This window comes from Streptomyces sp. NPDC031132 (assembly GCF_055570595.1).
Genome location: NZ_JBVIGX010000002.1, coordinates 240592 through 298262 on the forward strand (window position 1 = coordinate 240592; position 57671 = coordinate 298262).

The following is a 57671-nucleotide window of genomic DNA, read 5'->3' on the forward strand; positions in this document are numbered from 1 at the left end:
TTCACTCCCCTCCCAGTGTTCACCCGTGGTTGCTATCAGTGCTTTGGCTCCCCCCCCCCCCCCCCCCCCCCCCCCCCCCCCCCCGCCCCCCCCCCGCGTCCCGGTGCAGGGCCGCAGCTCGGTGCCCCGGCAGCGGCAGATCGACCGGGGCCCCGGCCAGCGGGTGACCAGCGGGGACATCGCGGCCCTGCGGTCGGTGAGCGAGCTGTTCCGGACCCTGGACCAGACCTACGGCGGCGGGCACGCCCGGCAGGCCCTGGTGCGCTACCTCGAGCACGAGGCCGAGCCCATGCTCCGCGGCACCTACGGGGAAACCACCGGGCGGCGGCTCTTCTCGGCGGCCGCCGACCTGACCCGGCTCGCGGGCTGGACCTCGTACGACATCGCCGCGCACGGGCTCGCCCAGCGCTACTTCGTGCAGGCCCTGCGCCTCGCCCAGGCCGCCGGGGACCGGCCCTACGGCTCATACGTGCTGGTGACCATGAGCCGGCAGGCCGTGTACCTCGGCCACGGCCGGGAGGCCGTACAGCTGGCCCGCGTCGCGCAGCAGGGCGTCGGCTCCGGGCCGCCGCCGGTGGTGCAGGCGCTCCTGCACTCGGCGGAGGCGCGCGGGCACGCGGTGCTCGGCGAGGTCCGGGCGGCGACGGCCTCGCTGGTGCGGGCCGAGCGCGCGTTGGGCGCGGCCCGGCCGGGGGACGACGTACCGCACTGGGCGCGACTGTTCGACGAGGCGCAGCTGGCGGACGAGTTCGGGCACTGCCACCGGGACCTCCAGCAGTACCGGGCCTCCGCGCAGCACGCGGAGCGGTCCCTGCAGATGCGGGCGCCGGGGTTCGCGCGCTCGCGGCTGTTCTGCCGGGTGGTGCTGGCCACGGCGCGGCTGGGGCTGGGCGAGCTGGACCAGGCGTGCGCGCTGGGTGCGGAGGCGGCGCAGCAGGCGATGGAGATGCGGTCGGTGCGCGCGGTGGAGTACGTACGGGACTTCGAGCGCCGGCTGGAGCCGTACCGGGACGCCTCGGCGGTGCGGACGTACCGGGACCGGGTGGCGGCGCTGTCGTGAGCCGCTGAGACGGGGTCAGGGGTCAGGTGCGGGCCCGGTTCCGCTGGGGGGAACCGGGCCCTGGACCCGTGGTGGTTCTCAGACCGTGGTTCTCAGGCCGTGGTTCTCAGGCAACCGCCGGAAGGGCGGGCTCCGCGCTCGCCGGGAGCCGGATGCCGAAGTCGCGCAGGGCGGCCGTGGCGGCGCGGCGGGCCGAGTGCAGCGCCCCCTGGACGGTGTTGGAGTCGCGGTGGTCGCCGCACACGTACAGCCCGGCCAGGACCCGGACCGGACGGCGCAGGTCGTGGGGCGGCGGCATCGCGGGGACGGCCTCCGGGGCGTGGTGGACGGCCAGCAGCTCCCAGTCGCGGGTGCCGGTCTCGTACAGCCGGGCCAGGCGCGAGGCGACCGTACGCGCCGGCGGCGGCGGGCCGAGCACGGTGGTGGTGACCAGGCTCCGGCCGGCCGGCGCCCGCGTCGGGTCGACCGCGCTCATCACGGCGGTGTGGGCGACGGGCCAGCGCGGATCGCCGTCGAGCAGCAGCGAGCCGTCCCACGGGAGCGCGGCTGCGGTGGCGTGGTGGATGACGGTGACCTGGTGGAAGGCCGGCACCCGAAGCCCCGGCAGCAGTTCGGCGGCGGCCCGCGCGCCGGTGGCCAGGACGGCGGAGCGGCAGCTGAAGTCTCCGTGCTCCTCGGTGGTGACCAGCTTGGTCGCCACCGACCGCACCCGGACCCCGGTGCGCACCGTGCCGGGCGGCAGGGTGGCGGCGAGCAGCTCGGGCAGGGTGGCGGCGCCGCCCTCGGGCACCGCGAGCCGGCCGCGGGCGAAGGTGCGCAGGGCGAGGTCCGCGACCCGGCTGGAGGTGGTGAGCTCCGGGTCGCGCAGGAGGGCGGCGAGCAGGGGCCGCAGGGTCGTGCCGTGGGCCCGGGAGCGCAGGGCGGCGAGGGCCGTGCGCTCGGGGCGGGCCAGTACGCGTTCCACGGGCACGGCGGCGAGCCGGCCGAGGTAGGCGCTGAGCCGGGCCTGGTCGAAGGAGCCGCTGGCCAGTGCGCGGGCCGGGGTCAGCGCTCCGGCGCGCAGCTGCCTGCCGTCCGTGTGGACGAGCACCCCGGGCGCGAAGGGGCGCAGGACCAGGCCGGCCAGGCCCGGGGTCCGGTCGAGTTCCGTGTACGAGGTGTTGAGCAACTGTCCGATCCGGTCCAGCCGGAATCCGTCGACGTGCTCGGTGGCCATCCGGCCTCCGGGATCGTCGGCGGCCTCCAGGACGGTGACCGTGACCCCTGCGGCGATCAGGTGGTGCGCCGCCGCGAGTCCTGAGACCCCGGCTCCTACGATGACGACGTCCGCATGCTGTGCGGCGCGGTGTGAGCTGCTGAGCACGTGCCCCTCCCCGAGGTCGGCGCGGCTGTGTGGGGATCCTCCTTCCCCCAACGGGCTCCATGGGAACCCGAGTTCGGTGGAGTATTACGCCCAACTCCGGTCGCACACCGGTCGCATCCGGGTCACGACCGGTCGCACGGCGCCGAACCGCGCGCCGCGGTGGGGTTTCGGGGGGGGCGGCGGGCGGGGGCGTACCCGGCGGGGCCGGGCGATTCGGGCGGCGCGGGTCCGAAACGGCCCCGGGCGGGACCTATCGGGCCAGCGCGGCGCGGATCGCTTCGTCGATTCCCGGGTACCGGAACGTGAACCCCGTCTCCAACAGCCGGGCGGGCCGCACCCGCTGACTGCCGAGCACGTCCCCGGCGAACTCCCCCAGCACCACGCGCAGGGCGGGTGCCGGTACGGGGAACGGCGTCGGCCGGTGCAGTACGCGGCCCATCGCGGCGGTGACCTCACGGTTGGTCAGCGGCTCGGGGGCGGTCAGGTTGAGGGGGCCGGACAGCTCCGGGGTGTCGATGGCGTGCCGCAGGGCGGCGATCTCGTCGTACATGGAGATGAAGGACCAGTACTGCCGCCCGTTGCCGATCCGGCCGCCGATCCCGGCGCGGAAGATCGGGAACAGCTTGCCCCAGGCCCCGCCCTCGGCGGCGACGACCAGCCCGGTGCGGGCGAAGACCGTCCGTACGCCGGCCGCCTGGGCGGGGGCGGCGGCCGCCTCCCACTCGATGCAGACCTCGGGCAGGAAGCCCTGGCCCGCCGGGGCGTGCTCGTCGACGGCCCGGTCGCCGGTGTCTCCGTAGTAGCCGATGGCGGTGCCGCAGACGAAGACGGCGGGCGGCGCATCGAGCGCGGCGATCGCCCGGGCCATCGCGGCGGTTCCCGCCACCCGGCTGTCCCGGATCTCCTTCTTGTACGCGGCGGTCCACCGCTGTTCGCCGACCCCGGCCCCGGCGAGGTGGACGACGGCACCGCAGCCGGCGAGCCCGGCGGGGTCGACGTACCCGCGCCGCGGGTCCCAGGCCGCCTCGTCGGGCGCGGCGGGCGTGCGGCGCACGAAGCGGACGACGTTGTGGCCGTCTGCGCGCAGGGTCCGTACGAGGGCCCGGCCGATGAGGCCGGTGGAGCCGGTGATGGCGATACGCATGGGCCCATGATGCAGGTCCGCTGCGCGGCGCGTCCGGCGGCGCTGCGCGGCCTCCGTCCGGGTCCGGGCGCGGCGGTGGGGTCAGGTCGTGCCGAGCCAGGTGCCCACCACGTACGTGACCGTCATCGCGAGGGCGCCGCCCGCGACGTTGCGCAGGACCGCCCGGAGGGGAGGTGCGCCGCCGAGGCGGGCGCTGATCACCCCGCACAGCGTCAGCGTGGCCAGCACCGCCGCCACCGTCACCGGCACCCGCTCCGACGGCCCCGGCAGCACGATCGCCAGCAGCGGAAGCAGCGCCCCCACCGTGAACGCGACCAGGCTCGCGAACGCCGCGTGCCAGGGGTTGGCCAGCTCGTCGGGATCGATCCCGAGTTCCACCCGCGCGTGCGCCTTCAGCGCGTCCCGCTCCGTCAGCTGCTGCGCCGCCTCCCTCGCCAGCTCCCGGCTCAGCCCCCTGGCCTCCAGCAGACCGGTCAGTTCCGCCAGCTCCGCCTCCGGCTCCTGCGCCAGCTCCTGCCGCTCCGTCTCCAGCGCGGCCCGCTCCGAGTCCCGCTGGGAGCTCACCGAGACGTACTCCCCCGCCGCCATCGACAGCGACCCCGCCAGCAGCCCGGCCACCCCCGCCGCCAGGATCGAGGCCCGCGAGGTGGTGGCCCCGGCCACGCCCACCACCAGGCCGGCCGTGGAGATGATCCCGTCGTTCGCGCCGAGCACCCCCGCCCGCAGCCAGTTCAGCCGCGTGCTGATCGCCGCGCTCTGCTCCACCCCGTCCGTGTGCGTCACGGGACCACTTTCGGCGCCCGGACCCCGCAGGTCCACCCGGCAGGCCGGTCCGGCGTGCGCGGCCCGGGCCCCGGTACCAGGGTGGAGGGGTGAGACGCCGACGCGAGGAGCCTGGCTGGCTGCACGGGAAGCCGCCACCACTCTGGGCGCGGCTCGCGCCTCCCGCGGCGCTGGTGGCGCTGGTGCTCGCACAGGTCGCCACCCCGGGCGACATCGAGCTGGGCTACTTCCTGGCCGGCCTGCCCCCGGTCGCGGCCTTCGCGTACGGGGCGGCCGGCACCGCCGTCTTCGCCGGGATCGTGCTGCTGCTGCTCGGCGTGTCGTCGCTCGGGGTCGGGCACGCCCAGGGCGCGGACCTGGCCACCGTGGCCGTGGTCGCCCTGCTCAGCGTGGTGATCGCCTGGGTCCGCAGGCGCCGCGACGCGCAGCTGGTCAGCGTGCGGACCGTCGCGGAGGCGGCGCAGCTGGCGGTGCTGCCGCCGGTGCCGGAACGGGTCGGGCCGGTGCGCTGCGCCGGGCTGTACCGGGCCGCCCAGCGCGGCACGCTGGTCGGGGGCGACCTGTACGACGTACGGGTCGGGCCGTACGGGGTGCGGGCGCTCGTCGGCGACGTGCAGGGGCACGGCCTGGCGGCGGTCGGCACGGTCGCGGCGCTGCTCGGCGCCTTCCGGGAAGGGGTGCTGGACGATCCGGAGCTCGCGGGCGTGGCCGCCCGGCTGGACCGCAGGCTGCTGGCGGACACGGCGGGTGCGGCGGGCTCCGCCGGATCGATGGACCCGGCCGGGTCGGTGGGCTCGACCGGGTCGGTGGGCCCGGTCGGGTCTGTGGGCTCGGCCGACGCCGCCGTCGAGCATCCGGAGCTGTTCGCGACGGCGCTGCTGCTGGAGTTCCCGCCCGGGCTGGACCTCGTACGGATCGTCTCGTGCGGGCATCCGCCGGCGCTGCTGCTCCGGGCGACCACGGTGTCGGAGGTGACCGTGGAACCGGGCCCTCCGCTGGGGCTCGGGCTCGCCGGAGCGGACCTCGCGGTGGTGGCCGACGTCCCGCTGCTGCCGGGCGACCGGCTGCTCGCGCACACGGACGGGGTGACCGAGGCCCGGGACGCGGCGGGCGACTTCTACCCCCTGGCCGCCCGGATCCCGGCCCTGGTGAAGGATCCGGCCGGGCTGGTCGAGGCGGTGTGGCAGGACCTGGTGGCGTTCACCGACGGCGGCCCGCGCGACGACGTGGCCCTGCTGGTGCTGTCGCTCCCGGACGGGGCGGCCGTCCCTCGATGACCGAGCAGTCGGGCAGGGCGTCCGAGAACGCCCTGCCCGACGCGGTCGACCGTCGGCCCTGTCGGTTGCTCAGGCTCCGTTGGTGATGATGAAGGCGCGGACCATCTTGCACGTGACGTTCGACGGGCGGTGGATGCCCGTGCGGACGGCCATCGTGCGGATCTTCCGGTTGGTGGCGCGGCGGGCGTCGTACGTCCCCGAGTCGAGCAGGGATATCGCCAGCCGCATCGCCTTCAGCCGGCGGTTGTGGCTCTCGTACCACTCGCGGGGCAGGCCCGCCGGCAGCGGCTTCTTCTTGACGGGCTCAATGGTCGTGGCAGTGGCCATCTACAGCCTCCCAAACGGTAGTTGGCTTCCTGTCGTTCTCCCTCGATTTTACCGGCGACCACTGACAAAAGGCCCTGGCCAGACAGGCTCTGGCTAGGCTGTGGGCCATGGAGATCTGGATCAATCCCGCCTGTTCGAAGTGCCGCAGCGCGCTGACCCTGCTGGACGCGGAGGGCGCCGAGTACACCGTGCGCCGTTACCTGGAGGACGTGCCGTCCGAGGACGAGCTCCGCGAGGTCCTGGGCCGGCTCGGCCTGGAGCCGTGGGACATCACGCGCACCTCGGACCCGCTCGCGAAGGAGACCGGCGTACGGGACCTGCCGCGCGAGGAGACGGACGAGGCCCGGAGCCGCTGGATCGCCCACCTGGCGGCGCACCCGAAGCTCATCCAGCGCCCGATCATCACGGCGCAGGACGGCACGGCGGTCATCGGCCGCTCGGAGGAGGCCGTCCGCGAGGCCCTGTCCCGCTGAGGCCTGCCGGTGCCGGGCCGGGGCGGGGGCGCCCGATCACCGGACGCACCCGGGCGCTCCGCCGACGCGGCGGGGTGCGGTGCCGGGACGGCGTCACGGTCGCCGAGCTCGACGACTCCCGCGGCGGCACGGTCGAGCTGGGCCTGGAGGTGCTCGGCTTCGCGCCGGTCGCCGGCGACACCCGGCTGCTGATCGGCCACCAGCGGCGCGGCCGCTGGGAGCCGATGGTGTGGGACGTGGCCACCGGCGCCGAGCAGGACCTGGCGATCGAGCTGCCCGGCGATGTGAGCGCCGAGTGGTACCCGGACGGCTCCGCCCTGCTGATCGCACACAGCTTCGAGGCGCGCAGCGAGCTCTGGCGCTACGACCTGGCCGCTCAGGAGCTCGCCGGCGCCGCGGGCCCGGGGCCTCCCGGCGGCAGCCGGGCATGATCCGGGAGCCGGGCCGCGGGGCCGAGCCGATCCGCCCCCACCGCGCGGCGCCGACGCCGGTACGGGAACCGACCTGCGTCCCCGAAGACCCCGTCGACGGTTCGGCGCGCCCGCCTACGCTCCCGGTATGACGTCCGACCACACGGCCACCGCCGCCACCGCATCCGGCACGGACTCCGGCACCACCGCTGCCGCCACCGGCGACGGCACGGGTACGGGCACGGGCCTCAACGCTGCCACCGCGTCCGGCACGGGCGCCGGCGCCACAGCTGCCACTGCCGGGTCCGGCCCGGGCGCGAGCACCACCACCCGGTCCGGCGCGGGCGCCGACACCACCGCGGCCCCGTCCACCGCGTCCGGCAGCGGCGTCGGCACGACCACCGCCGGACCCGGCGACGGCACAGGCGCAGGCGCAGGCGCAGCCACTGGCACCGGTACCGACCTGCATCTCGAGCTGCCCCCGCACGGCGCCCGGCGTACCGCCCTCGCCCAGGCCCTGCGCGAAGCCGTCCGCAGCGGGCGGCTCGTCGGCGGGACCCGGCTGCCGCCCTACCGGGCGCTCGCCGCCGACCTCGGGCTGGCCCGCAACGCCGTCGCCGACGCGTACGCCGAGCTCGTCGCCGAGGGCTGGTTCACCGCCCGGCAGGGCTCCGGAACCCGGGTCGCCGAGGGGGCGGCCACCGCCGCCGCGCCCGCCGCCCCGGCCCCGGCCGCTGCCGCAGGCCCCCGCCACGACCTGCTCCAGGGCAAGCCCGACCCCGCGTCCTTCCCCCGGGGCGCCTGGTCCGCGAGCGCCCGGCGGGCCCTCGCCGAGGCCCCCACCGAGGCCTTCGGGCCCGGCGATCCCCGGGGCCGACCGGAGCTGCGGCGGGAGCTGGCCGCGTACCTGTCCCGGGCGCGTGGAGTGCGTACCGGCCCGGAGAACATCGTCGTCTGCTCCGGCTTCGCCAACGGCCTGCGGCTCCTCGCGTCGCTGCGGCCCCGCGACTGGGCCGTGGAGGAGTACGGGCTCCCCTTCCACCGCGGCATCCTCGAAGCCGCCGGCGTCCGCCCGCACCCCGTCCCCGTCGACGAGGACGGCGCCCGCCCGGACGAGATCCCGGCCCGGGCGCGCACCCTGCTGCTGACCCCGGCGCACCAGTTCCCGACGGGCGCCGCGCTGCTTCCGGCGCGGCGGGCCGCCGCCGTGGAGTGGGCCCGTACGACGGGCGGCCTGATCGTGGAGGACGACTACGACGGGGAGTTCCGCTACGACCGCAAGGCGGTCGGCGCCGTACAGGGCCTGGACCCCGAGCACGTCGTCTACGCGGGCTCGCTGAGCAAGTCCCTCTCCCCCGCGATCCGCCTGGGCTGGCTGGTGCTGCCGGACCACCTGGTCGACCGGGTCCTGGCGGCGAAGGGCCTGCGGGAGTCCTGGGCGAGCGCCCTGGACCAGCTGGCGCTGGCCGACTTCATCGCGTGCGGTGGGTACGACCGCCACATCCGCCGCATGCGACACCGCTACCGCGGCCGCCGCGACCAGCTGGTCTCCGTACTGGCGTCCCGCGCCCCGGAGTTGCGGGTGACGGGCATCTCGGCGGGGCTGCACGCGGTCCTGGAGCTCCCGCCGGGGAGGGAAGCCGCGGCCCTGGAGGCGGCCCGCGCGGCGGGCCTGGCACTGGACGGCCTGTCGGGATACCGCCACCCGGCCGCGGTCGGCACGGGCAGGGAGGGACTGGTGGTGGGATACGCGGCGCCACCGGAAGCTTCGTTCGGCCGGGCGGTGCAAGCACTGGCGGAGGCGATGGGGCACGCGGGCCCGGCCTGATCCACAAGACACCCCCTGGCCCGGGACACCTCGTGGACCCGGCAGGCCCGGGCACCTCGCGGACGCGGCGCTGCGCGGCCGCTCGGCCTCGCCCTCATCTCGCATTCACCTGTTCACCCCATAGGGTGTGAAACCGAGCAAATGGGATGTATCAGATCGAAGGATCGGGATGAACGACGACGGACAGCACGAGCTGAACGAAGAGAACGAGCCGAAGCAGCAGCAGGCGCAGCCCTTCCCGGCCGACGCCGGGTCCGACGTCCGGTCTCAGCAACCCGCCGCCGCGCCCCGGCTCCCCCCGCCGCGCCGGGGGGCCGACTGGATGTTCGGCGGGGTCTACGGAACCGTGCTCGCGTCCGGGCTGCTGGCCGCGCTCGATCAGGCGGGCGACGCGTTCACCCCGTTCTACGACGCCAGCTGGGTGCTGGTCACCGCCTGCGCGGCCGCGCTGGCGCACGGCTACTCGCACCACATGACCAGCCATCAGGCCGGCTCCGCCGCCCACCGCTGGCGGGTGCTCTCGCGGGCGCTGTGGAACGAGTGGCCGATGATCGTGGCCACCCTTCCCACCGTCCTGCTGCTGGTCGTCTCCGGCCTCGCCGACTGGGACTCCTACGGGGTGACCGCCGTCGGGCTCGGCCTGAACACCGCGCTGCTGTTCGCCTGGGGGTCCTTCGTGGCACTCCGCGTCGGCTACCGGACCGGTTCGGCGCTGCTGACGGGTCTCGCGGACGCGACCATCGGACTGGCCATCATCGTGGCCAACGCCGTCATCAAGTAGCGCCCCGGCCCGCCGGGCCCCGGCCGCGGCCCGCCCTCAGCCCGGCAGCTGCGCCTCCGCCTCCGCCAGGACCTCCGTCAGCCGGGCCGCGAACTCCGCGTCGCGCGGGTCCGGCACGCCCGTCCGGGCCGCGGTGAGCAGCGCGTCCAGGGCGCGGCCGTACGCGCCGGGTACGTCGGTCCAGTCGGGCAGCGAGAACACGCCCTCGGCCCCGCGCAGCTCCAGCCCCACCCCGGCCGCCGCGGTCGGCGCGCCGAGGCTGAGCACGGCGGTGCTGGCGGCGCCCGAGGCGTGGCGCAGGGCGAGCTGGACCACGTCGGAGGGCCCGCGGGTGGCGGTGACGGAGGTGACGTCGCCCAGGACCGGGATCAGGACGGACAGGGCGTGCGGGCCGACGTCCCAGAGCCCGCCCTTGGCCCTGCGCCAGGGCGAGGCGGCGTACGCGCTGGGCGTGCCGTCGGGCGGGAAGACGGCGCCGAGCCAGTGCGCGCTCGCCGTGAACCAGCCGGAGCGCCCGGCCTGCTCGGCGACCCAGCCGGCGGCGGGCTCGGCGAAGCGGAGGGTGAGGAAGACGACGGAGGCGACGCCGTGCCGGGCGACGGCGTCGGCCACGGCCCGGGCGTCCTCGACGGTCGTGGCGACGGGCTTGTCGAGCAGCAGCTGGCAGCCGGCCCCGGCGGCGCGCACGGCGAGCGGGGCCTGCACGTCGGGCGGCAGGGCGAAGGCCACGACGTCACAATCGGCGAACAGCGCGTCGGGGTCTTCGTACACCTTCACGCCGTACGCGTCGGCCAGCTCGGCGGCGGCTTCGGGGCGGCGGCCCCACACCCCCGCGAACTCGGAGCCGGTGAACTCGGAGGCGGCGTGCGCGGCGAGGGCAGGGGCATGGGTGCGGTGGGCCCAGGGGCCGGTACCCAGCAGGCCGACGCGGGGGCGGGCCGGCAGGCGGGGCGAGTCCGTCGGGGCGGTGGCCGAGGTCAAATCGTACGAAATGCTCACCTGCTCAGTCTGCCCCACTCGGACGGGTGTGCTGCCACCAACCCGCACAACCCACCCGACCTGCAGCGTAAACCTCGGTAACACGGGGTTCACACCCGGGCAACGGACGAGAAATCGCGGGCGGGCACGCTGCGGTCTACACCGCAGCGACATCGCAACACCACGACCGCAGCACCCGCAACGCAGCACCCGCAGAGTCTGCGCCGGAGCGACGCACCGAAGGATGGGGCCCGTGAGCTACAAGGCTGAGTACATCTGGATCGACGGCACCGAGCCGACGGCGAAGCTGCGCTCCAAGACGAAGATCCTGGCCGACGGCGACGCGCTGCCGATCTGGGGCTTCGACGGATCGAGCACCAACCAGGCCGAGGGCCACGCCTCCGACCGCGTGCTGCAGCCGGTGTTCTCCTGCCCCGACCCGATCCGCGGCGGCGACAACCTCCTCGTGCTCTGCGAGGTCATGAACATCGACATGACCCCGCACGAGTCGAACACCCGCGCCCTGCTGCGTCCGATCGCCGAGCAGTTCGCGGACCAGGAGCCGATCTTCGGCATCGAGCAGGAGTACACCTTCTTCGACGGCATCCGGCCGCTCGGCTTCCCGGTGGGCGGCTTCCCGGCCGCGCAGGGCGGCTACTACTGCGGTGTCGGCGCGGACGAGATCTTCGGCCGCGAGATCGTCGAGAAGCACCTGGACCACTGCCTCGCGGCGGGCCTGAGCATCTCCGGCATCAACGCCGAGGTCATGCCGGGCCAGTGGGAGTTCCAGGTCGGCCCGGTGGGCCCGCTGGAGGTCTCGGACCAGCTGTGGATCGCGCGCTGGCTGCTGTACCGCACGGCCGAGGACTTCAACGTCTCGGCGACGCTGAACCCGAAGCCGGTGAAGGGCGACTGGAACGGCGCGGGCGCGCACACCAACTTCTCCACGAAGGCGATGCGCGAGGACTACCGCGCCATCATCACCGCGTGCGAGTCGCTGGGCGAGGGCTCGAAGCCGCTGGACCACGTCAAGAACTACGGCGCCGGCATCGACGAGCGCCTGACGGGCCTGCACGAGACCGCCCCGTGGAACGAGTTCAGCTACGGCGTCTCCGACCGCGGCGCCTCGGTCCGCATCCCGTGGCAGGTGGAGCAGGACGGCAAGGGCTACATCGAGGACCGCCGCCCGAACGCGAACGTGGACCCGTACGTGGTGACCCGCCTGATCACGGACACCTGCTGCACGGGCCTCCAGAAGGAAGGCCTGGTCTAGCCCCCGCCCCACCGCGGCGGAGCCGACCCGGCCGGGGCCGTAGCCCGAACAGCCGGGCTCGGCCAAAGCGCGCCGCACGAGTGGCGCCGACACCCGGTCCACAGACCATTCCGCCCCGCTGGACACAGTCCAGCGGGGCGGAATGGTCACACGGCAGCCGTGGTGACTACGGGACGTTCAGCTTGCCCTGATCGTCTTCCTCGGCCGGCCGTTCATCCGTTCGAGCTCGGACAGCGACGCCTGGTAGGCGCCGAAGTCCTCCTCGACCCGGAACGACCGGACCAGGGCGGCCACCCCGGCGACTCCCTCGTCGCCGCGAAGGTCTCGCCAGCCCATGCAAACCGGTTCACGAGACCCCTTTCCGCCCGGTCAGGGGCCCTGGTTCCGGCTCTGGATCCGCCTCGCCCACTCCTTGACCGCCTTGTTGGAGCTCAGCCCCGGCGAGGGTGGGTACCTGCGGGCCCCTTCGGCGGTCACTGCTCCGACGAACTCCGCCGGTTGCAGGTACCCGTGTTCTTCGGCGGCGTCGCCGGCCGGGTCGCGCGTCGTGCGTCCACGCATCCGACCAGCATGCGATACGAGGCACCGGAGCGGACACCCGGACCGGTGACGTCCGATGTTGCTTTGTCCGTCATTGTCCCTCCCAAGTCGAGGAATGATCGCGGAATTTGAGATTCCGATCCACCACCTGAGACGGGGCCTGCCCCGCGCCCGTTGCTTCTGCTTCAATGAGCTCATGGCCAGCCACTCGCACACCTCGAACGGTCGCAGCGACCTCGAGCCGTTCTGGCCCTCCCGTCAGGACCACGATTTCGACCGGGAGTGTCGCCGCGTGGAGAACGCGCCGACCCTCTAAAGCCTTCCGGGACCTCCCACCGGACCTTCCCGAGGCCTTCGGTCTGCGCGGAACGCGATGACGTACGTACGTCTCCTGCCGACCACTCCGCGTGAAAGAGCTGACCACTCATGTCTCACACCCGTTCCCTGACGTCTGCCGCCTCCGCCGCGACCGCTGCGACCGCGTCCTTCGCCCATCCGCCCGGTCCACGCCACCGGCTGCGTGCCGTGGACCGCGACGAGGTCGCCCGCGTGGTCGACCTCCTGCCGCCCGGCGCCACCTGGCTGCCCGCGCCGCAGCACACCCTGCCCGCGCTGCCGGGCCAGCCGCCGATGGTCGGCTACCTGGTCCTCGTACCGGCGGACCAGCAGCCGCCGATCGCCTTCGCCCCCCAGTCCGTTCCCGCCCCGGCCGCTCCCCGGCCGGCCCCGGCCACCACCGGGGACGAGCTCGTCCGTATCGACGCGGCGCAGCGCACCGCCGAGGTCGACGGCCGGGTACTCGACCTGACGTACCTGGAGTTCGAGCTGCTGGCCCACCTGGTGGCGCACCCGCACCGGGTGCACAGCCGGGACCAGCTGGTGACCACGGTCTGGGGCTACGGCCACGTCGGCGACGGCCGGACCGTGGACGTCCACGTCGCCCGACTGCGCCGCAAGCTGGGCGCGGCGCACCGCGGCGCGATCCAGACGGTGCGCCGCGTGGGCTACAAGTACGCCCCCTGAGTACCGGTTCGGCCACCACGGCGCCCCGCACGACGGTGGGCCCGTACTCCGCGAGGGAGTACGGGCCCACCGTGCGCGTCGGGACGGACCGTCCGGCTAGGCGGCGGTGGCCGCCTTGGCGCGGCGCGCCGCGAGCAGCCCCAGCAGCACGTCGACCACCAGGAAGGCGACCAGGCTGATGCCCAGCAGCGGTACGAACCACCCGACCGCGGCGATCACGGCGGCCAGCGGGAGCAGCATGGGCAGCGGCACCTTGCGCCAGGCTCCGCGCGGCTGGGCGCGGCCCACCGAGAGGGTGCGGTCCTTGGTGGGCCGGCGCAGCCACCACATCCGGTAGCCCCAGAAGACCAGGAACATCACCGCGACCGCGAGCGCGGCCAGCGCGATCTGGTTGGCGAGGCCGAAGGTCTTCCCCATGTGCAGGTCGATGCCGAAGCGCGTCAGCTGCGCGAGGACGGGATAGTCGGCGAAACGGAGTTCGTCCATGATCCTGCCGTCGGCGGGGTCCACGGCGACGGCGTCCAGGTGGACCGGCAGCTGCTTGTCCTGCTCCTTGATCACGTAGCCGTTGCCCTTGGCGGGCAGGGTGATGCGGAGCTCGTCGGTGACCCCGGCGGCGCGCGCGGCGGCCACGGCCTTGTCGATGCCGATGTCCGCGGCGGGCGGCGTCTGGGGCATCTCCATGCCGTCGGGCATGCCGTGCCCGGCGTGCTCGCCGGAACCGGAACCCGAACCCGAGCCGGAGCCCTCACCGGAATCCGAACCGGGCGCGAGGGCCGCGGACACGGACGGGGTGGCGCCGCCGAGGCCGTCCTGGAGCTGGCCGATGTTCTCGCCCGCGTACTTCGACCAGGTCAGCCCGGTGGCGGACAGCGCGACGAGTCCGGCGACGGCCCAGAGGCCGACGGCCCCGTGCCAGGAGAGGGTCTTGCGGCGGCCGGTGGCGGCGCGGTCGGGCAGGACGAGCAGGGCCTTGCGGGAGCGGCGGCGGCCGATCCACAGGGCGAGTCCTCCGAGTGCGACGACCCACAGCCAGCTCGCGGCGAGCTCGCTGTAGTTCCGGCCGAACTCGCCCAGCTGGAGGCTGGAGTGGAACTCGCTGAGCCAGGCGCGCAGCGGCAGCGCGTCGCCCTCGGTGGTCAGTTGTCCGTTGACGTGGGCCGTATACGGATCCACGAACACGGTCCGGGTCTGGCCCTCCTCCAGCCCCGGCACCTCCAGGATCACGCGGGTGGTCGCCTCGGCGTCGGGCCCGGGCCAGACGCCCACGACCTTGCCCTCGGGGACGGTGGCCCGGGCGGCCGTGACCTGGGCGCTGAGCGGCACCGTGCTCTCGCGGACCTCGGTGACGGTCAGTTCGTCGGAGTAGATGATCTTCTCGGCCTGCCAGGAGGCGGCGTACAACAGGCCGGTGGCGGCGGCGAGGAAGATCAGCGGGGCTATCAGGATCCCTGCGTAGAAGTGCATGCGCAGGAGCAGCGGCCGCAGCGCCGCCCAGGGGCCGGGCTTCGAGGGCGCCTCGGCCGAAGCGACCGCGTCGGGCGTTCCGGCTGTGGCAGATGCGGCGGGTGTGTCGGGTGCGGCGGGTGCGTCGGCGTCCGGGGTGCGGACGTCCTGAACCTCTTCAAGGGACATGTGGGTCCTAGGTGTTGGCCCTGTGGGCGAAGACTCGGGTGAACCGGCCCCGGGTCCCGCCACCTCGCCGATGAAGGAGGTGCGCCGGTCAGGCGCAGGCAGGACGGCCGGGGGCCGTGGCGCGGGTGTCTCGCCACCCGGGCGGGCCCCGGCGCACCAAGGCGTGCGCGGGCACGGCTCCGCGCAGCCTGCGCGGGGGTTCGTACGCGGGGCGGGGCGCGGGCCGCGGCGGTACGGGGGCCACGCGCACCCGGACCAGGGCGATCGCGCGGGCGAGCGGGCGGGCCGCCAGCAGCGCGGCGGACCCGAGGACCGCGGCCAGCCGGAACACGGCCGCCTCGCCCCACGCCAGCCAGGCGGCACAGAACAGCCCGGCGAGCACGTGCGCGGCGATCATGCCGAGGCCGCCGTGCCCGGCCATGTCGGCCATGCCCGCCATCCCGCCCATGTCCGCCATCCCGGCCACGCCGTCCGCGCCGCCCCCACCGGCCGCGCCGGCCGCCGTCTCCGGCAGCGCGGTACCCGCCAGGTGGTGGTGCCCGGGCATCGGCTCGGGCAGGGACAGGGACATGGGCAGGGGCAGGGACTTCGCGGTGTGGCCGACGTGGCCGGCGTGACCGCTGTTGCCGCCGTGTCCCGCCTGACTGTCGGAGAAGACCAGGTGCAGTACGCCCTGGACGGCGAGCAGCGCCGCGCTGATCCCGAGGGGCCCGCGGCGGCGCCCGGCTGCGAGCCATGCGAGCCCGCCGGTCGCCCCGAAAGCACCCAGAAGGCCCATCGGCGGGATATCCGTGCCGGACATGTACGAATGCCCCACGGCGCCCAATGCGGTGCACACCGCCGCGAACATCGCGGCGCGTGCGGCGCGCATCGGCGCGGGTGTCTCTGGCATGGCAGGAACATGCTCGCACGGGACCCGGTTCCGCCAGACCGAGGGCCGTATCCGATCATGATCGGATGAATTCACTGCCATGGCCGCCGCCGACCATCGGCGTGGTGTATGCAGGCGGGGTCCAGCTCGGCGCGTACGCGCTGGACCGGCTGGGGGCGGCGGAGCGGGACCGGGTGCTGCGGGGCTGCTCGACGAATGTCGACAACCTCGCCGCCGGGCGCTGGGAGACCCTGCTGAGCAGCGCCTTCGTCGTCGAGGAGCCCATGCCGCTGCCGTACGCGCTGCTGCTCGTCGCGGTCCTCGGGTACGCGGAGTACGCGTACGGGGCCTGGTGGACGGCAGCGGTGTTCGCGTTCGGGCACGCCACGGCGACCCTCCTCGTCTACGGAGCCCTGCGCCGGACGGCCGAACCGCCGACCCGGCGGGCCCTGGACGTGGGGACCAGCTACGGGTTCAACGCCGTGCTCGGCGCACTGACCTCCGCACTGCCGCGCGGGCCGGTCCGGACGGCGGCCCGGGTGGGGCTGTTGGCGCTCGCCGCGGGGCCGGTGCTGAAGCGAGACCGGACTTTCACGGACGCGGGGCACCTGGCGGCCCTGGGGATCGGGGTCGGGTTTTCGCTCGCGCTCGATTACCTATCCGGGACGAAACATCCGAAAATCGGGTGAACACGCACCACCCGCCCTATCCCCATCACCCGCATCACCCGCATCACCGCATCGCCCACCCCCCTCTGTACCGCCCGCACCGCCTGCACACCGCTGGAGCCGCCACGATGACCACGACCACCCCCTCCACCACCGTCGCCAACCTGCGCGACCTGGGCGGTACCCCTCTCTCCGGCGGGCGCACCGTCCGCCCCGGGCTGGTCCTGCGCTCCGGCCAGCTCGACCGGCTGGACGTCGACGCCGACCCGGTCGTGGCCGCGCTGGGCCTGCGTACGGTCGTCGACTTCCGCACCGACGCCGAGCGCGCCGACCACCCGGACCGGATACCCGAGGGCGCCCGCCTCCTGGTCAGCGACGTCCTCGCCGACAAGCTGAGGGCCGGCAAGATGCCGGCCGCCACGCAGCTCAAGCACCTGCTCTCCGACCCGGCGGTGGCGGAGGAGCACCTGGGCGGCGGCAAGGTGCAGAAGCTGTTCGCCGACACCTACCGGTCCTTCGTGAGCACCGCTTCCGCGCAGGCCGCGTACCGGACCCTGCTCACCGAGCTCGCGGACCCGGACGCGGGCCCGCTGCTGTTCCACTGCACGGCCGGCAAGGACCGTACGGGCTGGGGCGCGACCGTCGTCCTGTCGCTGCTCGGCGCGGACGACGAGACCCTGATGGCCGAGTACCTCTCCGTCAATCCGGCGGTCAAGCAGGCCTTCGCGCCGCTGATCGAGGGCTTCACCGTCGCCGGCGGCAACCCGGACATCGCGCTGGCCCTGATCGGCGTCTTCCCCGCGTACCTGGAGGCCGCGCTCGACGAGGTGAACACGCGGTACGGCTCGATGGAGAAGTACGTGCGCGAGGGCCTCGGCGTCCCCGACGAGACGGTCGAGGCGCTCCGCGCCCGCCTCGCGGCCTGATCCGGACCTGCTCCGCCCCCTTCCGCGGCCGGTATTCGACCCGAACGTGTGACCTGGAGACGGGTGACCATCCGACGATTCGCTCGTTCTGCTGAACGTGACTGCGCCGGATACCGCCACCCGTCCCCCGTCTCCCGTGCCGCCCGACGTCGAGCTGGCCGAGGCCGCCATCGTCGAGCACTACCCGCGGCTGGTGCGGCTCGCCTATCTGGTGCTGCCGCCCTCCCTCGGCCGCAACCGGCGGGTGCTCACCGCCCATTCGCTGGCCCAGCGGGCCCTGCCGCGCGGGCGGCGCGGCGCCGGTGCGGAGGCCGCGGCCGCAGCCGCGGTACAGGGCGGGGTTCCGGGCCAGCGCGGGACCGCGAGCGCCGACTCCGGGTACGCGTACGTCCGCCTGCGGGTGTTGCGCGCCGCCCTGGAGGCCGGGATCCCGCTGACCTTCCGGGCGCTGCCCCGGCGGGCGCAGCTGCCTCCGCTGCTCCCCCAGGTGTGGGGGCTGCGGCTGTTCCCGCGCTCGGGCGGGGCCGAGGAGCTGGCCCTGGACCAGTGGCTGGCCACACTCGACGGGCCCGGCCGGGCGGCCTGCGTCCTGCGCGCCCTCGAGCGGCTGCCGGAGCCCGAGGTGCTCAGGGTGCTGACCGAGGCCGGGGTGGCGAACCCCGCCGCCGCGGTCGCGGAATCCGGGGATCCGGCCAACGACGCCCTGTTCGCCTCCCCCGAGTTCGATCCGTGCGTGCTCCAGGCGCGTCCCACCGACCTGCTGCGCCGGCGCCGGTTCGTCCGGGCCGGGCTGGCCGCCGCGGCCGCCCTCGCCGTGTGCGGGGCGCTGCTCGCGCTGCCCGGCGGCGGCTGGGGCGCGGACGGGGCCGCGGCCCCGCCGTACGCGCGCAACCTGGCGGCGGAACAGGCCCTGGATCCCGGCAAGCTGGTCAGGGTCGCGCCCTCGCTCTGGCGTACGTCCTCCCGTACGGGCTTCTCCACCTGGCCCGCGCGCGGCGACCGCACCGACGACTCCGAGCTGCTGCGCCGGGCGCTGGCCGTCTGGGCCCGGCCGGGCTCGACGGTGGTCGCCTCGGCCACCCCCGGCACGCCGCCCGGGCCGCCGATGGGCCCGCCGCAGCTGCTGTTCGCGGGCACCGTCGACCAGGCGGTCGTGGTCCTGCTGTACGACGGCCTGCGCGTGGTCCGGTACGCCGAACCGCGCACCGGGACCTCGGTCGCCGCCCTCGACTTCGCACGGACCGACGGCGCCTCGGCGGAGAACGCGACCGCGCTGGTGCTGAGCCGGGTCGACGGCAACGTCCGCTACCTGACCGCGCCGTGGGTCACCGGGGTGGGGCTGCGGGACCTGCTGAAGCCCCATGACGCCGCGGCCGCGCTGAAGCCGAGCCAGGACGGGATCACCCCGCCGGTGGCGAGCCCCGCGCCGTCGGGCAACTGCACCGGCTGGAACGCCCTGGCCCTGACCGGCAACGGCTCCACCCGGCTGGTCACCGACCTCGGCGAGCTGACCCCGGCCCGGCTGACCTCGGGCGCGCCGGGCGCGGAGCGCGACGTGGCGGAGGGCGCGGAGCTCGGCGACTGGTCGCGGATCGCGTGCCTGCTGCCGTCGGTCCGCTCGCACGGCGTCCGCAGCGTGAACGCCTGGACGTACGCGAAGCAGCCGCTGCCCGAGGGCGACGGCACGGCGACGTGGCTGTGCACCCGGGCGGAGACCTGGTCGGGTGTGGAGGACCGGGTGCAGGCGCAGTTCCTGACCCCGGGCGCCCCGCTGGCGGCGCAGGCGGCGAAGGCGGAGGGCTCGCCGGCGTGCGGGCCGCGGGAGCCGCGGGTGCTGGCGGGCGTGCTGTGGAAGTCGAAGGCGGGCCAGTGGTACGTGCTGGCGGCGGGCAGCGCGCAGTTCGCGTCGCTGTCGGTGTCGGGCGGCGGGGTGAACGGGTCGGCGAAAGGCAACCGGCTGGCGGTGAAGGCGCCGGCGGGAGCGCAGGTGGAACTGGCGGGCAAGCTCACGGACGGTACGAAGGCGGGGGTGCTCCGGTAGCCGCACAGGCGGGTGGGTGAATCTTCAACCGTCAAGAACGGCCGGGGAGTTGGCGGAATCCGGACATGACTGCCGCAGCGCAGACATGGCATGATCGGATTCCGGTTACCACGCGGTAACCCTCCAACACCCCCCTCACGTACTGAAGGTTCACCCACGTGCGCACGCTCGCCCGACGGCTCCTCCTCCCCGGCCTGACCACCCTGGCGCTCACCGCCACCGGCTGCTCCTCGACACCGCACACCGGCGCCTCCGACGCCGCCGCCCCCGCCACCCTCGCGCCCGCGGGGGACGGCGCGTCGCAGCAGCTCGACGTGGCCGCGGCGCCGCAGGGGACGCCCACACCGGCGGCCGTGGCCCGCGCCGGCGGTAAGGGGAAGACCGAGAAGTCCTCGCTGAAGGTCGCCTCGTACGACCAGGCGAGCGGACGGGCCGTCATAGCCAGGGCCCCGCAGGGGCCCGCCACCCGTTCCCCTTCGCCGGGCAAGAAGCCGGAGGCGGGCAAGTCCGCGGAGGCGGGCAAGTCCCCCGGCTCCGGTACCTCGCCCGAGGCGGGCGCGTCCCCCGAGGCCGACAAGCCCGTCGCCGTGGGCGACGTCATCGCCAGCGCACCGGCGCCCGGCGCCCCCAACGGCCTGCTCGCCAAGGTCACCGAGGTCGTGGGGAAGACCGACCGCGGCACCGAGGTCAAGACCGCCTCCACGACGCTGGCCTCCGTCCTGAACGACGACAAGGCCGACGGCAAGGTCCCCGTCGACCCGTCGTCGGTCACCGTCGAGCCCCTGATGAAGGGCGTCACCTTCTCCTGGGCCAAGAGCGGGGGCGTGAAGTTCGGCCCCGAGGGCGCCAAGCTGCCGCTCGGCAACCTGCGGCTCGACGTGAACGCCGCCGTCGACACCGCCCCGGACGCCCCCGCCTCGGCGGGCGCCTCGGTGTCCGGGTTCGTCCAGCTCGCCCCCCAGGTGGAGTTCTCGTACGACGGCAGCGGCGGCTCCGGCCCGCGCGGCGCGTTCCTCGGCATGAGCGGCGACTGGTCCTCGCAGTGGAAGCTCCAGGGCCGCGCCGCCGCGAGCACCGGGGCGGCGAAGCGGATCCCGTTCGCCAAGCTGCACAGCGCTCCGGTCATCCAGGTCGGCCCGGTGCCGGTCGTCGTCAACCTCGACCTGACCTGCTACGTCCAGGTGGAGGCCGACGGGCGCGTGACCCTCGACGTCCAGCAGGACGTCAAGGGCGACTTCAAGGTCGGCGGCACGTACGCGCTGGGCAAGGGCTGGACGTCGGTCAGCCAGTCCAACGTCAAGAGCACTCCGGTCACGGCGACCGTCACCGCTTCCGGCAAGGTCAAGGGCGCCCTCGGCGCCGAGGCCTCCGTCGGCCTGTACGGGGCCGTCGGCGTCAGCGCGGACTTCGCCCCGTACCTGCGCGGTGAGGCCGACGCCAAGGCGAGCGCGTCCAGCGACGGCAAGACCTCCCTCAGCGGCGCCTGGGCGCTGTACGGCGGCTTCGACCTGAGCGGGAACCTGCACCTGCAGCTCTCCTTGTTCGGCACGCCGCTCTTCGAGCGCAAGATCCCGCTGGGCGCCCTCAACCGCGAGTGGGCCCTCGCGAGCGGCCACGCCGAGCGCTAGCCGGACGAGCCGGACGGCAGCGGACCCGAGTCCCCCGGGCGCGACGCGCGCCCGGGGGACTCCTGCGTGAAGTGGTCGGTGCAGAGGGGTTTTCCTCTCCCCTACCCCTCAGTACATTGACGCCATGTCTAATACGCCGCTCGCGCCCGCCCCCGTGGCGTCGGAACACATGGAGCTCAAGGCGCGGAACGTGTCCTTCGGCTGGGAGGACACCCCGCTCCACTGGCTGCCCGGCGACCCGTTCGCCACGCACACCATCAACGTGCTGCACCTGCTGCTGCCCGCGGGCGAGCGCTGGTTCGTACACGTCTACAAGCAGGTGCTCCCGTACATCAAGGACGAGCAACTGCGCGCGGACGTCGTCGGGTTCATCGGCCAGGAGGCCATGCACGCCGCCGCACACGACGACGTGCTCCCCCACCTGAAGCGACTGGGCCTGGACCCGACCCCGTACACGGCGCAGGTGGACTGGCTCTTCGAGAAGCTGCTCGGCGACCGGACGCTGCCCCCGGGCAAGGCCCGGCACTGGTGGCTCATGGAGCGGGTCGCGATGATCGCGGCGATCGAGCACTACACGGCGTTCCTCGGGAACTGGGTGCTCAACGCGGAGGAACTGGACCGCCGGGGCGCGGACCCCGTGATGCTGGACCTGCTGCGCTGGCACGGCGCGGAGGAGGTGGAGCACCGCTCCGTGGCCTTCGACCTGTTCATGCACGTGGACGGCGGCTACCGCCGCCGGGCCCGGACCTGGGCCACCGCGTTCACGGCCCTCGTCTTCCTGTGGCAGCGCGGCGCCCGCTTCTTCATGGAGAACGACCCGGAGCTGCCCTGCGCCAAGGCCTCGCTCGGCCAGTTCTTCCGCGCGGGCCGGCAGGGCACGCTCCCCTCGACGGGCGCCATGCTCAAGTCGATCCCGACGTACCTCTCCCGTACGTACCACCCCTCCCAGGAGGGCTCGACGGCCCAGGCCGTGGCCTACCTGGCCTCCTCCCCCGGCGCGAACGGCGGTGCCACCGCATGAGCCGCACCCTGAAGGTGGCGGCGCTGGCGGGCGCGGCCCTGCTGACCCGCCGCGCCCTGCGGGGGCGCATCGCCCGCTCCCCGCTGTGGCCCCTCCCGGCACTGGAGACCCCGATCTCGGGGCACTCCCCGCGGCGTTGGCTGCCCGCCCTGATCGTGTCCCGTACGGAGCCGGCCGACGGGGTCATGGCCCTGACCCTCGAATCCCCGGAGCTCCCGCCGTGGACCCCGGGCGCGCACGTGGACGTACGGCTCCCCTCGGGCCTGGTCCGCCAGTACAGCCTGTGCGGCGACCCGGCCGACGCGGGCCGCTACACGATCGCGATCCGCCTGGTCGAGGACGGCCGCGGCGGATCCCGCGAGGCGCACGCCCAGCTGCCGGAGGGCGCGGAACTGGCCGTACGCCCACCCCGCAACCGCTTCGAACTGGAGCCTTCTCCCTCGTACGTCTTCGTCGCGGGCGGCATCGGCATCACGCCCATCCTCCCGATGCTGCGCGAGGCCACGGCTGCCGGCGCCGACTGGACCCTGATCTACGGCGGCCGCACCCGATCCTCGATGCCGTTCGCCGGTGACCTGGCGGCCTACGGCTCCCGCGTCACCATCACCCCGGAGGACGAGGCGGGCCTCCCCGACCTGACCGCACTCACCTCGACGGCCCCCGACACCCTGATCTACTGCTGCGGCCCGGCCCCCCTGATGAAGGCGGTCGAAGCAGCGGCCGCACCCCGCACCCCGGTCCGCTCGGAGCGCTTCACCGCCACCCCGACCACCGCAACCTCGCACCCCTTCACGCTGGAACTCCACCGCTCGGGCCGCACGATCGAGGTGGCGGCGGACGAATCCGCCCTGGCCGCGGTCCGCCGGGAGCTCCCCGCCACCCCGTACTCCTGCGAACAGGGCTTCTGCGGCACCTGCCAACACCGCGTCCTCGCAGGCGAGGTCGACCACCGCGACACCCTCCTCACGGACCGGGAACGCGAGGACTCGATGCTCCTCTGCGTCTCCCGCGCCGAGGACGACCACCTGGTCCTGGATCTCTGAGCCCTGCTGCGGGCCCAGTAGGGTGTCCGCATGACTACCGGGACGCGGCGCAGGATGGGTGTCGAGGAGCGGCGGCAGCAGCTGATCGGGGTGGCCCTGGAGCTGTTCAGCCACAGGTCGCCCGACGACGTGTCGATCGACGAGATCGCGGCGGCCGCGGGGATATCCCGGCCGCTCGTCTACCACTACTTTCCGGGCAAGTTGAGCCTGTACGAGGCAGCGCTGCGGCGGGCCGCCGACGAGCTCGCGCAGCGGTTCGTCGAGCCCCAGGAGGGGCCGCTCGGGGCGCGGCTGGTACGTGTCATGGGCCGCTTCTTCGCGTTCGTCGACGAACACGGGCCCGGGTTCTCGGCGCTGATGCGCGGCGGGCCCGCGGTCGGGAGCAACCGGACCAACGCGATGATCGACGAGGTCCGGCAGGCCGCGTACGAGCAGATCCTCACGCACATCGGGATCGAGAAGCCGCCCGCGCGCCTGGAGCTCGTGGTGCGGTCCTGGGTGTCGCTGGCGGAGTCCACCGCGCTGATCTGGCTGGAGGGGCGGAAGATCCCGCGGGCCGAGCTGGAGCTGCAGCTCGTGCACGACTTCGCCGCGCTGGCCGCCGTAAGTGCCGCGTACGACGGGGAGATGGCCGGGATCCTCGGGCGGATCCTCGCCGACGAGCCGGCCGACGGGCCGTTCGGCGAGCTGGTCGGGCGGCTCGGGGGGCTCGTCCCCGCAACGGTGGAGGCCGGGGCGCCCGGCCCCCGCTGACCGGCCCCGGATCGACCGGCCCTCCGGCCCGCCCCCGGTGATCATCCGCGTGATAATACCCGCGTGATCATTGATGACGGGATCTTGTTCCGGCGGGCCGTGGAGAAGGACGCCGCCACGCTGGTGGCCTTGTACGACCAGGCCGCCCGATGGATGCGCAAGCACGGGATCGACCAGTGGAAGCCCGGGGACAAGGACGCCGCGCACTTCCTGGCGAAGATGCGCGAGGGCGAGGTGTGGCTCGCCGGGGACAGCGACGGGCGGATCATCGGCGCGTACGAGCTGTGGTGGTCCGACGAGGAGGCCTGGGGCGTGCAGCCGCCGGTCGCCGGCTACGTGCACCGGCTGATGGTGGAACGCGAAACCGCGCCCGCGGGAGCCGGGCGCCGGCTGCTCGAACATGCCGAGCGCCGGATCGCCGGATCAGGGTTGCCGCGGGCGCGGCTGGACTGCGTCTCCACCAACCCCCGGCTGCTCGCGTACTACCGGGGTGCGGGCTACCGGGTGGTCGGGGAGTTCCCCCACAAGGAGGGCAAGGACGGCCGGGTGTACGGGGTGATCCTGCTCGAGAAGCGGCTCGATCAGCTCACCGTCGTGTGAAGACCGACACGGTGCGGGGCGGGGTCGTGAACTCTCCTGTCCGTGCGTCGTACGCAGCCTGCTTGACCGCGGGGTCGGATCCGGCCGCCTGGACCGGGTGCAGGGCGTAGGCGGTGCCCGCGAGGGCCGGGATGCGCTGGGGCTGGGCGGTGGGCGTGGCGTTGAAGACGACCACCAGGTCGCCGAGGGCCATGGTGATCACCCCCGGGGTCTCGTCCTTGCCGGAGAGCGGGAAGGCCAGCGCGGCCTGGACCGCCTCCGGTGTGGTGAGGGCGAAGGCCGGTTCCGTCGTACGGATCCGCAGCAGGTCGCGGTAGGCCGCCGAGGCTCCGGTGATGTCGGCGCAGCCGGGTGTCGAACGACCGGCCAGCAGGGGCTTCGCGTACAGCCACTTGGAGCCGTTGTCGGCGGCCGGCGGCAGCCCGCGGCCGAAGCCGTTGCCGTCGCGGCAGTCCCACTGGATGGCGTTGAACCAGTCGCCGCTGTCGTAGGAGTTGCGGTCCAGGGACTTCGAGCGGAGCAGGTCCGTGCCCGCCTGGGACAGCGACGGGCCCTGGGAGAGGGTGCCGACGGCCATCGCCAGGACCTGCATACGGGCCTGGTCGGCGGTGGAGGTGCCGTCCGGGAGCTTGTACGTCAGGGCGTCGGCCAGGGTTTCGTTGTCGTGGGCGTCCGCGTAGGCGAGGGCGTCGCCCGGGGCCGCCGCGTAGCCGGCCGGGGAGCCGTTGTAGTCCACCTCGGAGCCCTTGGTGCGCCGTCCGCTGGTGTCCGTGAAGGCGTACGAGGCGAGGTTGCCGGACAGCCCGACCTTGATCAGGTCCTGGGCGTGCAGCAGCCGGGCCCGCTGCTGGTCCGCGGTGCCGTTCGCGGGCGAGGCGTTCGGGGCCGTGAACAGGCCCGAGGCGAAGCCCTGGACGCGCGGGTCCTCGTCGAAGGGGCCGCCGCCGCGGACCGCGTCGCGCGAACGGTCCGAGAAGGTGGCGATGCCGGTGCCGGCCATGTTCTTCTGCGTGGCCTGGACGAAGCGGGCGTCGTCCGCGACCTCGCCGAAGTTCCAGCCCTCCCCGTAGAGGATGATCTTCTTGCCGTCGACGCCGTCCTTGGCGACGGTCAGCGCGTCGAGGGCCCCCCGGACGGCCAGGATGTTCGCCTTCGGGTGGTGGCCCATCAGGTCGAAGCGGAAGCCGTCGACCTTGTACTCCTTCGCCCAGGTGACGATCGAGTCCACGACGAGCCGGCCCATCATGGCGTTCTCGGGAGCGGTGTTGGCGCAGCAGGTGGAGTTGGCGACCGAGCCGTCCGCCAGCAGCCGCTGGTAGTAGCCCGGCACGATCCTGTCCAGCACCGACTTGTCGGACTGGCCGGACGCCACGGTGTGGTTGTAGACCACGTCCATCACCGTGCGCAGGCCGGCCCCGTTCAGCGACTGGACCATCCTGCGGAACTCGACCGTACGGGCCGTGCCGTTGGGGTCACTCGCGTACGAGCCCTCCGGCACGGTGTAGTGCAGCGGGTCGTAGCCCCAGTTGTACGCGTCCTTCGCGGCCGCGGCGGCCACGCAGGCCTGCTGCTCCGGCGAGTCCGGCGCGTACACCTTCAGGTCGCAGGCGGGTTCGGTCCGGTCGGAGGCCTTCTCCGGGATGGTCCCGATGTCGAAGGCGGGCAGGAGGTGGACGTACGAGGTGCCGGACGCGGCCAGCGCGCGCAGGTGCTGCATGCCCGCCGAGCCGGTGTCGGTGAAGGCCAGGTACTGGCCGGGGTGGGTGCTCGTACGGTCCGCGACCGAGAAGTCGCGGATGTGGAGCTCCTGGATCTGCGCCGAGGTGAAGGGGACGGGCGCGGGCTTGCGCAGTGCGCCCCAGCCGGGCGGGGCCAGCTTCGGGTCGGCCAGGTCGACGGCCAGGCTGTACGCGGAATCGGTGGTCAGGGCGGTGGAGTACGGGTCGGTGACCAGGTTGCGGACCACCTGGCGGGTGCTCGGGGCCCACACGGTCACGGCGTAGCGGTACGGCTTGCCGGTCCAGCTTCGCTCGCCGCGCACCGACCAGACGCCGGTGGCGTCGTCGCGGTGCATGGCGACGGTGCGGCCGTCGAGCTCGAGGGCGACCTGCTGGGCGGTGGGGGCCCAGACGGAGAGCGTGGGGCGGCCGTCCTTGAAGACGGGGCCGAGCGCGGCCTTGTTCGCGTACAGGTCGTCGAGTACGCCGGCGAGCTGCACGCCGGTCGCGGCCAGGACGGCGCCGTTCGCGGCGCGGGCGCTCGCGACGAGCTGGCCGCGCAGGGCCTCCCGGACGCGGTCGCGGTCGCGGGGGTCGACGGTGAACGCCTGGTACGCGGAAAGGTGCGGGAACTTCTGCTTCTGCGCGGCGGTGAGCTCGGTCTTGGCCAGGCGCAGCCACTGCGCGCCGGCCGCGTGCAGGATGCCGTTCTCCGCGGTGATCGCGCCGTCGCGGGAGGCGAGGAGCTGGACGGAGGCGGCCGCCGCGGGGGCGTTCCAGGCGAGGGTGTCGCGGTCGATCCAGACGGCCTCGGACTTGGTGAGGTCGAGGGCGGCGGAGGAGCCGGCGGGCTGCGGGAGGAGGTACGGGGCACGGCCGCCCAGCATCCAGACTTCGTGGCCGGTGGCCTTCAGGTCCAGGGACTGGTCGGTGGGGAGGTCCTTCTCGTCTCCCTTGTGGAGGATGTAGCTGAGGCTGGTCGCGCCGGCCGCGAGGGGGACCTCGTACACCGCGCCGTAGGAGTCGGTGCGGACGGGCGGCAGCGGCTTGGACCAGTCGGTGGGGCTCGCGGCGCCGGTCCAGACGTGCAGGCCCCAGCCGTCGTAGGCGCCGTCGGCGCGCTGGTGGTGCAGGACGGCCTTGGTCTGGTCCTGCGGCGGGTAGGCGGGGCGGTCGGTGCGGGCCGCTTCCTTGCCCTGCTCGAGCCAGACCTCGCCGGTCTTCGTCACGTCGAGGGTGCGGTCGGCGGCGACGTCCTTGTTGCCGTCCTTGTCGATGACGAGGTAACCGACGGAGGAGGCACCGGGCTTGAGCTTGACGTGGGCGAAGGCGCCGTACGCGTCGCGGCCGGTGAAGTCGTGGCCGGCGGGCCAGGGCGTGGTTTCGCCGTCGGCGAGGTCACCCCAGGCGTAGAGCCTCCAGTTGGTGTAGTCGCCGTCGGGGCGGTTGTAGTGGACGACCGCGTAGTCGCGCTGGGTGGCGGTCGGGGGCTCCACGGGCGGGACCTGGCCGGAGACGGACTCGGCCGGCGCGCTCGCGGTGCGGCCGGCGGAGTCGACGGCGACGGCCTTGTAGCGCAGCGGGGTGCCGGCCGGGGCGGTGATGTGCTGGGTGACCTTGTACGGGGCGTGGTCGGCGGAGCCGAGGACCTGCCACGTGCCGGTGCCGGTCTGGGCGGCGAAGACGACCCGGTTCAGGCCGCCGCCGGTGACGTCGGCGGACAGCTCGACGGTTCCGGTGGCGCCGGGGGCCGGGGCCTTCAGGGTCAGGGCGGGCTTGGCGGCGGGCGCGGCGAGGGGTGCGGCGCCCTGGAGGACCACCGAGCCGAGGGCGGGGACGGTGACGGTGAGCTTGCCGGCCGCCGAGGACCGGATCAGCGCGGTGCCGCCGTACAGGGTGCGGTACTGGGCGCCGGCCGGGGCGTCGAGCTCGACGGACCGCGCCTCGGTGCCGTTGTTGGCGGCGACCAGGTACTCGGTGCGGCTGCGGGCGTCGGTACGGGTGTCCGTACGGGCGAAGGCGTAGACGGAGCCGTCGGAGAAACGTTCGCTCTGGACGCCGTCCCGCAGGGCCGGGTGGTCCTTCGTCAGCTTCGAGAGAGCACTGATCTGCCGGTAGAGCGGGTGTCCCGGATCGTAAGCGTCGCTCTCGTGCGTGCGCCCCGTTCCGAGCTGGTCGTCGTCCAGGTAGTCGGCGACCTTCGTGGCGAACAGCGGCTGCCGCGCGTCCTTGTCACCGCCGGCGCCCGTGAAGCCCTGCTCGTCGCCGGAGTAGACGACCGGGTTGCCCCGGGAGAAGAACATCAGCTCGTTGGCGAGCCGGTAGCGGTCCAGCAGCTCCTGCTCCCCCGCCCCGGGCCGGTCCTGCTTCAGGAAGCTCCCGAAGCGGCCCATGTCGTGGTTGCCGAGGAAGGTGACCTGCTCGTACGCGTTCGCCTTGTCCGTGGTGTACCGGTAGTCGTCACCCAGTACGGAGCCCAGCCGGGAGGCCGCCGCCCCCTGGGAGGCGTACGCGCGGATCGCGTCCTGGAGCGGGAAGTCGAGGGTGGCGTCGAGGCGGCCCTGCGTCACGTACGGAGAGGTGACGGCGGTGTCGGCGGAGTAGACCTCGCCGAACATGAAGAAGTTCTTCCGGCCGCGCTGGGCGGCGTACTTGTCGAGGGCGGTGGCCCATTGCGTCCAGAACTCGGTGTTGACGTGCTTGACCGTGTCGATGCGGAAGCCGTCGATCGCGAAGTCCTTGACCCACTTCTCGTAGATCTTCTCCATCCCGCCGACGACCTCGGGACGCTCGGTCCACAGGTCGTCGAGGCCGAAGAAGTCACCCTGGTCGGAGGACTCCCCGGCGAAGGTCGAATCGCCCCGGTTGTGGTACATCGTCGGGTCGTTGAGCCAGGCCGGAGCCTTCAGCCCCTTCTTCGCATCGGGCACGAACGGGGTCCGCGGGAAGGACTCGGCGTCGACCTGCGGAAACTTCTTCTTCCCGTCCGCGTAGTCGGCATCCTCGAAAGGCACACCGCCCTTGGTCAGATAGGGAAAGGCCCCCTTCGACAGGTAGGAGTACGACTGCTCCCGGTAGTCGACGACGTCGGCGGTGTGGTTGGTGATGACGTCGAAGAAGACCTTCATCCCCTTCCCGTGCGCCTTGTCGATCAGCCGTTCCAGGTCGGCATTGGTGCCGAAGTGCGGGTCGACCTGCGTGAAGTCGGTGATCCAGTACCCGTGGTACCCGGCGGAGACGTCGGCCCCCTTCCCCTGCACCGGCTGGTTCTTGAAGATCGGCGCCATCCAGATGGCGGTGGTGCCGAGCCCCTTGATGTAGTCGAGCCGGTCGGTCAGCCCCTTGAGGTCGCCGCCCTGGTAGAAGCCCTTGTCCGTCGGGTCCAGCCCGGTCTCGAGCCGGGTGCCGGTCAGGCCGCCGGTGTCGTTGCGCGGATCGCCGTTCGCGAACCGGTCCGGGAGGACGAAGTAGAACTGCTCCCGGGTCAGGTCGTGGCGTGCGGGCTCGGCGGCCAGCTTCGCGTCCGAGGGCGGGGCGGGCGGCGCGGCGGCCGCTGCCGGGAGGGCGGGCAGGAGCGTCACGGCCAGGGCGGCGGCGATCACTCCTGCGGCGGGGCGTATCAAGGCGGGTCTCCTTGTGTACGTGGCACGTGGATGAGGGCCGCCCGGCGGATGGCGGGGCTTTGGGTGCCGGGCGGCCCTGGTCTGCGGAGGGAGGGGTTCAGTTGCGCCAGGTGTCGTTCAGCACGACCTTGCCGCTCGCCGGGACGGTGGCGGCGCGGTTGGCCCCGCTCTCCCAGGTGACGTTCCCGGCGGCGTCCTTGCGGAGGTACTTGTACGAGAATGGGGTCCCGGCCGGGAGCGAGACGTCGAGCTTCCAGACGGGGTAGGCCGCCGGGTCGAGCTTGAGGGCGCTGCCGGTGTTCCAGCCACCGAGCTCGGCGCGGTCCCCGGTGACGTAGACGTTCTGCCCGAGGACGGTGGTGGCGTTGACGGCGAACGAGGCGCCGGCGGCCACCGGCGGCGGAGTGGTCGCGCCGCCGGTGCAGGTACGGGCGTTCACGTGCAGGGCGAGGGCGGTACCGGCTCCGAGGGTCGCGGTGAACTGTCCGGCGGAGTTCACGCTGACCGCACGCCCGCTCTGCACGTCGCAGTAGTCGCCGGCCGGGAGCGAGCTCTGGAAGGTCCGGGTGAGGGCCGCGCCCTCGTGGTTGATGGCGACGTACGCCTTGGCGCCGCGCCCGAAGGCGATCTGGTCGCCGCCGTTGTCCCACCAGTTCGTGACGGCCTGGCCGCGGGCCGCGTTGCGGAAGCCGACCATGGAGGAGATCTCCCGCCAGGCGTGCTGGCACTTCCACCCGTCGGTGTAACAGGCGTTCACCGTGCCGCCGTTCGGCGGACCGGCGTCCTTGTCGGTCCACTCGTACCCGGAGTGCACGTCGGGGGAGCCGTACGGCCAGGCCAGCATGAAGACGCTCGCGAGGGTGTAGGCGGAGCCGTCCTTGTAGTTGAGGGTGTCGCCGACCCGCTCGGTGTCGTGGTTGTCGACGAAGACGGCGGACTGCCCACTCGCCATGTAGCCCCAGGCCTCGCCGAAGTTCTTCAGGTAGGCGAGGTTCTCGTTCTGGAACACCCGCTTCAGATCCCGGGCGTAACGGAACTCCTGCACGTCGCCGTTGCCGAGGTACTCGGAGGGCGAGACGGCCTCACCGGCCCCGTGGATCGCCTCCTGCTTCCAGTACACGCCCGGGTTGGCCAGCCGGGACTTGATGTTGGCCAGGTCGGCGGCGGGCATGTGCTTGGCGGCGTCGATCCGGAAGCCGTCGACGCCCAGCGACAGCAGGTCGTTCAGGTATCCGGCGATCCGCCCGCGTACGTAGTCCTCGCCCGTGTCCAGGTCGGCCAGCTGCACGAGCTCGCAGTTCTGGACGTTGGCCCGGTCCTGGTAGTTGGAGATGGTCGCGCGGCAGTCGTCCATGTCGGAGCCGGAGTAGACCCCGGGGTAGCCGTACTTCGTGTACGAAGATCCACCGGTCCCCACCCCGTCGCCGGCGGCCATGTGGTTGATCACGGAGTCGGCGACGACCTTCACCCCGGCGGCGTGGCAGGTGTCGACCATGGCCTTGAACGCGGCCCGGTCGCCGAGCCGCCCGGCGATCTTGTAACTGACGGGCTGGTACGAGGTCCACCATTGGGAGCCCTGGATGTGCTCCTGGGGCGGCGAGACCTGGACGTACCCGTAGCCGGCGGGCCCGAGCGAATCGGTGCAGGCCTTGGCGACGGACGCGAAGCGCCACTCGAACAGCACGGCCGTGACGTCCTTGTCGCCGGGCGCCGCGGCGACGGCCTGCGGTGCCGGGCCGGTGAGGGCGGCCGCGGCAAGTGCAGTCGTGGCGAAAAGAGTTGCAGCTCTGACGGCTCTGGCAGGCATGCGGGGGGCCTCCTGGCGGAAGAGGTGGGGATGCCAGCGACCGTAGGGGCCAGGTAAGAGCGCTGCAAGAGTTTGCGCAAGAGATTGCAGAATTGTTTCCGGGGCGTGTCCCACGGGACGAACTGTCCCCGCGCGGGACCGGCACCCTCACGGACTGGGCGTACGCCACGGCGGTCGGGCCCCACGGGTCCGACCCCCACTCGAACTGGAACCATGCGCGGGCACTGGCACGCGTGGTGCAGAGCATGGTGCGCACGCTGAACGCGTCCACCGCCGAAACAGCTCTCCGCGCAGGACGCGGAGTTGGGGAAGGCAATGTCCGGTAGGCGCGCGCGGGACACCGTGCGGCATATCGGCGCGGTGCACCACCGCCTATCTCCACCTGTTCGAGCCTGATGCCGTGCAGTCATGTCGGCGGTGTCGCCAGGCTGTGGAAGGCGCCCCCTGATCGCACGCGGCCCACGCAACCCCAGACGGCCGCCGGACGCCGAGCCGGGCGAAGCGCGAGGCGATCTGACGCGTCCGCGGCCCCACCGGAGCTTCCCGAGCACCCGAGCGCTGTCTCCTGCGGCTTGACCCCGCCCCGACCCCGGGCCGCTGGACCATGGGCCCTTCAGGGAGCCGGGCCCTCCCCCGCCCGCATCCGGGGAGGGGAGGGTGGTTCCGCTGGGCCGACTCCGGACGACAGGGGCTCCCGGGCGGCATCTCCGACGAGCTCTCATCGGAATCCGAACCCCCTGGCCATCCTTCGGGGGCTTCCCGGCAGTCTGTTGGCATTCCGGGGCGGGGCGGGCAGTCAAGGGTGGCCGAAGGCCATCGCGAAGCGACGCGAACGAAGAGAGCGCCCTTGACGGCCCGGCACGACACGGAAGGACAGCGGACTGCCGGGAAACCCCCGTACCCCCTCCCGACGCCGCCCGGCCGCGACCGCCCCCAAGCCCGGGGCGGGACAGGCATCAAGGAGCGGACAGGGCCCTCCTCCAGCCGCCTCCCGCCCCACCGTGCAGCCGCGAGGGCGGAGGCCGGGCCCCGTGCCCAGCCGCCTCCCGCCCCACCGTGGCAGCCGCGAGGGCGGAGGGTGGGCAACCACCGGCCGGGCCCTGTGCCGCTCGGGGGTAGAAGCGCGCCCGCGCGGGAAGCCGTACGCACCCGCTCCCGCCCCGCCCCCTACTCCCCCGGGCCCTGCCCCGTCGAGCCTCGGACCACCAGTTCCGGCTGGAACACGTACTCCGTGCGCTGCACCGGGGTGCCGCCCACCGCCTCCAGGAGGGCTCCGACCGCCGCCGTCGCCATCGCGCGCACCGGCTGGCGGATCGTCGTCAGCGGCGGGTCCGTGAAGGCGATCAGCGGCGAGTCGTCGAAGCCGACCACCGACACGTCCTCCGGTACCCGCAGCCCCCGCTCGCGCACCGCGCGGATCACGCCGAGCGCCATCGGGTCGCTGCCGCACACGATGCCGGTGCAGCCGCGGTCCAGCAGGGCTCCGCCCGCCGCGTGGCCGCCCTCCACCGTGAACAGCGTGCGCTGGATGAGCCCCTGCGACTCCGCATCCGGCACGGCTGCGACGAACCCCGCCTCCTTGCGGGCCGACGGGACATAGCGCGTCGGCCCTATCGCCAGGCCGATCCGCCGGTGCCCCAGGTCCTCCAGGTGACGTACGGCCATGTCCGCCGCCGCCCGGTCGTCCGGGGAGATGAACGGGGCGTTGACGTGTTCGTTGAAGCCGTTGATCAGGACGAAGGGGACACCCCTGGACGACAGCCGCTGGTAGCGGGACGGGTCCAGCGTCGAGTCCGCGTGCAGGCCGGACAGGAAGACGATCCCCGTGACCCCCCGCTCCTCGAGCTGCTCCACCAGCTCGTCCTCGGTGGCCCCGCCCGGCGTCTGCGTGCACAGCACCGGCGTGTACCCGTGGCCGGCCAGCGCCTGCTCTATGACCTGTGCGAACGCCGGAAAGATGGGGTTGGTGAGCTCCGGGATCAGGAGCCCCACCAGCCCGTTGCTCCGCCGCCGCAGCCGCACGGGCCGCTCGTAGCCGAGCAGGTCCATGGCGGCCAGCACCTTGTGCCGGGTGCCGGCCGCCACGCCCGCCTTGCCGTTGAGCACACGGCTGACCGTCGCCTCGCTGACCTGGGCCTGCGCGGCGATGTCCGTCAGCCGGAGCGGGGAGGTCACCCCTGCCACCACACCGCCGTGTCGGCCCCGAGGACTTCCACGTCGGTCACGTCGCCGCTGGCGAGCAGCACCGTCCCCGGCGCGGTCATCCGTACGGCCTCGCCCGTCGTGTTGACCGTGCAGACGAACCCCCCGCGCCGGAACGCCAGCACGCCCTCCGGGACCTCGGGCCCCTCCAGCCACTCCACCGCGTCGCCCGCGCCCAGGTCGGAACGCTCCCGGCGGATCCGCAGCGCCGCCCGGTACAGCTCCAGCGTCGAAGCCGGGTCGCCCGTCTGGGCCTCCACGCTCAGGCCCGCCCACTCGGCCGGCTGCGGCAGCCAGCTGCCGCCGTCGCCGAAGCCGTACGGGGCCTGGTCGCCCGACCACGGGATCGGCACGCGGCAGCCGTCGCGCAGCCCGTCCTGGCCGTTCTCCTTGAAGAAGGAGGGGTCCTGACGCACCTCGTCCGGGAGGTCGGTCACCTCCGGCAGGCCGAGCTCCTCGCCCTGGTAGACGTACGCCGACCCGGGCAGCGCCAGCATCAGCAGCGCGGCGGCCCGCGCCCGGGCCAGACCCTGCGCCCCGCCCCCGAACCGCGTCACGTGCCGTACGACGTCGTGGTTGGACAGCACCCACGTCGTCGGGGCGCCCACCGGACGCATCGCGTCGAGCGAGTCGTCGATGGCGCCGCGCAGCGCAGCCGCGTCCCACCCCGTGTTCAGGTAGTGGAAGTTGAACGCCTGGTGCAGCTCGTCGGGCCGCAGGTACAGGGCCGTACGGTCCGCGCTCGGGGTCCAGGCCTCGGCGACGCCGATGCGGTCGCCGGCGTACTCGTCGAGCACCTTCCGCCAGGAGCGGTAGATCTCGTGGACGCCGTCCTGGTCGAAGAAGGGCAGCACCTGGTTGCCGAGCAGCTTGAGCTGCTCGTCGCGGCCGAGGTCGGGCAGGCCGGGGGCCTTCACCAGCCCGTGGGCCACGTCGATGCGGAAGCCGTCCGCCCCCAGGTCGAGCCAGAAGCGCAGGATCGAGCGGAACTCGTCCTGGACGGCCGGGTGTTCCCAGTTGAAGTCGGGCTGCTCGGGGGCGAAGAGGTGCAGGTACCACTCCCCGTCCGGCACCCGGGTCCACGCCGGCCCGCCGAAGATGGACTCCCAGTCGTTGGGCGGCTCCACACCGCCCTCCCCCCGCCCCGGACGGAAGTGGAAGCGCTCGCGCAGCGGGGAGCCGGGGCCCTCCCGCAGTGCCTGCTTGAACCATTCGTGCTGGTCGGAGCAGTGGTTCGGGACGAGGTCCACGATGATCCGCAGGCCCAGCTCGTGCGCTTCGCGGATCACGGCGTCGGCGTCGTGCAGGGTGCCGAACATGGGGTCGATGGCCCGGTAGTCGGCGACGTCGTAGCCGGCGTCGGCCTGCGGGGAGGCGTAGAACGGGCTGAGCCAGACGGCGTCGACGCCCAGCTCCTTGAGGTAGGGCAGTCGGCTGCGGATGCCTTCGAGGTCCCCCATGCCGTCCCCGTTGGAGTCGGCGAAGCTGCGCGGATAGACCTGGTAGATCACCGCTTCTCTCCACCAGCCGGGCCGGGTGCCGGTGGTGGTGGGAAGGCCACTGTCCGAAGTCAGTGCGTCGGCGAGGTGCTGGGTCATGTCGTCCTTGGAGAGATCGGGCCGGGGGTGAGAGGGGGCAGGCAGGGGGGTCGGCCCTGGGTCGCGAGAGGGGCGTCAGCCCTTGGTCGCGCCTGCCGTCATCCCGGCGACGAGGTGACGCTGGGCGAAGAGGAAGAAGATGGCCGCGGGGATGGCGATGAGGACCGAAGCGGCGCTCATCGCACCCCAGTTGGAGGTGTACTGCGTGACGAAGGTCTGCAGGCCCCCGGCGAGCGTGAGGTGTTCGTCGCCGACCATGAAGGCGGAGGCGTACGCGACTTCGCCCCAGGCGGTGATGAACGAGTAGAAGCCGGTGACGGCGAGGCCGGGCTTGGCCAGCGGGAGGATGAGGCGCCAGAAGGTGCCGAAGGGGTTGAGCCCGTCGACGCGGCCGGATTCGTCGATCTCGACCGGGATGGTGTCGAAGAAGCCCTTCATCATCCAGGCGCAGAACGGCACCGCGATGGTCAGGTACGTGATGATCAGCCCGAGCGGCTGGTTGAGCAGCCCCAGGTCTCCCATCAGGTTGTAGAGCGGGACGATCAGGATGGCCATCGGGAACATCTGCGTGACGAGCAGGGTCCACATGAGCGGCTTCATGCCCGGGAACTTGAACCGGCTGACCGCGTAGCCCGTCGTGGCGGCGATGAACACGCCGAGGACGGTGGTGATGCCGGCGACGAGCACGGAGTTGCCGAACCAGGTGAAGAAGGAGGTCGACTCCACCAGGTAGCGGTAGTTGTCGAAGGTCGGTTCCTTCACGAAGTCCGTGGAGATGGCGTGCTTCGCGGGCTTGATCGAGGTCAGCAGGACCCACAGCACCGGGAAGACGGCGATCACGGACGCGACGATCAGGGTGGCGTGCAGTCCGGCGGACGCGAGCGGCGATCGCTCGCCCCGCTTGCGCACGGAGACCCCGGTCGTCACGGGGCCGGCCTTCACGGTGCCGGTCGCCGCGGTGTCGGTCGTGGCAGTGTCGGTCGTCATGGTCACCACACCTCTCCCTGCTTGCGCAGCGAGCGCCGGTAGACCAGCGCGAAGATCATGAGCAGGGCGAGGATGAGCACGCCCCAGGTCGCGGAGCCGGCGAAGTCGCGCGGGCTGGCCACGAAGGCCTCGCGGAAGGCCTGGGTCACCAGGATCTCGGTGGAGTCGCCCGGTCCGCCCCGCGTCAGCAGGAAGATCACCGGGAACATGTTGAAGGTCCAGATGGTGGAGAGCAGGATCACGGTCATGCTCACCGTGCGCAGCCCGGGCAGGGTGATGTGCCGGAACCGCTGCCAGGCCGTGGCGCCGTCCATCTCGGCGGCCTCGTACAGCTCGCCCGGGATCGACTGCAGCCCGCCGAGCAGGGCGACCATCATGAAGGGGACGCCGAGCCAGACGTTGACGGCGACGACGGAGAACTTCGCCCACGTCGGGTCGTCGAGCCACGGGATCGCGGAGATGCCGCCGCCGTCGAGGATCTTGTTGAGGATGCCGCTGTCGCGGTTGAAGAGGAACCGCCAGGCGAAGACGGAGACGAAGCCGGGGACCGCCCAGGGCAGGATGAGTGCCATCCGGTAGGCGGCGCGGCCCCGGAAGTCCCGGTTGAGCATGTTGGCCAGGGCCAGTCCGAGCATGAACGTGATCGACACGCACAGGACGGTCCACGTCACCGTCCACACCAGCCGCTGCAGGAACACCGGGTCGGCCAGGACGTCCGCGTAGTTGTCGAGGCCGACGAACTTGTACGTGGCCTCGATGTGGTTGGCGCCGATGGTACGGCCGACGTTGCGCTCGTTGGCGTCGGTCAGCGACAGGTAGATGCCGCGGACGAGCGGCCAGCCGATGATCACGCCGAGGACGAGCACCACCGGGGCGACCATGGCCCAGGCGTACCAGTGGGTGGCCAGGGCGCGCCCCAGTCCACCGCGCTTCCCGCTGTCAGTCCTGCGGCTCCGGCCGCGGGCGGCGACGGTGTCCTCCCCGTCGCTGCCCGCGGCCTTCGCCACCGACTGGCTGGTGTGAGCAGCCATTGTCTTTTCTACTTCCAGCCCTTGAGGATCTTGCGGAACTCGACGCCGGCCGCCTTGGCCGCGTCCTCCGGGCTCGAGGCCCCGGTGATCGCCTTGGTGTATTCGACCTTCAGCGGCTCGAAGAGGGAGCCGTTCTCCGGGATCCAGGCGCGCTCGACGGCCTTGTCCACCGCCGGCTTGAAGAACTGGACCATCTCGCTGGACTTGACGTCGGGCTGCTCGTAGGCGGCGGTCCGCGTCGGGAGCAGGCTGAGCTCCTTGGCCGACTGCACCTGCACGTCCTGCGAAGTCATGTACTCGATGAAGGCGTGCGCGGCGGCGCGGTTCTTGGAACCGGCGTAGACGGCGAGGTCGTGGCCGCCCTGCGGGGCGCCGGCCTTGGCGGAGCCGGCCGGGACGGCGGCGACGCCGAGGTTGGCCTTGTCCTTGAACTGGTCGCCGGCGTAGGTGTCGGCGACAGCCCACGGACCGTTGATCATCATCGCGGCTTCGCCCGACTTGAAGGCGGTCTGCATGTTGACCCAGCCGTCGGTGGCGTTGGTGATCGCCGCGCCGGAGGTGACCAGGTCGCGGGCGGTCTTGAACGCCTTGACGCCGGCCGCGTTGTCGACGGTGACCGTCTTGTTCTTCGCGTCGACCAGGTCGCCGCCCTCTCCGTAGATGAGGGGGAGGAACCAGTAGGAGTCGTCGCCGCGCAGGTAGAGGCCGGCCTTGCCGGTCTTCGCCTTGATGGCGGCGGCGGCGGTCTTCACCTCTTCCAGCGTCTTGGGGGGCTGGACGCCGGCGTCCGCGAGCATCTTCTTGTTGTAGAAGAGGCCGAGGGTGTCGATGACCTGCGGTACGGCGTAGGTCTTGCCCTCGTACTTGCCGCTGGCCGCGGCCTGCGGCAGGAACTCGGCGTCGACCTTCTTGGACGTCTCGGCGGGGACCTCGTCGAGGTAGCCGAGGGAGGCGAAGTCGGCGACCCAGCCGACGTCCGCGCGGATCACGTCAGGGGCTTCGGAACCGCTGCTGAAGGCGTTCTTGACCTTGTTCTGCGCGTCGCCGTACGGGACGTTGACGTACTTGACGGTGACCTTCGGGTGCTTCGCGGTGAACGCCTCGGCGATCTTCTGGAAGCTGGCCTTCTCGGCGTCGTTCGAGGTGTCCCACCACGTGACCGTGCCGGAAAGCTCGCCGCCTGCCTTGGCCTCGCCGGCTGCGTCCTTGTCGTCCCCACCGCAAGCCGTCGCCGCGAGCGCCAGGGTCGCGACCAGCGCGGTGGCCGCTATGCCACGCCGCATATGAACTCCTTCGATGATCCCGGCCGCTCCCTCGCGGTCCCGAGTTGCAGGGAACGTAACAAGCCTGAAAGCCGACCGAAAGAGCTTGCGGCAATTTTCTGCAAGCGAGGCCGATCGTTACATCCGTGTGTCCTGACGGTTGCCGCGGCTTGCTGGTTGTTCGAACTTCCTTCGGGTCATCAGGCCCGCAACCAGGGGGCATGTACCCGCGTTGACACCGGTATGACCCATGAGCTGACCGCATCCCGGCTTGCAAGCGCTTCCAGCAAGGCGACCGAAAGTGTCGGCTGGTGGCGCGATGCCGTCATCTATCAGGTGTACGTACGGTCCTTCGCGGACAGCGACGGCGACGGCGTCGGCGACCTCCGCGGGGTGCGCACGCGCCTGCCCCACCTGGCCCGGCTCGGGGTCGACGCCGTGTGGCTCACCCCCTTCTACGTCTCCCCGCAGGCCGACGGCGGCTACGACGTCGCCGACTACCGGGCCGTCGATCCGCTCTTCGGGGACCTCTCCGACGCCGACGAGCTCGTCCGGGCCGCCCACGCGCTGGGCCTGCGGGTCATCGTGGACGTGGTGCCCAACCACACCTCCGACCGGCACGTCTGGTTCCAGGAGGCCCTCGCCGCGGAGCCGGGGAGCCCGGCCGGGGCGCGGGCCCGGGCCCGGTACCACTTCCGTCCCGGACGCGGACCGCGCGGGGAGCGGCCGCCCAACGACTGGGAGTCCGTCTTCGGCGGGCCCGCCTGGACCCGGACCCCGGACGGCGCCTGGTACCTGCACCTCTTCGCCCCCGAGCAGCCCGACCTGAACTGGGAGCACCCCGAGGTCGCGGAGGAGTTCGCCTCCGTCCTGCGCTTCTGGCTCGACCTCGGCGTCGACGGCTTCCGCATCGACGTCGCCCACGGCATGGTCAAGGCCTCCGGCCTGCCCGACATCGGCCGCGGCGCCCAGGCCACCCTGATCGGCACCGAGCCGCTCCCCTTCTTCGACCAGGACGGCGTGCACGAGATCCACCGCTCCTGGCGGCGGCTGCTCGACTCCTACTCCTGCGATCTTCGGCCCGGAGGCGGCCCCGGTCCGCGCATCGGCGTGGCCGAGGCCTGGGCGCCGACCTCCGAGCGGCTCGCCCTGTACGTCCGGCCCGACGAGATGCACCAGGCCTTCAACTTCCGCTTCCTGAACTGCCCGTGGGACGCCCGGGCGATGCGGACGGTGATCGACGAGTCCCTGGCCGCCACCGCCTCCGTCGGCGCCCCCACCACCTGGGTGCTCTCCAACCACGACGTCGTACGCCATGTCACCCGCTACGGAGGCGGCGCACAGGGCCTGGCCCGGGCCCGGGCCGCCGCGCTGCTGATGCTCGCCCTGCCCGGGTCGGCGTACCTCTACCAGGGCGAGGAGCTCGGCCTGCCGGAGGTCGCGGACCTCCCCGACGCCGTACGCCAGGACCCCGCCTTCCTCCGCACCGCCGGGCAGGACGGACTGCGCGACGGCTGCCGGATCCCGATGCCCTGGTCCGGCGAGCGGCCCCCGTACGGTTTCGGCCCGGCCGGCAGCTGGCTCCCGCAGCCCGCGGACTGGGCCCCGCTGAGCGTCGCCGCCCAGACCGGCGACCCGCACTCCACCCTCGAGCTGTACCGCGCCGCCCTGGAGCTGCGCCGCGCACTGCCCGGCCTCGGCTCCCCCGATGCGGGCCCGCTGACCTGGCTGCCCGCCCCCGAGGGCGTCCTCCTCTTCACCCGGCCCGGCTTCGCGTGCACCTTCAACAGCCGGTCCGAGCCGCTCGAACTGCCCTCGCCGGGACGTCCCGTACTCTCCAGCGCGCCGGTGGAGACGGACGGCCGGACCGTGCTGCTGCCCGCGGATTCGTGCACGTGGTGGGCGTTGTGAGCCGGGGACCGGTACAGTCCAATCCCGTGACCGCACGGCTAGCCGACATCGCAGCCCAGGCGGGGGTCAGCGAAGCCACAGTCAGCCGCGTGCTCAACGGCAAGCCCGGTGTGGCCGCAGGCACCCGCGAGTCCGTGCTGGCCGCGCTCGACGTGCTCGGCTACGAGCGCCCCGTGAAACTGCGCCAGCGCAGCGCGGGGCTCGTCGGCCTGATAACCCCCGAGCTGGACAACCCGATCTTCCCGGCGCTCGCCCAGGTCATCGGCCAGGCCCTGACCCGGCAGGGGTACACCCCGGTGCTGGCCACGCAGACGCCCGGCGGGTCCACCGAGGACGAGCTGACCGAGATGCTGGTGGACCGCGGGGTCTCCGGCATCATCTTCGTCTCCGGACTGCACGCCGACACCACGGCCGACATGGGCCGCTACGACCAACTCCGCGGGCAGGGCGTTCCGTACGTCCTCATCAACGGGTTCTCCGACAAGGTGCAGGCCCCCTTCGTCTCTCCCGACGACCGCGCCGCGATGCAGCTCGCCGTGACCCACCTGACCGCGCTCGGGCACACCCGGATCGGGCTCGCGGTCGGACCCAAGCGGTTCGTGCCCGTCCTGCGCAAGATCGAGGGCTTCCGGCTCGGAATGAAGGAGCGGCTCGGCCTGGACGAAGCCGAGGTCGAGGAGCTCATCCAGCACTCCCTCTACACACTGGAGGGCGGGCAGGCCGCCGCGGCCGCGCTCATCGCGCGCGGCTGCACCGCCATCGTGTGCGCGAGCGACATGATGGCGCTCGGGGCGATCCGGGCGGCCCGGCAGCAGGGGCTGCGGGTGCCGCAGGACGTCTCGGTCGTCGGCTTCGACGACTCGCCTCTCATAGCGTTCACCGATCCGCCGCTCACCACCATCCGGCAGCCCGTGCTGGCCATGGGGCAGGCGGCGGTCCGCACGCTCCTGGAGGAGATCGGCGGTACGCCGGCCCCGCACAGCGAGTTCGTGTTCCTGCCCGAACTGGTGGTCCGCGGATCCACCGCCTCCGGTCCGCAGCAACGTAGGGGACCGTCTCGTCCCCAGGGGTGAGCAGCTGCGCCGGAGACCCTCCCGAGGGATGATCGAAGGCGAGAACGCATCTGGCAGACTCTTTCCCCATGGGTGAATCGAGCGTGAAGACACTGGAAACCCGGACGGAAGTCTCGTCACCCCACGTGACCGAGAGCGATGCTCGTCCGGGCGATCAGCGCACCCATTTGTCCCGGTTGCGGGCCCCGCGCCGGCCCCGGATCTGGTTCGAGATCCTGCTCATCGGGGTCAGTTACTGGACGTACTCGCTCATCCGCAACGCGGTTCCCGAGCAGAAGGCGGACGCCCTCGCGAACGCCGACTGGCTGTGGGACCTCGAGCGCACCCTCGGGATCGCCGTGGAGCAGTCGGTCAACCACGCCGTGAACTCGATGACGTGGCTGATCGTCGGCATGAACTACTACTACGCCACGCTCCACTTCATCGTGACCATCGGCGTTTTGGTCTGGATCTACCGCTTCCATCCGGGGCGCTACGCGGCGACGCGCCTGGTCCTGTTCGCCACCACGGGCGTCGCCCTGGTCGGCTACTACTTCTTCCCGCTCGCGCCGCCCCGGCTGATGAACGGGCAGAGTTTCGTCGACACCGTGCTGGTCCACCACACCTGGGGCTCCATGGCCTCCGGCAACCTCAAGCACATGTCGAACCAGTACGCGGCCATGCCCTCCATGCACATAGGGTGGTCGCTCTGGTGCGGGCTGACGATCTTCGCGGTCGCCTCCGCCCCCTGGGCCCGGATCCTGGGCCTGCTCTACCCGGCAACCACCCTCGTGGTGATCGTGGCCACCGCCAACCACTTCTGGCTCGACGCCGTGGGCGGCATGCTCTGCCTGGCCTTCGGCTACACGGTCTCGCGCAGCTGGTACGGCTCGCTGCCGCACCGGCTGCCGCGCGAGCCCGAGTACGCGGGACCGCACCCGGCGTCGGCCCTGCTGAACCGCTTCCGCTCCGGCCGCTGACCGGCCCGGCACGCCGGCCCGCACCGTAGCCGGGTCCACCACGTACGATCCGCAGCCCGCCCGCGCCCGCACCCTCCGGGGGGCGGTGTCAGTGGGCGTTGTTAGCGTGCGCGTCGCAAGGTGAAACGATCAAGGAGGCGGCGTGCAGGACGTGAAGCGGCACGAGGTCAGCGGGCACCGGATGTCCCAGGCACTGGAGGACGTCACCGGACGGACCTACGACCGCTGGCACGGGCTGCGGTACGGGGGGCTGCTGTCCCTGAAGGGGCTCCACGAGACCCGCGACGACCTCCTCGACCACGTCGGCGCGCAGACGCAGGCGGACCCCGAGCTGAGCGGAGCCGTCGTACGACGTGCGCTGCGGACGGCCGCCGAATGCGCGCTCGGGGAGCTCTCCCTCGGCTGCTTCCCCGACGGCGACTTCGAGGTGCCGTTCCCCCTCCTCGACGAGGAGCTCAGCAGCATGGACATCTCCTTCGGCGACGCGGTCGACCGGGCGCCCACCGCCCGGACCTGGCTGGACGCCTTCGCGTTGTGCATGGTCAGCGGGGCGGTGCGGGAGCGGGACCGCGTCATCGGGCTGCTGCTGCGGTCGGACTACGCGCCCGCCCTCCACGACGGCGTGCCCTACTCGCCGCTCGACGCGCACTCCGACCCGGCCGAGCTCGCCGAGATGGACGCGCTGTGCCTCTACCTCGCCCGGGCGGCCGGGCACCTGCCGCGGGACTGGCCGGACGCGACCCTGTGCAAGCCGGACGCCGCCGAGCGCGCGGAGGCGGCCCGCCGGCTGGACGGCCTCGGCGTGCTCACACCGGACCAGCGGCTGCTGCGCGTCCTGCTCGACGACGACCAGCCGGCCTTCGAACGCGCCCTGGCCGGGAACCTCACCGGCCTCCGCGAGGGCGCACGCCCCGACGCGGCCCCTCGCACCCTGTTCCCGGCCGGCACGATCGCCGTGGCCGCGCTCGCCGTCCAGGTCCACGGCTGGCGGCTCGGCGTCACCTCCGCGTACCTCCCGCAGAGCCTGCTGCACGCCTGACCCGCCCGGCGACCGTCCGGCCCCGGCCTTGCTGGACCCCGCCGTACGTGATCCGGCCGCCCGACATCGTGAGCCGGATCGGGGTCTCGGCCAGCTCGTCCGGGGCGGTGTCCACGGGGTCGAGCGCGAACGCCGTCAGGTCCGCCCGGAAGCCGGCCGCGATCCGGCCCGCCACCTGCTGCTCCCCGGCCGCGAGCGCGGCGTGCGAGGTCATGCCCTCCAGGGCCATCAGCCCGGTCAGCCCGGGCCCTGCGGCGGCCGCACCGAGCGGGCTGCGGGCGATGGCCAGGACCCGGCGGGCGTCGTGGTGGGCGATGGGCCAGTCCGAGCCCAGGGCGAGCACGGCCCCCGCGTCCCGCAGGTCCCGGCAGCGCCAGGCCCGGGCCGCGCGGGCCGCGCCCAGCCGCTTCGACCACTCGTCACTGTGGTCGGCCCGGGTGTACGCGGTGTGCGGCGGCTGCATCGAGGCGATCACCCCGAGCTCCGCGAACCGCTTCAGCTGCTCGTCGGGGACGGTCTCGATGTGCTCGATCCGGTGCCGCATCCGGGCCTGCCCTCCCAGGGCGGCCACCGTGTCCAGGACGTGCCGGACCGCCGCGTCGCCGATGGCGTGCGTCGCCGTACGCACCCCGGCCGCGTCGAGGGTCCGTACGGCCGCCGAGTAGGCCTCGGGGTCGGGCCAGAAGGCGTCGGTGCCGCGGCCGTGGCAGTCGGCGTGCTCGAGCCAGGCGGTGCCGCCCTCGACGGTGCCGTCCATGAAGAACTTCACGCCGCCGACGTGCCAGTGGCGCCCGCGCAGGCCCTGGAGTGCGATCAGTTCGGCCAGGTCCTGCGGTGTGGCGCCGGGCATGCACCAGGGCGAGAGGTTCAGCCGCAGCGGCAGGTCGCCCTCGTACTCGACGCCGGCGAGCAGGGCCGGTACGTCTCCGTCGCCGAGGTCCATGACGTGGGCCCCGGTGAGGCCGGTGGCGGCCATGTCGCCGAGCAGGGCCGTGAGGCGGCTGCGCCGCTCGGCGGGCGAGGGCTTCGGGGCGAGGGCGCCCACCAGGCCCATCGCGGCGTGCTCGACGAGGTGGCCGGTCGGGCGTCCTTCGGCGTCGCAGACGATCTCCGAGCGCTGGTCGAACGTACGCGGGCCGGTGATGCCCGCGGCGCACAAGGCCGCGCCGGAGGCGAGGGCGGAGTGGCCGTCGTAGAGGCGCAGGAAGGCGGGGGCGCCGGCCAGGGCCTCCTCGACCAGGGCCGCTTCGACGGGGCGGCCGCCGAAGGCGTTGTGGTCGAGGCCGTGTCCGAGGACCCAGCCCCCGGTGCGGGGGGCGCCGCGGAGGGCGGCGCGCAGCTGGTCGAGGTCCCGGACGGCGGAGAGGTCGGTTCCGCCGGCCATCTCGATACCCCAGACGGGGTGGCTGTGGGCGTCGGTCAGGCCGGGGGTGAGGGTGGCGCCGCCGAGGTCGACCACCTCGGTGGCGGGGCCGCGCCAGTCGCGTACGTCGGCCTCGTCGCCGACGGCGAGGATCTCGCCGCCGCGGACCGCTACCGCGCGGGCCTCGGGGCGGCCGGGGTCGAGGGTCCGGACGCGGGCTCCGGTGAGGACGGTGTCGGCAGCGGGCACGGCTGTTCTCCTACGGGGTCTGCGGGCTCGGCGGGCTCGGCGGCGAATCGGGCGTAGATCTCGGGGCGGCGTCGCTCCAGGCGCCGGGCGAGCCCGAGCCCGGCCAGGAAGACGGCGGGGACGAGGGCGACGAGGACGGCGTTGACGGCGGTGGAGGCCATGGTGAACAGGGCGACCTTGGAGACGACCAGCACGATCGCCACGGCGAGCAGCACGGCGGCGGCGACGGGCGCGACGACGGTCCGCCAGGGGCCCTCGGTGTGGCCGGTGCGCCGGAAGTAGACGGGTACGGCGATCGCGGCGAGCAGCATCAGCGCCATGAGCCCGATCATGCCGGGCGTGTTCACCCAGAGCAGCAGCTGCTGGTACGGGTCGGCCCCGGCCAGCGCGAAGGCGAGGACGATCACGGCGCCGAGGGCGGTCTGGGCGAGCCCTGCGAGGTACGGGGAGCGGTGGCGCGGGTGGATCCGGCCGAGGGCGGCGGGCAGCACGCCCTCCTCGGCGAGGGCGAGCACGTAGCGGTTGATGGCGTTGTGGAAGGCGAGGAGGGAGGCGATGACGCTGGTGACGATGAACAGGTGCATCAGGTCGGCCGCCCAGGGGCCGACGTACGTGGTGATCGCGGTGAAGAAGAGGCCGCCGGGGTCCGCTGCGGCGGCCGCGATCACCTCCTCGGCGCCGAAGGCCTGGATGACGGTCCAGACGATGAAGGCGTAGAAGAGGCCGAGGAAGGCGACGGCGATGTAGGTGGCGCGCGGGATGGTCCGGTCGGGGTCGCGGGCCTCGCGGCGGTAGATGACGGTGGACTCGAAACCGGTGAACGCGGCGAAGGCGAAGGCCAGGACGGCGGCGGTGCCGGGGACGAGGACCGCGCCGGGGGCGAAGGAGCCGGCGGAGAGCCCGTGGGCGCCGCCCTGGAGGAGGACTCCGGCGGCGAGCAGGACGAGTATCCCGGTCTCGGCGACGAGCAGGACGCCGAGCACCTTGGCGCCGAAGTCGATGGAGCGGAAGCCGCCGTACCAGATGAGGGCGAGGCCGGCGAGGGAGACGGGCAGCCAGGGGACGTCGAGGCCGCCGAGGGCGTGGGCGGTGTCGGCGGTGGTGGTGCCGAGGAGGCCGTAGACGCCGATCTCCATGCCGTTGTAGCCGACCAGGGCGAGCAGGGCGGCGCCGATGCCGACGCGCCGGCCGAGGCCGCGGGTGATGTACGCGTAGAAGGCGCCGCCGCTGCGGACGTGGCGGCTCATGGTGGTGAACCCGACGGCGAAGACGGCGAGGGTGAGGCCGGCGAGCAGGTACCCGGCGGGGGCGCCGATGCCGCCGAGCAGGATCGCGACGGGCGCTACGCCGGCCATGACGGTGAGCGGGGCGGCGGCGGAGACCACGAAGAAGGAGATGTCCGCGGTGCCGAGCGCTGCGCGGCGCAGGGCGGGGGCAGGGGGTGGTGGCTCTGGCGTTTCGGGCATGCGGGAAGGCACCCTTCGGGGAGACCAAAACCTAAAGGCTGTAGGTTGGCGGCAATGTAGCCTCCGGTTCTGGCGTACGGGAAGACCTCACGGCGGGAGAAACCGATGGCACGGCCGCGCACCCCCCTGCTCGACCGGGAGCGGATCGCCGCGACCGCTCTGCAACTGGTCGCGGAACAGGGCGAGTTCAGCGTCCCGCAGATCGCCCGGGCGCTCGGGGTCCAGACCGCGTCGGTGTACCACCACGTGGACGGCCGGGCCGGGGTGGTGGAGCTGGTGCGGGAGCGGGTGTGCGCGGGGATCGCCGACGAGACCCTCGAACTCGAGCCCTGGGACCGGGCCCTGGAGGCCTGGGCCCGCTCCTACCGGGCCTCGTTCGCCGTCTACCCGCGCGTCATCCCACTGCTGATGACCACGCCGGTGCGGGCCCCGCGGGTGCTGGCGCAGTACGAGCGGGCCGTCCGCATGCTGCTGGCGGCGGGTTTCACCCTCGGCCAGGTGATGCCGCTGTTGACGGCGCTGGAGAACCTGATCCTCGGCTCGGCCCTGGACCTGGCCGCCCCCGAGGCCATGTGGGAGCCCTCACCGGACACCCCGCTGCTCGCCGAGGCCCTGGCGGCCGTCGGCCCGGGCCGCGCGGAGGCCGCGTTCGACCTGGGCCTGGCGGCGTTCCTCACGTACGCGCGCACCCTGCTCGCGGACGGCTGAGCTGCCGCCGGCCGGCCCCCGGGCAGCGGAAGTCGCGTGGCCCGGCCGGAGTTCGGACCGTAGCCTCGGCGTCAGCGGGTGCGCGCGCTCCCGCAGGGGGCAGGGCCGTGGCAGAGCGGTCTCATGCGCCGGCGGCTCCGGGAGGTTCCCCGGGGCCGCCGTTCGGGGCGAGTGGACGGGCCTGTCCGCCGATGCCCCTCACGGGTTCGAATCCCGTCGGCCCTGCCCCCGGCCCCGGTCCGGGCCCGCGGAAGCAACGGCCTGAGGCCTGAGGAAGCGGTCAGCGGGGACGTGCGGCGCGCGGCCCGCGCCATCTGCGCAGCAGCCCCCGCCGGGTGGGGGGCACGGGCGCCGGTGCGGGGGCGGCGGCCACGCTCGGACCCATCCGCGCCAAGGCCTCGGCGAGGGTGCGGACATAGGCCTCGTCGGCCAGGATCCGCGTGCTCTCGTAGGGGTGGGGTGCCGCCGCAGCGGCCTGGGCGCCGATCCCGCCGAGACGGCGGGCGGCTTCCCGGGTCGGCATGGCGGGCAGGCCCGTCCACTCCGGGTCCACCTCGGCCAGCAGCACCGGTACGGCGGGTTCCGGGTCTCCGGTGATCCGCCGGTACGCGTGCGCTGCGGCGACCCGGGTCCACGCGCCGCGCGATTCCATCAGGCCGCGCACGGTGTCCGCGTGGGCGGCGGCCAGCGGGCCGAGATCGGCGAGGAAGGGCAGGCCGTGGCTGCCGGTCCCGGAGGCCACGGCCGCGCCGCACACGTCGAGGGCGAGCGTGGGGTCGCCGGTCACCCTCCAGTGCGCCCAGGCGGCCCGCCTCGGGTGGAGGCGGCGGGCCTGCGGGGCCCGCCCGGTGGCGTACGCGGCCAGCCGGTCCGCGGCGACGGCGGCCGGGGGGCCGATCCGGCCGAGGACGCGCAGGGCGTCGTCGGTGTACGGCGTCTCCAGGTACCGGACCACCTCGGGCACGGCGGGTGCGGCGTCCGGGCCCCAGGCTGCGAGGAGTTCGAGCGTGACGGTGCTCGCGTGGTACTGCTCCGGCTTCTGTCGCAGACCCGGCAGCACCATCGGGAGCAGCTTCGCGGCGGGCAGCGCGCTCAGGAGGCGGGCACCGGCGCGCCCGCTGGGAAGCCGGTTGCGCTTCGCGAGGTCCCGCAGGGCGGGCAGCGCCCGGACGTCGCCCATCCCGGCGAGGGCGAGCGCGAGCTCCTCGACCCGCCCGAGCCGCTTGTCGAGGGCCTCGGCGATCCGATCGGCGTGCGCGGCAACGGCGGGGCCGGCCTGGGCCACCGCCCGGGCGGCGTCCCAACTGTCGGGCACCTGGTCGCAGACGGCCGCGACGACGACCTCCCAGCACTTCGGATCCGGCCGCCGGTAGCGGTACACGGCCTTGACGGCCGAACCCAGTGTTCTCACGCGGTCGCGTACGCGACGAACCCGCCCCACGCCCCCGGAGCGACGGCCAGCCGACCGCCGTCGGGCCGCTTGGAGTCCCGGACGAGGACCGCGCCGGGGGTCTGGGCGACCTCGACGCAGGCGGGCCCGTCGTTGGTGCTGTAGCTGCTCTTGACCCAGGCGACTTCGATGCAGTTGGGTCCGTCGGCGGTGCTGTAGCTGCTCTTGACCCAGGTCAGAGCGGAGAGGCCCTCGGCCGACGGCTTGATGCTCATGTCTCCCCTAGTACCTTCTCGATGAACGTCAAAGATTCGCGAGGCGTCAGAGCCTGTGCCCGGATCATGCCATAGCGCATGTCCAGGATCTGGACCTCTTTTGGCTCGGTGATCAAGCGGCTGGCCAGCTGAACCTCGTTGTGTCCGACGGTCGATCCGTCTTTGAGCCGCATGACTGTGAACGATGAGCCGAGACCGGCGTGCTCCTCGACCGCGGTGGGCATGACCTGGATCTCCACAGTGCGCAACCGGCCGACCTCCAACAGGTGTTCCAGTTGGCGGCGCAACACCATCTTGCCCCCAATGGGCCGTCGCAGGACAGCCTCTTCCTGCACAACGGTCAGCAGCGGCGCCGGATGCCGCTGGATGAGCCTCTGACGCCCCAGCCTCGCCGTGGCCAGGCGTTCGACCTCGTCCTCCGAAAACCTGGGGCGCCTGAGCTCGAAGAGCGCCCGAGCGTACTCCTCGGTCTGGAGCAGGCCCGTCACCACGACATTGTCGTACGACCCGATCTCCACTGCCTCGGATTCCAACTTGGCCAGATCCCGCACCTTCTTGGGATAGCGGGCCTTTTCGACGTCCACCTTCATCGCGGCGATCTTCCCGCCCGCGCCGAGAACCTCGTCCGCCTTGTCCAGGAACTCCGGACGCGGAATGCGGGTACCACTTTCGATCTTGCGGGTCAGGTCCGCCCCGTAGCCCATCCGTTCAGCGAAAGTGGACCGGTCGAATCCGGCCGCCTCCCGCCACATTTTCAACTGGCGTCCCACCGCCGCGACGACCGCCCCGGATTCGCCCTCCGGGTCGAGTGCCCAGCTCGACTCGTCGGTGCCCTCTGCGCTCACTGCCACCTCCGTTGGCCTGCAACTCCCGTCAGGCTACGCACGGATGGCCGCGCCGAGGCGCGAGAACGGGAAAGTCCGATTTCACCTGATCGAGGTTTCCACGACCCGGTGGGCCAATTTCCGGGAACGCTCGACGCCTAAAGACAAACAACCGGGGGAAATGACCTCTCCCAACCTCCCCCCTCCCCCTCTCACCCGGTCGAGTGAATCACCCCAACCTGGCTGGCGCATATGACAATTCACCGGGCAGTCTGGCTCTCGACAACCCCATAAACGCGAACGGCCCCCGTGCGGGACTGCAATCCCGCCCGAGGGCCTCGCCGCTGAGGAAGACAGGACCCTTCCCGTGGCTGAACAGCAGCTTAGCGCGCCCTCGCGCGCTCCGTACCGCATTCCGAGGCCCGGCGTCATGCACGAGAAAGACCGGCAGCCCGAGCGCTACGTCAAGATCGGCAACCATCTCGCCCAGCACCGCGAGTTGAGCCTGACGGCGATCGGCCTGTCCACGTACATCCAATCCCTGCCCACCGGCGCCGACGTGTCGATCAAGGCCCTGGCGCAGCGGTTCGCCGAGGGCGAGACCCGCATCGCTTCGGCCCTGCGGGAACTGGAGGCCCACGGCTACCTCTCCCGCACCCGGGAGCGGCTTCCTTCGGGACAGATCGTCACCCGTACGGTGTCGTACAACAACCCGCCCGCCAGGCGGCTGAAAGCAGCAGCGGCGGAGCGCCCGGTGCAGCCCCCCACCACCGCACCCGCACCGGCCCGGACGCAGGCTCCCGAGCCCGAACCGGAGCCTGAACCAGCCCCCGACGCCGTCGCCGACGACGTCCCGGAAGCCGAGCTCCAGGCCCGCGAGTTGCTGGCCCGGCTGCGGCTGCGTGATCCCCGGCTGTTGCTGTCCGAGCGGGACACCGTACGGCTGGCGCCCGCCGCGGCGGCCTGGCTGGAGCGGGGCCTGACACCGAGCGCCGTGGCCGCCGCCCTGACAGGCAGCCTGCCGCTCACCCCGATCCACTCCCCGCACGGCCTGCTGGCCCACCGCCTGCGGGAGATGCTGCCGCCCCGGCTGCCGGACCCCGGCGCGGCGCGCCCTGTACCGCCCGACCGGGAGATCCATCCCCTCCGAACGTGCGACGGCTGCGACCGCGCCTTCCGCTCCCCCACCCCCGGCCGCTGCCGCGACTGCCCGCCTCCGGACGCGCGGGCGGCGTAACCCGGGGTGCGCTCCCCCGGCGGGGCCGTGAAGGTGGGTGCATGAGCACGCGCAGGGTGGTGGTGCAGGCGCCCGACGAGCGCGGCCTGCGTCAGGTCACCATCGACGGCGCACCGACGGGCAGCGCCTGGTCGCAGCGTGATCTGCGCAGGCAGCTGCGCCGCGCGGGGCTGCCTGCGGACATGGACCTGGAGGACCGGGCCTCCGTGTCCTGGCGCGGGGCGGACAGCGCCACCTGGCCCGACCGCGCGGGCCGCCGGCGCGCCATGATCGTGCTGATGGTCGCCGGGCTGATCGTCTCCGCGCTCCTCCTCGCCGACATCGGCATGGTGGACGCGCTGGGCGCACTGACCTTCGCGGGACGTCTGACCGGGTTCCTGTTCGTGCTCTCGGGAGCCGTGCAGGCGGTCGCGGCGGCCGCGGTGTTCGACTTCTGGGGGAAACGGACGCTGCGGTTCTCGGGCGCGATGGTGATGGTGGGCGTGATCATCGCGGTGGTGACGCAGGTCCTGCTGCTGGCGGTGTGGTTCGAAGAGCGGGAGTGGACTCCGTACCTGCCGGTGTTCGTCGCCCTCTCGCTCTGGTGTCCGTGGGCGGTGTGGGCGATCTGGCGGGAGCGGGCCTGGAAGGGGATCACCCACCCGAAGAGCTTCACCGCGGGTGTGGCGGCCACCGCTGTGCTGACCCTGGCCAACTTCTCCTACTCGGCCTTGTACCAGCCCCAAGCCGCACGCTTCCACTTCAAGGTGGAGGCGAAATTCGGGACGCCGACCCGGGATCCGGAACTCCCCCTCGTCTACTTGCCGGTCAAGCTCCGCGTGGTGAACGACGGGGCCGTTCCCGCCTACCTCCTCAACAGCGTCTACCGGGTGCAGGGACAGCAGTCCGCATTCGACGGGAAGAAGACCGAGCCGGACCAGAAGGATTGGCGGGCCGATGCGGAGTCGGGGATCAACACGGAGCTTCACGTGCGGCCCATCGGGTACCGGAATGTCGATTCCGGGCCGGTCGCCCCGCCAGGCGTCTGGATCGCGCCCGGGACCACCTTCACCTCAGAGCGAGTGGTCCACATCCCCACGGATGCACCGTACGACCTCGTCTCGACCTCCGCATCGGTCGCATTCCTGAGGGCGGACCGCGGAAAGATGGACGAGGCATTCAATCGTTCGATCTTTTCGTGGCAACAGAAGACGGACAGGTTCTTCGACTGCTCCGCCACCTTCTGCCCCGACTACGTCATGAACCACGCAAGGGTGCGCCACAACAACAACATCCTCAACGTGACACGCAGGCCGCGCTACATCAGTTCGGACCGATGGATCACCAAGGCGGACAGCGGCATCGCCATCACGATCTCCCCGCTCAACTCCAAAGGCCGCCTGTCGGCCGACGCCGAGTCCGCGGAGAGGTACGGCGTCGACACGTACTTCTCGGGGAGCACGGCGATCCCCTACGCCTCGCTGCTGGCTCTGAAGCGCTCCTAGACCGTGCCCTCGCCGGGGTCATCGCTCCGGGCAGTGGTCGACCAGCGGGCCGCCGGTGTGGGAGTCGACCGTGACGCCGCCGCCACAGGGAGAACGCCCGGTGGTACTCCGGTCAGGACTGCGGGTCTCGCCCGTCCCGCAGCCGCTCGGCGAAAGCACGCGCGGCGGCCAGGTCTGCGGCGTTCGGGCGCTGCTTGTTGATGCCACCGACGAACTTGAAGGGTGCCCAGGTGTCGAACGCCCGGCAGGAGAAGCACCCGTCCACCTCGAAGCCCTTGCCTTCGAGGAGCCGGACCAGGGGGCGGGTGAAAGGCGCCGGCGGTAACTCGGGGAGCCCGCTGGTGGCGAACACGAACGCCCTGCCCCGCCTGGCCGGAAGCGCCTTGACGAAGTCGGTCAGGCGGGGGTGGAGCCTGCCGTAGAAGACGCCCGAGCCGAATCCCAGGAGGTCGGCGTCGGCCAGCTCCGCCACGTCGGCCTCCTCGGGGGAGACGACCTTGGCGCCCAGGACCTGGGCCATGCTGTCGGCGACACGACGCGTATTGCCGTGCGACACGGAGGCGCACACGATGACTGCCTTCATCTTCACGATCCCTTCTCTGCTCTCGCTTCCGCAATGAGGACAGCGGAGCGGCGCCCGATGTGACAGCACGCGAGTGTGATGGCCACCACACCCGCAAGCGGCAAAGGGGCGTGAAGATCAGGATCTACAGCTCGAACGCTAGGCGCCGTAGAACAGGTCGTCCACGACCGCCCGCGCCCGGCGGGTGATGCGGCGGTAGTCGTCGAGCAGCTCGCCGACCGTGCCCTCCGCGTAGCCGAGGTAGCGGCCGACGGCCGCCAGTTCGCGGGCCTCCGACGGGAAGGTGTCCCCGGCGCGGCCGCGGACCAGCATCACCGCGTTGCGGACGCGGGTGGCGAGCACCCAGGCCTCGTCCAGGATCTGCGCCTCCTCGGCCGGGATCAGCCCGACCGCGTGGGCGGCGGCCAGGGCCTCGCGGGTCCGGGTGGTGCGCAGGCCGGGCTCCGACCAGGCGTGCCGCATCTGCATCAGCTGGACGGTCCACTCGACGTCGCTGAGGCCGCCGCGGCCCAGCTTGGTGTGGAGCGTGGGGTCGGCGCCGCGCGGGAGCCGCTCGGACTCCATGCGGGCCTTCAGGCGGCGGATCTCGCGGACCGCGTCCTCGCCGAGGCCCTCCGCCGGGTAGCGCAGCGGGTCGATCAGCTCGATGAAGCGGGCGCCGAGTTCGGCGTCGCCGGCGACCGTTTCGGCGCGCAGCAGGGCCTGGCTCTCCCAGGTCAGGGACCAGCGCCGGTAGTACGCGGCGTACGAGGACAGGGTGCGTACGAGCGGCCCGGAGCGGCCCTCGGGGCGCAGGTCGGCGTCGATGAGCAGCGGCGGGTCGGCGGTGGGGAGTTGGAGCAGCCTGCGCATTTCCGCGATGACGGCCTGGGCGGCCTTCGCGGCTTCCTGTTCGTCGACGCCCTGGCGGGGTTCGTGGACGAACAGGACGTCGGCGTCGGATCCGTAGCCGAGTTCGTGGCCGCCGAAGCGGCCCACGCCGATGATCGCGAAGCGGGTCGGCAGGGTCTCGCCCCAGTGGCCGCGGACGGCGGCGCGCAGGGCTCCGGCGATGGTGGCGGCGGTGAGGTCGGAGACGGCGTTGCCGACCCGGTCGACGAGGGCGCCGGGGTCCTCCTCGGCCGGGCTGTCCTCCGTACCGTACGAGCCGATGATGTCGGCGGCGGCGGTGCGGAACAGCTCGCGGCGGCGGACGCCGCGGGCGGCGGCGACGCCGGCTTCGGCGCTGCCGGCGCGGCCCACGGCGGCCAGCACCTCCTGTTCCAGGGCCTCGTGCGTACGGGGTTGCAGCCCTTCGGGGTCGCCGAGCAGGGCGACGGCCTCGGGGGCGCGCATCAGCAGGTCGGGGGCGAGCCGGCCGGCGGACAGGACGCGGGCCAGGTTCTCGGCGGCGGCGCCCTCGTCGCGGAGCAGGCGCAGGTACCAGGGGGTCTTGCCGAGGGCGTCGGAGACCTTGCGGAAGTTCAGCAGACCGGCGTCCGGGTCGGCGGAGTCGGCGAACCAGCCGAGCATGACGGGGAGCAGGGTGCGCTGGATGGCGGCCTTGCGGGTGACGCCGGAGGCGAGGGCCTCCAGGTGGCGCAGAGCGGAGGCCGGGTCGGCGTAGCCGAGGGCTTCGAGGCGCTGGCCGGCGGCGCGCGGGGAGAGCCGGGTCTCGCCGGGGGTGAGCTGGGCGACGGCGTCGAGCAGCGGCCGGTAGAAGAGCTTCTCGTGCAGGCGCCGGACCACGGAGGCGTGCCGGCGCCAGGCCTTGTTGAGCTCGGCGACGGGTTCGGTGCGCAGGCCCAGCGACCGGCCGAGGCGGCGCAGGTCGGCCTCGTCCTCGGGGACGAGGTGGGTGCGGCGCAGCCGGTAGAGCTGGATGCGGTGCTCCATGGCGCGCAGGAAGCGGTACGCGTCGTTCAGCTGGGCGGCGTCGGTGCGGCCGACGTAGCCGCCGGCGGCGAGGGCGTGCAGGGCGTCGAGGGTGGTGCCGGAGTGCAGGCCGGCGTCGCTGCGGCCGTGGACGAGCTGGAGCAGCTGGACGGCGAACTCGACGTCGCGCAGGCCGCCGGGGCCGAGCTTGAGCTCGCGGTCGACCTGGGAGGCGGGGATGTTGTCGACGACGCGGCGGCGCATCTTCTGGACGTCGGCGACGAAGTTCTCGCGTTCGGCGGCCTGCCAGACGAGGGGCGTTATGGCGTCGATGTACTGGGCGCCGAGGTCCCGGTCGCCGGCCACGGCGCGGGCCTTGAGCAGGGCCTGGAACTCCCAGGTCTTGGCCCAGCGCTGGTAGTAGGCGAGGTGGGAGGCGAGGGTGCGGACCAGGGGGCCGTTGCGGCCCTCGGGGCGCAGGTTGGCGTCGACGGGCCAGATGGTGCCCTCGATGGTGGTCTCCGAGCAGATGCGCATGAGGTGGGAGGCGAGACGGGTGGCGGCCTGGACGGCCTTGCCCTCGTCGGCGCCGCTCGGTGCCTCCCCCACGAAGATGACGTCGACGTCGGAGACGTAGTTCAGCTCGTTGCCGCCGCACTTGCCCATGGCGATGACGGCGAGCCGGCAGGCGGCGGCGTCGTCGGGGGCGGCCGCGGACGCGATCCGCAGGGCGGCGCGGAGGGTCGCGGTGGCGAGGTCGGCGAGCTCGGCGGCGGTCTGGGCGACGTCGATGGTGCCGCAGACGTCGCGGGCGGCGATGGAGAGCAGGCAGCGGCGGTAGGCGACGCGCAGGGCGATGGGGTCGTGGGCCTGGCTCAGCCCGTGCTCGAACTCGGCGAGGCCGGGATGCAGGTCGGCGGCTTCGTACGTGACGAGCGCGTGCCAGTCGCGGGGGTGGCGGGCGAGGTGGTCGGCGAGCGCCTCGGACGCGCCGAGTACGCCGAGGAGGCGGTCGCGCAGCGGCTTGGCGCTGACGAGGGTGTCGAGGAGTACGGGCCGTTCGTCCTCGCTCTGCGCCTCGGCGAGCCGGACGAGCCCGAGGAGGGCGAGATCCGGATCGGCGGTGGCCCCGAGGGCGTCGAGGAGCACCGGGTCGGTGCGTACGGCGGCCAGCGCGTCGGAGTCGAGCAGCCGGGCCGCGGCCGACGGGTCGGTGAACCCGCTGCGCAGCAGCCGGATGAAGGTGCTGCTCCTGCGTCCCGGGACTGTCATCCCGCCGCCTCCCGCGTACGTCGCCGCCACTGCCCAAGCGTGCCTGGAAGGAGCCTAGCCGGAGCAGGCGTTCGACTCACCGGCGTGGGTGGACACGTATCATGGGGCGGATTATCAGTTTATCTGAATACTTATGCGGAACGCCCATTCCGCTTATCTGCCCCTCCTTCGGGCCCGCTCCCCGCCCAACCGCCCCAAAGGACCCCCATGCCCGACGGACCCCCGGCCCCGGGCCCCTGGCACCCCAACGCCCCGGGACCTTCGCAGCACCCGGGGCAGGGCGGCGGATCGTGGGGCCCGGGGGGCGCGGCCCGGGACCTGCCGGCGGGACAGGCCTGGGACCCGACGGCGGGCCCGGCTCGAGGCCCGTCGGCGCAGCCCTGGTCGGGCGGACCGTCGTGGGACCCGTCGGCGCAACCGTCCGTGGACCCGTCGCGGCCCGCGTCGAACGGACCGGCCGGGGACCCCTCGTGGCACCCGGCGGCCGGACCGGCCGGAGGCCCGTATGCCGGAGTGGCCGGCGGTCCGGCCGGCCCACCGTACGCGGGCTCTTGGGGCTCCTCGCAGCCCCCGGCGGGAGGACCGTCGCAGGCATCCGCCGAGGACGGCTGGGACCCGTCACGCCCGCAGTCGGGCGGGCCGGGCTGGAACCCGGCGCAGCCGGACGCAGGCGGCCCGGCCTGGATCCCGGCGCAGCCGCATTCCGGCCGGCCGGGCTCGGACCCGTCGCAGCTCCTGTCCGGCGCAGCCGGACCTGACGTACCGTCCGCCCCGCCCGGCAACGGAGCCTGGCAGGGCGGCTCGCCGCTGCATGCCGACCGGCAGCCGACCCCCGGCCGGCACCCCGGCCCGGCGGGCTCGGCCGAGGCCTGGTCCGGCCGTCCCGGCCCGGCGGGCTCGGCCCAGGCCGACTGGCAGGGCCACCCTGCCGGGGACGGCGCGTCCGCGCAGCCCGGCCCCGGCGTTCCCTCCGCCGGTCGGGCCCGGACCTGGGACGGCCCGGTCCCGCACGCCGCACCCGGCGCCGCCGCGGCCGAGACCCCGTCCGCCCGGCGCTCCGACGACGCCGAGCCCCCCAGCGGCCGCCGAGCCGCCCGGCGTTCCCGTACCGCCGGCGCCCCGGGCGCAGGCACAGGCGGCGCCGGGGCCTCGGGGGAGCGAGCCCGGCGGCGTGCGAGGCGCTTCGTCAAGGGGGTGGGGCTCTGTGCCGCCGTCGTCGCCTGCGGCGTGTTCGTGCTCCGCGCCGGCGAGGCCCGCGGCGGCATCGCCGCGCCGAAGGCCGCCCCCGCGGCCGCCGCCGACGCGCCCGA

General features: G+C 73.2%; 46 protein-coding genes, 1 tRNA gene and 1 pseudogene (1 of these 48 running past the window's edge). 25 read left to right on the forward strand and 23 right to left on the reverse strand.

What is annotated here, in order from left to right:
- The coding region (locus tag ACZ49B_RS04120) for a regulator (protein ID WP_468300209.1) at positions 1–1060 on the forward strand (1060 nt) is incomplete at its 5' end.
- 106 nt (positions 1061–1166) lie between these two features.
- Here the strand turns inward: ACZ49B_RS04120 and ACZ49B_RS04125 are convergent.
- The 3 genes from ACZ49B_RS04125 to ACZ49B_RS04135 all read right to left on the reverse strand — a co-directional run bounded on the left by ACZ49B_RS04125 (position 1167) and on the right by ACZ49B_RS04135 (position 4350).
- Positions 1167–2423: an FAD-dependent oxidoreductase gene (locus tag ACZ49B_RS04125; RefSeq protein ID WP_468300211.1), complete on the reverse strand. Its 1257-nt coding sequence runs from the start codon at positions 2421–2423 to the stop codon at positions 1167–1169.
- Between the two features lie 250 nt (positions 2424–2673).
- Complete coding sequence (locus tag ACZ49B_RS04130; RefSeq protein ID WP_468300213.1) at positions 2674–3567, reverse strand: TIGR01777 family oxidoreductase; 894 nt, start codon at positions 3565–3567, stop codon at positions 2674–2676.
- A gap of 81 nt (positions 3568–3648) precedes the next feature.
- Positions 3649–4350: a VIT1/CCC1 transporter family protein gene (locus ACZ49B_RS04135; RefSeq protein ID WP_468300215.1), complete on the reverse strand. Its 702-nt coding sequence runs from the start codon at positions 4348–4350 to the stop codon at positions 3649–3651.
- Positions 4351–4439: 89 nt separating this feature from the next.
- Here ACZ49B_RS04135 and ACZ49B_RS04140 point away from each other — a divergent pair, with 89 nt between their 5' ends.
- Positions 4440–5627: a PP2C family protein-serine/threonine phosphatase gene (locus ACZ49B_RS04140; RefSeq protein ID WP_468300217.1), complete on the forward strand. Its 1188-nt coding sequence runs from the start codon at positions 4440–4442 to the stop codon at positions 5625–5627.
- A gap of 69 nt (positions 5628–5696) precedes the next feature.
- Here the strand turns inward: ACZ49B_RS04140 and ACZ49B_RS04145 are convergent, their stop codons facing one another.
- The gene (locus ACZ49B_RS04145; protein WP_468300219.1) at positions 5697–5954 is read right to left on the reverse strand and encodes a hypothetical protein; all 258 of its coding nucleotides are present in this window, start codon (positions 5952–5954) and stop codon (positions 5697–5699) included.
- Between the two features lie 107 nt (positions 5955–6061).
- Here ACZ49B_RS04145 and ACZ49B_RS04150 point away from each other — a divergent pair, with 107 nt between their 5' ends.
- From ACZ49B_RS04150 to ACZ49B_RS04165, 4 genes and pseudogenes are all read left to right on the forward strand, one after another.
- The gene (locus ACZ49B_RS04150; RefSeq protein ID WP_468300221.1) at positions 6062–6427 is read left to right on the forward strand and encodes an ArsC/Spx/MgsR family protein; all 366 of its coding nucleotides are present in this window, start codon (positions 6062–6064) and stop codon (positions 6425–6427) included.
- A gap of 86 nt (positions 6428–6513) precedes the next feature.
- Positions 6514–6855, forward strand: a pseudogene (locus tag ACZ49B_RS04155) (TolB-like translocation protein); the annotation flags it as partial.
- Positions 6856–6985: 130 nt separating this feature from the next.
- Positions 6986–8665: a MocR-like pyridoxine biosynthesis transcription factor PdxR gene (pdxR, locus tag ACZ49B_RS04160; protein WP_468300223.1), complete on the forward strand. Its 1680-nt coding sequence runs from the start codon at positions 6986–6988 to the stop codon at positions 8663–8665.
- A 169-nt stretch (positions 8666–8834) separates the two neighbouring features.
- Positions 8835–9446, forward strand: a complete 612-nt coding sequence (locus ACZ49B_RS04165) for a hypothetical protein (protein WP_468300225.1) — start codon at positions 8835–8837, stop codon at positions 9444–9446.
- Between the two features lie 36 nt (positions 9447–9482).
- On the opposite strand, the gene ACZ49B_RS04170 is transcribed toward ACZ49B_RS04165, so the two are convergent.
- Positions 9483–10439: a Gfo/Idh/MocA family protein gene (locus ACZ49B_RS04170; protein ID WP_468300756.1), complete on the reverse strand. Its 957-nt coding sequence runs from the start codon at positions 10437–10439 to the stop codon at positions 9483–9485.
- Positions 10440–10677: 238 nt separating this feature from the next.
- Between ACZ49B_RS04170 and glnII the strand changes: the two genes are divergently transcribed.
- The gene (glnII, locus tag ACZ49B_RS04175; protein WP_468300227.1) at positions 10678–11697 is read left to right on the forward strand and encodes a glutamine synthetase; all 1020 of its coding nucleotides are present in this window, start codon (positions 10678–10680) and stop codon (positions 11695–11697) included.
- Positions 11698–11874: 177 nt separating this feature from the next.
- Here the strand turns inward: glnII and ACZ49B_RS04180 are convergent, their stop codons facing one another.
- Positions 11875–12033: a hypothetical protein gene (locus ACZ49B_RS04180; protein WP_468300229.1), complete on the reverse strand. Its 159-nt coding sequence runs from the start codon at positions 12031–12033 to the stop codon at positions 11875–11877.
- Positions 12034–12066: 33 nt separating this feature from the next.
- Positions 12067–12258: a hypothetical protein gene (locus ACZ49B_RS04185; protein ID WP_468300231.1), complete on the reverse strand. Its 192-nt coding sequence runs from the start codon at positions 12256–12258 to the stop codon at positions 12067–12069.
- A 405-nt stretch (positions 12259–12663) separates the two neighbouring features.
- On the opposite strand from ACZ49B_RS04185, the gene ACZ49B_RS04190 reads away from it, so the two are divergent.
- Positions 12664–13260 (forward strand): winged helix-turn-helix domain-containing protein, encoded by a 597-nt coding sequence (locus tag ACZ49B_RS04190; protein ID WP_468300233.1) that lies wholly within the window; start codon positions 12664–12666, stop codon positions 13258–13260.
- A gap of 96 nt (positions 13261–13356) precedes the next feature.
- Here ACZ49B_RS04190 and ACZ49B_RS04195 read toward each other — a convergent pair whose 3' ends face one another.
- Together ACZ49B_RS04195 and ACZ49B_RS04200 are read right to left on the reverse strand one after the other, a co-directional pair.
- The gene (locus ACZ49B_RS04195) at positions 13357–14895 is read right to left on the reverse strand and encodes a PepSY-associated TM helix domain-containing protein (protein WP_468300235.1); all 1539 of its coding nucleotides are present in this window, start codon (positions 14893–14895) and stop codon (positions 13357–13359) included.
- Positions 14896–14983: 88 nt separating this feature from the next.
- Positions 14984–15787 carry a hypothetical protein gene (locus tag ACZ49B_RS04200; protein ID WP_468300237.1) on the reverse strand — a complete coding sequence of 268 codons (804 nt, stop codon included), beginning with the start codon at positions 15785–15787 and terminating at the stop codon, positions 14984–14986.
- A gap of 65 nt (positions 15788–15852) precedes the next feature.
- On the opposite strand from ACZ49B_RS04200, the gene ACZ49B_RS04205 reads away from it, so the two are divergent.
- The 8 genes from ACZ49B_RS04205 (at position 15853) to ACZ49B_RS04240 (ending at position 24446) form a co-directional block, all read left to right on the forward strand.
- Complete coding sequence (locus ACZ49B_RS04205; protein ID WP_468300239.1) at positions 15853–16455, forward strand: rhomboid-like protein; 603 nt, start codon at positions 15853–15855, stop codon at positions 16453–16455.
- A 107-nt stretch (positions 16456–16562) separates the two neighbouring features.
- On the forward strand, positions 16563–17360 hold the full coding sequence (locus ACZ49B_RS04210) for a tyrosine-protein phosphatase (RefSeq protein WP_468300241.1): 798 nt from the start codon (positions 16563–16565) through the stop codon (positions 17358–17360).
- Positions 17361–17457: 97 nt separating this feature from the next.
- Complete coding sequence (locus ACZ49B_RS04215) at positions 17458–19401, forward strand: hypothetical protein (protein ID WP_468300243.1); 1944 nt, start codon at positions 17458–17460, stop codon at positions 19399–19401.
- Between the two features lie 158 nt (positions 19402–19559).
- The gene (locus ACZ49B_RS04220) at positions 19560–21029 is read left to right on the forward strand and encodes a hypothetical protein (protein WP_468300245.1); all 1470 of its coding nucleotides are present in this window, start codon (positions 19560–19562) and stop codon (positions 21027–21029) included.
- Positions 21030–21153: 124 nt separating this feature from the next.
- Positions 21154–22050: a metal-dependent hydrolase gene (locus tag ACZ49B_RS04225; protein ID WP_468300247.1), complete on the forward strand. Its 897-nt coding sequence runs from the start codon at positions 21154–21156 to the stop codon at positions 22048–22050.
- A complete protein-coding gene (locus ACZ49B_RS04230; protein ID WP_468300249.1) occupies positions 22047–23093 on the forward strand; it encodes a PDR/VanB family oxidoreductase in 1047 nt (348 codons plus the stop codon). Before ACZ49B_RS04225 ends, ACZ49B_RS04230 begins: the two co-directional genes overlap by 4 nt.
- Before the next feature lie 30 nt (positions 23094–23123).
- Positions 23124–23846, forward strand: coding sequence for a TetR/AcrR family transcriptional regulator (locus ACZ49B_RS04235; protein WP_468300251.1), 723 nt, complete (start codon positions 23124–23126; stop codon positions 23844–23846).
- 63 nt (positions 23847–23909) lie between these two features.
- Entirely contained in the window at positions 23910–24446 is a 537-nt protein-coding gene (locus tag ACZ49B_RS04240) for a GNAT family N-acetyltransferase (protein ID WP_266994084.1), read from the forward strand.
- Here ACZ49B_RS04240 and pulA read toward each other — a convergent pair.
- The 7 genes from pulA to ACZ49B_RS04275 form a co-directional block, all read right to left on the reverse strand.
- Complete coding sequence (gene pulA / locus ACZ49B_RS04245) at positions 24433–29787, reverse strand: pullulanase-type alpha-1,6-glucosidase (RefSeq protein WP_468300253.1); 5355 nt, start codon at positions 29785–29787, stop codon at positions 24433–24435. The two genes, ACZ49B_RS04240 and pulA, sit on opposite strands and share 14 nt — an antisense overlap.
- A gap of 97 nt (positions 29788–29884) precedes the next feature.
- Positions 29885–31594, reverse strand: coding sequence for a carbohydrate-binding module family 20 domain-containing protein (locus tag ACZ49B_RS04250; RefSeq protein ID WP_468300255.1), 1710 nt, complete (start codon positions 31592–31594; stop codon positions 29885–29887).
- A gap of 1167 nt (positions 31595–32761) precedes the next feature.
- The gene (locus ACZ49B_RS04255; RefSeq protein WP_468300257.1) at positions 32762–33778 is read right to left on the reverse strand and encodes a LacI family DNA-binding transcriptional regulator; all 1017 of its coding nucleotides are present in this window, start codon (positions 33776–33778) and stop codon (positions 32762–32764) included.
- Positions 33766–35394 (reverse strand): glycoside hydrolase family 13 protein, encoded by a 1629-nt coding sequence (locus ACZ49B_RS04260; RefSeq protein ID WP_468300259.1) that lies wholly within the window; start codon positions 35392–35394, stop codon positions 33766–33768. The genes ACZ49B_RS04255 and ACZ49B_RS04260 overlap by 13 nt, the downstream gene beginning before the upstream one ends.
- A 75-nt stretch (positions 35395–35469) precedes the next feature.
- A complete protein-coding gene (locus ACZ49B_RS04265) occupies positions 35470–36381 on the reverse strand; it encodes a sugar ABC transporter permease (protein ID WP_468300261.1) in 912 nt (303 codons plus the stop codon).
- 2 nt (positions 36382–36383) lie between these two features.
- Positions 36384–37412, reverse strand: coding sequence for a carbohydrate ABC transporter permease (locus ACZ49B_RS04270; RefSeq protein WP_468300263.1), 1029 nt, complete (start codon positions 37410–37412; stop codon positions 36384–36386).
- An 8-nt stretch (positions 37413–37420) separates the two neighbouring features.
- Positions 37421–38695, reverse strand: a complete 1275-nt coding sequence (locus ACZ49B_RS04275) for an extracellular solute-binding protein (protein WP_468300265.1) — start codon at positions 38693–38695, stop codon at positions 37421–37423.
- Positions 38696–38917: 222 nt separating this feature from the next.
- Between ACZ49B_RS04275 and ACZ49B_RS04280 the strand changes: the two genes are divergently transcribed.
- The 4 genes from ACZ49B_RS04280 to ACZ49B_RS04295 all read left to right on the forward strand — a co-directional run bounded on the left by ACZ49B_RS04280 (position 38918) and on the right by ACZ49B_RS04295 (position 43656).
- Positions 38918–40585 (forward strand): glycoside hydrolase family 13 protein, encoded by a 1668-nt coding sequence (locus ACZ49B_RS04280; RefSeq protein ID WP_468300267.1) that lies wholly within the window; start codon positions 38918–38920, stop codon positions 40583–40585.
- A gap of 26 nt (positions 40586–40611) precedes the next feature.
- Positions 40612–41658 (forward strand): LacI family DNA-binding transcriptional regulator, encoded by a 1047-nt coding sequence (locus ACZ49B_RS04285; RefSeq protein ID WP_468300269.1) that lies wholly within the window; start codon positions 40612–40614, stop codon positions 41656–41658.
- 68 nt (positions 41659–41726) lie between these two features.
- Complete coding sequence (locus tag ACZ49B_RS04290; RefSeq protein WP_468300271.1) at positions 41727–42617, forward strand: phosphatase PAP2 family protein; 891 nt, start codon at positions 41727–41729, stop codon at positions 42615–42617.
- A 142-nt stretch (positions 42618–42759) separates the two neighbouring features.
- Positions 42760–43656, forward strand: coding sequence for an immunity 49 family protein (locus ACZ49B_RS04295; protein ID WP_468300273.1), 897 nt, complete (start codon positions 42760–42762; stop codon positions 43654–43656).
- On the opposite strand, the gene ACZ49B_RS04300 is transcribed toward ACZ49B_RS04295, so the two are convergent.
- On the reverse strand, positions 43616–45268 hold the full coding sequence (locus ACZ49B_RS04300) for an amidohydrolase (protein ID WP_468300275.1): 1653 nt from the start codon (positions 45266–45268) through the stop codon (positions 43616–43618). The two genes, ACZ49B_RS04295 and ACZ49B_RS04300, sit on opposite strands and share 41 nt — an antisense overlap.
- Positions 45190–46734: an APC family permease gene (locus ACZ49B_RS04305; protein ID WP_468300277.1), complete on the reverse strand. Its 1545-nt coding sequence runs from the start codon at positions 46732–46734 to the stop codon at positions 45190–45192. Before ACZ49B_RS04305 ends, ACZ49B_RS04300 begins: the two co-directional genes overlap by 79 nt.
- Positions 46735–46839: 105 nt before the next feature.
- On the opposite strand from ACZ49B_RS04305, the gene ACZ49B_RS04310 reads away from it, so the two are divergent.
- Positions 46840–47442 carry a TetR/AcrR family transcriptional regulator gene (locus ACZ49B_RS04310; RefSeq protein WP_468300279.1) on the forward strand — a complete coding sequence of 201 codons (603 nt, stop codon included), beginning with the start codon at positions 46840–46842 and terminating at the stop codon, positions 47440–47442.
- Positions 47443–47543: 101 nt separating this feature from the next.
- A tRNA-OTHER gene (locus ACZ49B_RS04315) sits at positions 47544–47667 on the forward strand.
- Positions 47668–47722: 55 nt separating this feature from the next.
- Here the strand turns inward: ACZ49B_RS04315 and ACZ49B_RS04320 are convergent.
- The 3 genes from ACZ49B_RS04320 to ACZ49B_RS04330 are packed head-to-tail and all read right to left on the reverse strand — an operon-like array spanning position 47723 to position 49952.
- A complete protein-coding gene (locus tag ACZ49B_RS04320; protein WP_468300281.1) occupies positions 47723–48853 on the reverse strand; it encodes a hypothetical protein in 1131 nt (376 codons plus the stop codon).
- The gene (locus ACZ49B_RS04325) at positions 48850–49107 is read right to left on the reverse strand and encodes a DUF397 domain-containing protein (RefSeq protein WP_468300283.1); all 258 of its coding nucleotides are present in this window, start codon (positions 49105–49107) and stop codon (positions 48850–48852) included. The genes ACZ49B_RS04320 and ACZ49B_RS04325 overlap by 4 nt, the downstream gene beginning before the upstream one ends.
- Positions 49104–49952 carry a helix-turn-helix domain-containing protein gene (locus ACZ49B_RS04330; protein WP_468300285.1) on the reverse strand — a complete coding sequence of 283 codons (849 nt, stop codon included), beginning with the start codon at positions 49950–49952 and terminating at the stop codon, positions 49104–49106. Before ACZ49B_RS04330 ends, ACZ49B_RS04325 begins: the two co-directional genes overlap by 4 nt.
- A 409-nt stretch (positions 49953–50361) precedes the next feature.
- On the opposite strand from ACZ49B_RS04330, the gene ACZ49B_RS04335 reads away from it, so the two are divergent.
- Entirely contained in the window at positions 50362–51168 is an 807-nt protein-coding gene (locus ACZ49B_RS04335) for a helix-turn-helix domain-containing protein (protein ID WP_468300287.1), read from the forward strand.
- Between the two features lie 41 nt (positions 51169–51209).
- Positions 51210–52652: a hypothetical protein gene (locus ACZ49B_RS04340; protein ID WP_468300289.1), complete on the forward strand. Its 1443-nt coding sequence runs from the start codon at positions 51210–51212 to the stop codon at positions 52650–52652.
- Between the two features lie 112 nt (positions 52653–52764).
- Here ACZ49B_RS04340 and ACZ49B_RS04345 read toward each other — a convergent pair whose 3' ends face one another.
- Positions 52765–53235: a flavodoxin family protein gene (locus ACZ49B_RS04345; protein ID WP_468300758.1), complete on the reverse strand. Its 471-nt coding sequence runs from the start codon at positions 53233–53235 to the stop codon at positions 52765–52767.
- 138 nt (positions 53236–53373) lie between these two features.
- A complete protein-coding gene (locus ACZ49B_RS04350; protein ID WP_468300291.1) occupies positions 53374–56361 on the reverse strand; it encodes a bifunctional [glutamine synthetase] adenylyltransferase/[glutamine synthetase]-adenylyl-L-tyrosine phosphorylase in 2988 nt (995 codons plus the stop codon).
- Positions 56362–56874: 513 nt separating this feature from the next.
- Between ACZ49B_RS04350 and ACZ49B_RS04355 the strand changes: the two genes are divergently transcribed.
- Positions 56875–57671, forward strand: partial view of a PIG-L family deacetylase gene (locus ACZ49B_RS04355; RefSeq protein ID WP_468300293.1) — the 5' end (the start) only. 1924 nt of this gene lie beyond the right edge of the window; the window shows 797 of its 2721 coding nt (coding positions 1–797); the start codon lies at positions 56875–56877; its stop codon lies beyond the right edge, outside the window.

What these genes read in the sequence shown, in the direction of transcription:
- ACZ49B_RS04305 (WP_468300277.1), bottom strand. Translation starts at nt 46,734, where the DNA reads ATGCCCGAAACGCCAGAGCCACCACCCCCTGCCCCCGCCCTGCGCCGC.
- ACZ49B_RS04205 (WP_468300239.1), top strand. Translation starts at nt 15,853, where the DNA reads ATGAATTCACTGCCATGGCCGCCGCCGACCATCGGCGTGGTGTATGCA.
- ACZ49B_RS04340 (WP_468300289.1), top strand. Translation starts at nt 51,210, where the DNA reads ATGAGCACGCGCAGGGTGGTGGTGCAGGCGCCCGACGAGCGCGGCCTG.
- ACZ49B_RS04345 (WP_468300758.1), bottom strand. Translation starts at nt 53,235, where the DNA reads ATGAAGGCAGTCATCGTGTGCGCCTCCGTGTCGCACGGCAATACGCGT.
- ACZ49B_RS04325 (WP_468300283.1), bottom strand. Translation starts at nt 49,107, where the DNA reads ATGAGCATCAAGCCGTCGGCCGAGGGCCTCTCCGCTCTGACCTGGGTC.
- ACZ49B_RS04275 (WP_468300265.1), bottom strand. Translation starts at nt 38,695, where the DNA reads ATGCGGCGTGGCATAGCGGCCACCGCGCTGGTCGCGACCCTGGCGCTC.
- ACZ49B_RS04200 (WP_468300237.1), bottom strand. Translation starts at nt 15,787, where the DNA reads ATGCCAGAGACACCCGCGCCGATGCGCGCCGCACGCGCCGCGATGTTC.
- ACZ49B_RS04150 (WP_468300221.1), top strand. Translation starts at nt 6,062, where the DNA reads ATGGAGATCTGGATCAATCCCGCCTGTTCGAAGTGCCGCAGCGCGCTG.
- ACZ49B_RS04250 (WP_468300255.1), bottom strand. Translation starts at nt 31,594, where the DNA reads ATGCCTGCCAGAGCCGTCAGAGCTGCAACTCTTTTCGCCACGACTGCA.
- ACZ49B_RS04280 (WP_468300267.1), top strand. Translation starts at nt 38,918, where the DNA reads ATGACCCATGAGCTGACCGCATCCCGGCTTGCAAGCGCTTCCAGCAAG.
- ACZ49B_RS04265 (WP_468300261.1), bottom strand. Translation starts at nt 36,381, where the DNA reads ATGACGACCGACACTGCCACGACCGACACCGCGGCGACCGGCACCGTG.
- ACZ49B_RS04165 (WP_468300225.1), top strand. Translation starts at nt 8,835, where the DNA reads ATGAACGACGACGGACAGCACGAGCTGAACGAAGAGAACGAGCCGAAG.
- ACZ49B_RS04310 (WP_468300279.1), top strand. Translation starts at nt 46,840, where the DNA reads ATGGCACGGCCGCGCACCCCCCTGCTCGACCGGGAGCGGATCGCCGCG.
- ACZ49B_RS04290 (WP_468300271.1), top strand. Translation starts at nt 41,727, where the DNA reads ATGGGTGAATCGAGCGTGAAGACACTGGAAACCCGGACGGAAGTCTCG.
- ACZ49B_RS04230 (WP_468300249.1), top strand. Translation starts at nt 22,047, where the DNA reads ATGAGCCGCACCCTGAAGGTGGCGGCGCTGGCGGGCGCGGCCCTGCTG.
- ACZ49B_RS04180 (WP_468300229.1), bottom strand. Translation starts at nt 12,033, where the DNA reads ATGGGCTGGCGAGACCTTCGCGGCGACGAGGGAGTCGCCGGGGTGGCC.
- pdxR (WP_468300223.1), top strand. Translation starts at nt 6,986, where the DNA reads ATGACGTCCGACCACACGGCCACCGCCGCCACCGCATCCGGCACGGAC.
- ACZ49B_RS04145 (WP_468300219.1), bottom strand. Translation starts at nt 5,954, where the DNA reads ATGGCCACTGCCACGACCATTGAGCCCGTCAAGAAGAAGCCGCTGCCG.
- ACZ49B_RS04270 (WP_468300263.1), bottom strand. Translation starts at nt 37,412, where the DNA reads ATGGCTGCTCACACCAGCCAGTCGGTGGCGAAGGCCGCGGGCAGCGAC.
- ACZ49B_RS04350 (WP_468300291.1), bottom strand. Translation starts at nt 56,361, where the DNA reads ATGACAGTCCCGGGACGCAGGAGCAGCACCTTCATCCGGCTGCTGCGC.
- ACZ49B_RS04130 (WP_468300213.1), bottom strand. Translation starts at nt 3,567, where the DNA reads ATGCGTATCGCCATCACCGGCTCCACCGGCCTCATCGGCCGGGCCCTC.
- ACZ49B_RS04235 (WP_468300251.1), top strand. Translation starts at nt 23,124, where the DNA reads ATGACTACCGGGACGCGGCGCAGGATGGGTGTCGAGGAGCGGCGGCAG.
- ACZ49B_RS04195 (WP_468300235.1), bottom strand. Translation starts at nt 14,895, where the DNA reads ATGTCCCTTGAAGAGGTTCAGGACGTCCGCACCCCGGACGCCGACGCA.
- ACZ49B_RS04185 (WP_468300231.1), bottom strand. Translation starts at nt 12,258, where the DNA reads ATGCGTGGACGCACGACGCGCGACCCGGCCGGCGACGCCGCCGAAGAA.
- ACZ49B_RS04190 (WP_468300233.1), top strand. Translation starts at nt 12,664, where the DNA reads ATGTCTCACACCCGTTCCCTGACGTCTGCCGCCTCCGCCGCGACCGCT.
- ACZ49B_RS04210 (WP_468300241.1), top strand. Translation starts at nt 16,563, where the DNA reads ATGACCACGACCACCCCCTCCACCACCGTCGCCAACCTGCGCGACCTG.
- ACZ49B_RS04225 (WP_468300247.1), top strand. Translation starts at nt 21,154, where the DNA reads ATGTCTAATACGCCGCTCGCGCCCGCCCCCGTGGCGTCGGAACACATG.
- ACZ49B_RS04335 (WP_468300287.1), top strand. Translation starts at nt 50,362, where the DNA reads ATGCACGAGAAAGACCGGCAGCCCGAGCGCTACGTCAAGATCGGCAAC.
- ACZ49B_RS04260 (WP_468300259.1), bottom strand. Translation starts at nt 35,394, where the DNA reads ATGACCCAGCACCTCGCCGACGCACTGACTTCGGACAGTGGCCTTCCC.